The sequence below is a fragment of the Pseudomonas sp. ICMP22404 genome (assembly GCF_006227205.1).
Lineage (GTDB): Bacteria > Pseudomonadota > Gammaproteobacteria > Pseudomonadales > Pseudomonadaceae > Aquipseudomonas.
In genome coordinates, this window is record NZ_VCNG01000014.1 from 57,150 (window position 1) to 114,562 (window position 57,413).

General features: G+C 62.3%; 50 protein-coding genes (2 of these 50 cut by a window edge). 26 read left to right on the forward strand and 24 right to left on the reverse strand.

All coding sequences use genetic code 11. The features are described from left to right. The 5 genes from tssF to tssB all read right to left on the reverse strand — a co-directional run. On the reverse strand, positions 1-919 hold the 5' portion of the coding sequence (gene tssF / locus FGE05_RS22420) for a type VI secretion system baseplate subunit TssF (protein ID WP_139648363.1). Its footprint begins 872 nt before the window's first position; the window shows 919 of its 1,791 coding nt (coding positions 1-919); it begins with the start codon at positions 917-919; its stop codon lies off the left edge, out of view. Further along, entirely contained in the window at positions 903-1,346 is a 444-nt protein-coding gene (gene tssE / locus FGE05_RS22425; protein WP_139648365.1) for a type VI secretion system baseplate subunit TssE, read from the reverse strand. Before tssE ends, tssF begins: the two co-directional genes overlap by 17 nt. A 13-nt stretch (positions 1,347-1,359) precedes the next feature. Further along, complete coding sequence (locus FGE05_RS22430) at positions 1,360-1,857, reverse strand: Hcp family type VI secretion system effector (protein WP_024776584.1); 498 nt, start codon at positions 1,855-1,857, stop codon at positions 1,360-1,362. A 244-nt stretch (positions 1,858-2,101) separates the two neighbouring features. Continuing rightward, positions 2,102-3,583, reverse strand: coding sequence for a type VI secretion system contractile sheath large subunit (gene tssC / locus FGE05_RS22435; RefSeq protein ID WP_024776583.1), 1,482 nt, complete (start codon positions 3,581-3,583; stop codon positions 2,102-2,104). 30 nt (positions 3,584-3,613) lie between these two features. Further along, positions 3,614-4,174, reverse strand: a complete 561-nt coding sequence (gene tssB / locus FGE05_RS22440) for a type VI secretion system contractile sheath small subunit (RefSeq protein ID WP_139648367.1) — start codon at positions 4,172-4,174, stop codon at positions 3,614-3,616. Positions 4,175-4,397: 223 nt separating this feature from the next. On the opposite strand from tssB, the gene FGE05_RS22450 reads away from it, so the two are divergent. Genes FGE05_RS22450 through tssA form a run of 5 tightly spaced genes read left to right on the forward strand, consistent with a single transcriptional unit; the run spans position 4,398 to position 11,973 of the window. Beyond that, entirely contained in the window at positions 4,398-4,862 is a 465-nt protein-coding gene (locus tag FGE05_RS22450; RefSeq protein ID WP_139648371.1) for a type VI secretion protein, read from the forward strand. Between the two features lie 51 nt (positions 4,863-4,913). Then, positions 4,914-6,245, forward strand: a complete 1,332-nt coding sequence (gene tssK, locus FGE05_RS22455) for a type VI secretion system baseplate subunit TssK (RefSeq protein ID WP_139648373.1) — start codon at positions 4,914-4,916, stop codon at positions 6,243-6,245. A gap of 18 nt (positions 6,246-6,263) precedes the next feature. Then, entirely contained in the window at positions 6,264-7,025 is a 762-nt protein-coding gene (locus FGE05_RS22460) for a DotU family type IV/VI secretion system protein (protein WP_139648375.1), read from the forward strand. After that, positions 7,022-10,888 (forward strand): type VI secretion protein IcmF/TssM N-terminal domain-containing protein, encoded by a 3,867-nt coding sequence (locus FGE05_RS22465; protein ID WP_139648377.1) that lies wholly within the window; start codon positions 7,022-7,024, stop codon positions 10,886-10,888. Before FGE05_RS22460 ends, FGE05_RS22465 begins: the two co-directional genes overlap by 4 nt. Then, entirely contained in the window at positions 10,885-11,973 is a 1,089-nt protein-coding gene (gene tssA / locus FGE05_RS22470; RefSeq protein WP_139648379.1) for a type VI secretion system protein TssA, read from the forward strand. The genes FGE05_RS22465 and tssA overlap by 4 nt, the downstream gene beginning before the upstream one ends. Before the next feature lie 189 nt (positions 11,974-12,162). On the opposite strand, the gene FGE05_RS22475 is transcribed toward tssA, so the two are convergent. Beyond that, on the reverse strand, positions 12,163-13,113 hold the full coding sequence (locus tag FGE05_RS22475; RefSeq protein ID WP_139648381.1) for a 2-hydroxyacid dehydrogenase: 951 nt from the start codon (positions 13,111-13,113) through the stop codon (positions 12,163-12,165). 349 nt (positions 13,114-13,462) lie between these two features. Here FGE05_RS22475 and FGE05_RS22480 point away from each other — a divergent pair, with 349 nt between their 5' ends. After that, positions 13,463-14,743, forward strand: coding sequence for a serine/threonine transporter (locus tag FGE05_RS22480; RefSeq protein ID WP_139648383.1), 1,281 nt, complete (start codon positions 13,463-13,465; stop codon positions 14,741-14,743). A 262-nt stretch (positions 14,744-15,005) separates the two neighbouring features. Here the strand turns inward: FGE05_RS22480 and acnB are convergent, their stop codons facing one another. After that, positions 15,006-17,606, reverse strand: coding sequence for a bifunctional aconitate hydratase 2/2-methylisocitrate dehydratase (gene acnB, locus FGE05_RS22485; protein ID WP_139648385.1), 2,601 nt, complete (start codon positions 17,604-17,606; stop codon positions 15,006-15,008). A gap of 406 nt (positions 17,607-18,012) precedes the next feature. On the opposite strand from acnB, the gene FGE05_RS22490 reads away from it, so the two are divergent. Further along, on the forward strand, positions 18,013-18,483 hold the full coding sequence (locus FGE05_RS22490) for a DUF1289 domain-containing protein (RefSeq protein WP_139648387.1): 471 nt from the start codon (positions 18,013-18,015) through the stop codon (positions 18,481-18,483). 191 nt (positions 18,484-18,674) lie between these two features. Here the strand turns inward: FGE05_RS22490 and FGE05_RS22495 are convergent, their stop codons facing one another. Further along, positions 18,675-19,538 carry a universal stress protein gene (locus FGE05_RS22495; RefSeq protein ID WP_139648389.1) on the reverse strand — a complete coding sequence of 288 codons (864 nt, stop codon included), beginning with the start codon at positions 19,536-19,538 and terminating at the stop codon, positions 18,675-18,677. A gap of 160 nt (positions 19,539-19,698) precedes the next feature. On the opposite strand from FGE05_RS22495, the gene FGE05_RS22500 reads away from it, so the two are divergent. Continuing rightward, positions 19,699-20,304 (forward strand): tRNA-(ms[2]io[6]A)-hydroxylase, encoded by a 606-nt coding sequence (locus FGE05_RS22500; RefSeq protein ID WP_047700941.1) that lies wholly within the window; start codon positions 19,699-19,701, stop codon positions 20,302-20,304. 96 nt (positions 20,305-20,400) lie between these two features. On the opposite strand, the gene FGE05_RS22505 is transcribed toward FGE05_RS22500, so the two are convergent. From FGE05_RS22505 to FGE05_RS22515, 3 genes are all read right to left on the reverse strand, one after another. Beyond that, positions 20,401-20,889: a GFA family protein gene (locus tag FGE05_RS22505; protein ID WP_139648391.1), complete on the reverse strand. Its 489-nt coding sequence runs from the start codon at positions 20,887-20,889 to the stop codon at positions 20,401-20,403. Positions 20,890-21,027: 138 nt separating this feature from the next. Beyond that, on the reverse strand, positions 21,028-21,660 hold the full coding sequence (locus FGE05_RS22510) for a DNA-3-methyladenine glycosylase (protein WP_139648393.1): 633 nt from the start codon (positions 21,658-21,660) through the stop codon (positions 21,028-21,030). Positions 21,661-21,682: 22 nt separating this feature from the next. After that, positions 21,683-22,765: a bifunctional transcriptional activator/DNA repair enzyme AdaA gene (locus FGE05_RS22515; protein ID WP_139648395.1), complete on the reverse strand. Its 1,083-nt coding sequence runs from the start codon at positions 22,763-22,765 to the stop codon at positions 21,683-21,685. 144 nt (positions 22,766-22,909) lie between these two features. Here FGE05_RS22515 and FGE05_RS22520 point away from each other — a divergent pair, with 144 nt between their 5' ends. Further along, positions 22,910-23,374, forward strand: a complete 465-nt coding sequence (locus FGE05_RS22520; RefSeq protein WP_139648396.1) for a hypothetical protein — start codon at positions 22,910-22,912, stop codon at positions 23,372-23,374. A gap of 80 nt (positions 23,375-23,454) precedes the next feature. Here the strand turns inward: FGE05_RS22520 and FGE05_RS22525 are convergent, their stop codons facing one another. After that, positions 23,455-24,909 carry a TrkH family potassium uptake protein gene (locus tag FGE05_RS22525; protein WP_139648398.1) on the reverse strand — a complete coding sequence of 485 codons (1,455 nt, stop codon included), beginning with the start codon at positions 24,907-24,909 and terminating at the stop codon, positions 23,455-23,457. 176 nt (positions 24,910-25,085) lie between these two features. Between FGE05_RS22525 and FGE05_RS22530 the strand changes: the two genes are divergently transcribed. Further along, positions 25,086-25,673: a LysE family translocator gene (locus FGE05_RS22530; protein WP_139648400.1), complete on the forward strand. Its 588-nt coding sequence runs from the start codon at positions 25,086-25,088 to the stop codon at positions 25,671-25,673. 189 nt (positions 25,674-25,862) lie between these two features. On the opposite strand, the gene FGE05_RS22535 is transcribed toward FGE05_RS22530, so the two are convergent. Then, the gene (locus FGE05_RS22535) at positions 25,863-26,687 is read right to left on the reverse strand and encodes an AraC family transcriptional regulator (RefSeq protein WP_139648402.1); all 825 of its coding nucleotides are present in this window, start codon (positions 26,685-26,687) and stop codon (positions 25,863-25,865) included. Positions 26,688-26,834: 147 nt separating this feature from the next. On the opposite strand from FGE05_RS22535, the gene FGE05_RS22540 reads away from it, so the two are divergent. Beyond that, positions 26,835-27,797 (forward strand): diguanylate cyclase, encoded by a 963-nt coding sequence (locus FGE05_RS22540; RefSeq protein WP_139648403.1) that lies wholly within the window; start codon positions 26,835-26,837, stop codon positions 27,795-27,797. A 260-nt stretch (positions 27,798-28,057) separates the two neighbouring features. On the opposite strand, the gene fabI is transcribed toward FGE05_RS22540, so the two are convergent. From fabI to gloB, 8 genes are all read right to left on the reverse strand, one after another. Then, the gene (gene fabI / locus FGE05_RS22545) at positions 28,058-28,852 is read right to left on the reverse strand and encodes an enoyl-ACP reductase FabI (RefSeq protein ID WP_003202751.1); all 795 of its coding nucleotides are present in this window, start codon (positions 28,850-28,852) and stop codon (positions 28,058-28,060) included. A 19-nt stretch (positions 28,853-28,871) separates the two neighbouring features. Beyond that, positions 28,872-30,482 (reverse strand): ABC transporter ATP-binding protein, encoded by a 1,611-nt coding sequence (locus tag FGE05_RS22550; protein WP_139648405.1) that lies wholly within the window; start codon positions 30,480-30,482, stop codon positions 28,872-28,874. Position 30,483: 1 nt separating this feature from the next. Then, a complete protein-coding gene (locus FGE05_RS22555; protein ID WP_139648408.1) occupies positions 30,484-31,503 on the reverse strand; it encodes an ABC transporter permease in 1,020 nt (339 codons plus the stop codon). A gap of 1 nt (position 31,504) precedes the next feature. Further along, the gene (locus FGE05_RS22560; protein ID WP_047700952.1) at positions 31,505-32,578 is read right to left on the reverse strand and encodes a microcin C ABC transporter permease YejB; all 1,074 of its coding nucleotides are present in this window, start codon (positions 32,576-32,578) and stop codon (positions 31,505-31,507) included. 4 nt (positions 32,579-32,582) lie between these two features. Beyond that, the gene (locus FGE05_RS22565) at positions 32,583-34,436 is read right to left on the reverse strand and encodes an extracellular solute-binding protein (protein ID WP_139648409.1); all 1,854 of its coding nucleotides are present in this window, start codon (positions 34,434-34,436) and stop codon (positions 32,583-32,585) included. After that, entirely contained in the window at positions 34,433-36,265 is a 1,833-nt protein-coding gene (locus FGE05_RS22570) for an extracellular solute-binding protein (protein ID WP_139648411.1), read from the reverse strand. The genes FGE05_RS22565 and FGE05_RS22570 overlap by 4 nt, the downstream gene beginning before the upstream one ends. A gap of 236 nt (positions 36,266-36,501) precedes the next feature. Then, positions 36,502-37,953, reverse strand: coding sequence for a transglycosylase SLT domain-containing protein (locus tag FGE05_RS22575; RefSeq protein WP_139648413.1), 1,452 nt, complete (start codon positions 37,951-37,953; stop codon positions 36,502-36,504). Positions 37,954-38,052: 99 nt separating this feature from the next. After that, on the reverse strand, positions 38,053-38,820 hold the full coding sequence (gloB, locus tag FGE05_RS22580; protein ID WP_139648415.1) for a hydroxyacylglutathione hydrolase: 768 nt from the start codon (positions 38,818-38,820) through the stop codon (positions 38,053-38,055). 65 nt (positions 38,821-38,885) lie between these two features. Here gloB and FGE05_RS22585 point away from each other — a divergent pair, with 65 nt between their 5' ends. From FGE05_RS22585 to FGE05_RS22600, 4 genes are all read left to right on the forward strand, one after another. Next, a complete protein-coding gene (locus tag FGE05_RS22585; protein WP_047700957.1) occupies positions 38,886-39,644 on the forward strand; it encodes a class I SAM-dependent methyltransferase in 759 nt (252 codons plus the stop codon). An 88-nt stretch (positions 39,645-39,732) separates the two neighbouring features. Further along, entirely contained in the window at positions 39,733-40,185 is a 453-nt protein-coding gene (gene rnhA, locus FGE05_RS22590; RefSeq protein WP_024776996.1) for a ribonuclease HI, read from the forward strand. A 196-nt stretch (positions 40,186-40,381) separates the two neighbouring features. Beyond that, positions 40,382-41,134, forward strand: a complete 753-nt coding sequence (gene dnaQ / locus FGE05_RS22595) for a DNA polymerase III subunit epsilon (protein ID WP_139648417.1) — start codon at positions 40,382-40,384, stop codon at positions 41,132-41,134. 281 nt (positions 41,135-41,415) lie between these two features. Next, on the forward strand, positions 41,416-42,030 hold the full coding sequence (locus tag FGE05_RS22600) for a GNAT family N-acetyltransferase (RefSeq protein ID WP_139648419.1): 615 nt from the start codon (positions 41,416-41,418) through the stop codon (positions 42,028-42,030). Here FGE05_RS22600 and FGE05_RS22605 read toward each other — a convergent pair. Next, positions 41,996-42,889 carry a LysR family transcriptional regulator gene (locus FGE05_RS22605; RefSeq protein WP_139648421.1) on the reverse strand — a complete coding sequence of 298 codons (894 nt, stop codon included), beginning with the start codon at positions 42,887-42,889 and terminating at the stop codon, positions 41,996-41,998. The two genes, FGE05_RS22600 and FGE05_RS22605, sit on opposite strands and share 35 nt — an antisense overlap. A gap of 78 nt (positions 42,890-42,967) precedes the next feature. Next, positions 42,968-43,201, reverse strand: a complete 234-nt coding sequence (locus tag FGE05_RS22610) for a hypothetical protein (protein ID WP_024776992.1) — start codon at positions 43,199-43,201, stop codon at positions 42,968-42,970. A gap of 183 nt (positions 43,202-43,384) precedes the next feature. Between FGE05_RS22610 and FGE05_RS22615 the strand changes: the two genes are divergently transcribed. From FGE05_RS22615 to FGE05_RS22625, 3 genes are all read left to right on the forward strand, one after another. Next, positions 43,385-43,942, forward strand: coding sequence for an NADPH-dependent FMN reductase (locus FGE05_RS22615; RefSeq protein WP_139648423.1), 558 nt, complete (start codon positions 43,385-43,387; stop codon positions 43,940-43,942). A gap of 134 nt (positions 43,943-44,076) precedes the next feature. Continuing rightward, a complete protein-coding gene (locus FGE05_RS22620) occupies positions 44,077-44,427 on the forward strand; it encodes a metalloregulator ArsR/SmtB family transcription factor (protein WP_139648425.1) in 351 nt (116 codons plus the stop codon). A 37-nt stretch (positions 44,428-44,464) separates the two neighbouring features. After that, the gene (locus tag FGE05_RS22625) at positions 44,465-45,748 is read left to right on the forward strand and encodes an arsenic transporter (RefSeq protein ID WP_139648427.1); all 1,284 of its coding nucleotides are present in this window, start codon (positions 44,465-44,467) and stop codon (positions 45,746-45,748) included. 131 nt (positions 45,749-45,879) lie between these two features. Here the strand turns inward: FGE05_RS22625 and FGE05_RS22630 are convergent, their stop codons facing one another. Further along, positions 45,880-46,845, reverse strand: a complete 966-nt coding sequence (locus FGE05_RS22630) for a DUF1853 family protein (RefSeq protein ID WP_139648429.1) — start codon at positions 46,843-46,845, stop codon at positions 45,880-45,882. Between the two features lie 103 nt (positions 46,846-46,948). On the opposite strand from FGE05_RS22630, the gene FGE05_RS22635 reads away from it, so the two are divergent. The 8 genes from FGE05_RS22635 to FGE05_RS22670 form a co-directional block, all read left to right on the forward strand. After that, the gene (locus FGE05_RS22635; RefSeq protein WP_024776985.1) at positions 46,949-47,839 is read left to right on the forward strand and encodes an NAD(+) kinase; all 891 of its coding nucleotides are present in this window, start codon (positions 46,949-46,951) and stop codon (positions 47,837-47,839) included. Next, a complete protein-coding gene (locus tag FGE05_RS22640; protein ID WP_373682516.1) occupies positions 47,836-48,810 on the forward strand; it encodes a metallophosphoesterase in 975 nt (324 codons plus the stop codon). Before FGE05_RS22635 ends, FGE05_RS22640 begins: the two co-directional genes overlap by 4 nt. Next, entirely contained in the window at positions 48,807-49,682 is an 876-nt protein-coding gene (locus FGE05_RS22645) for a rhomboid family intramembrane serine protease (protein ID WP_139648433.1), read from the forward strand. The genes FGE05_RS22640 and FGE05_RS22645 overlap by 4 nt, the downstream gene beginning before the upstream one ends. Before the next feature lie 69 nt (positions 49,683-49,751). After that, positions 49,752-50,012: a YeaC family protein gene (locus FGE05_RS22650; protein WP_041024166.1), complete on the forward strand. Its 261-nt coding sequence runs from the start codon at positions 49,752-49,754 to the stop codon at positions 50,010-50,012. Beyond that, positions 50,009-50,839 (forward strand): DUF2797 domain-containing protein, encoded by an 831-nt coding sequence (locus tag FGE05_RS22655; RefSeq protein WP_024776981.1) that lies wholly within the window; start codon positions 50,009-50,011, stop codon positions 50,837-50,839. Before FGE05_RS22650 ends, FGE05_RS22655 begins: the two co-directional genes overlap by 4 nt. A gap of 13 nt (positions 50,840-50,852) precedes the next feature. After that, positions 50,853-53,510: an aminopeptidase N gene (pepN, locus tag FGE05_RS22660; protein ID WP_139648435.1), complete on the forward strand. Its 2,658-nt coding sequence runs from the start codon at positions 50,853-50,855 to the stop codon at positions 53,508-53,510. 512 nt (positions 53,511-54,022) lie between these two features. Next, entirely contained in the window at positions 54,023-55,075 is a 1,053-nt protein-coding gene (locus FGE05_RS22665) for a YCF48-related protein (RefSeq protein WP_139648437.1), read from the forward strand. Between the two features lie 43 nt (positions 55,076-55,118). Further along, a protein-coding gene (locus FGE05_RS22670; RefSeq protein ID WP_139648439.1) for an RND family transporter crosses the window boundary here: on the forward strand, positions 55,119-57,413 show its 5' portion. The gene runs 81 nt beyond the window's last position; the window shows 2,295 of its 2,376 coding nt (coding positions 1-2,295); its start codon is at positions 55,119-55,121; its stop codon lies off the right edge, out of view.

Below are 57,413 nucleotides of genomic sequence, written 5' to 3' on the forward strand. Positions count from 1 at the left end.
AGCCCAGGGCGATGTCGCTGGCCTGGAGCGGCAGGCGATTGGCAGGGGCGCGATCGAAGACGATGTACAGGTACAGGGACGAGCTGTCGCTGCTCGCTCCGGCCAGGGGCAGGTCGAAGAAACCGAACTTGTCGGGGAAGGCAAAGTATTCCGCCAACAGACGCATGCCCGGATGCACGCCATCCTCATCCGGCAGCAAGACTTCGTCGCTGGCGAAACCGACGATCCGGGGCAGGCCAGCCAGCGGTTCCGGCACGCTGCCCGGCGGGCCGGCCAGGACTTTGACCGTGTGGGCGCCGAGCAGATCGTACAGCCAGGCGTTGATCATCGGTGACGCCGCCAGGTGCACCCGCAGGTAGTCGATCCCCAGCGTCGACCATTGGCGCTCGCCCAGGCACCGCAGGTTCAGGCGCAAGGCCGAACGCGCCTGGACCACGCCGGTCAGTGCCTGGGCTTCATCACTGCCCAGCAGCACGGCCTCGCTGATTTCCAGCGGCCACAGGTGCACGGCGGCGGTGGTGCGAAAGTGAATGCTCTGGCCCTTGTCCGTGGTGACGAACAGGGGCGTGTCCCGGGGCAGGGGGTAGCCATCGTCGAGGTTGCCTTTGCTCGGGTCGGGCTCGAACTGCACGATTGCGCACGAAGGCAACGGGCGCATGGCCAGGGGATAAAGCTGTTCGAGCAGGGCATCGCTGAATTCGGCGTAGTCGTCGTCCAGCCGGCGTTGCAGCCGGGCGGCCAGCAGTGCGAAGCCTTCCAGGAGCCGCTCGACGTGCGGGTCCGGGCATTCGCCGGGGGACAGCTCCAGGCGCCGGGCGACCTTGGGATAGCGTTCGGCGAACAGACTTCCGGCATGGCGCAGCCAAGTCAGCTCGCGCTGGTAGTAATCCAACAGTTGCGGGTCAATCGAGTCGCTCATGTCGCACCTCAAGACCGTCGCCGGCGTGCTCGATGACAAATGCCACGGGCCAGGCGTGCGGGTCGCCGCGGAGCATCCCCGACAGCCGTATGCCCAGTTGTTGCGGGTGGCCCGGTACCGGGACGACCTGGACCTCGCCCAGTTGCAGGCGAGGTTCGAAATGGCTGATGGCCTGGTGGATCTCCCGGGTCAGCAGGCGCCGGTCATCGCTGCGCTGTTGTTGCAACGCGGTCCAATCGGCAATGCCGTAATCCAGGATGCTTGGCGGTTCGGTCAGCGCCCGAGGGCCGCGCCGGGTGTTGAACAGGCGCTGCAGTTCGGCGTGGACCGAGTCCTGCAGCGCCTGCCGATCGAATACCCGGCCCTGTTCATCCCCCTGGCTGGCCAGGCGTTCGAACAGTGGCGGGCGCAGCCCGAAGCCAGCCATGGCGGCAGCGTCCTTACTTGGTCATCTTGTTGGCCGCCAGGTCCCAGGTGGTACCCGCCGTGCCTTCCTTGGTGCCGTCGTCTTTCTGGGCGGTGAGCTCCCATTTGATCTTGGTGAAGTTCAGCGACAGGGTTTCCACCGGTTTGCCGCCCGTACCGCCACTGACACTGACGTTGGACAGCACGACATTGGTCAGGGTGTAGACGATGAAGGGCATGATCTTGCCGCTGCCTTCGGCGGCGTTGCGGCCAATGGTGATGACGGCTTGCGGGATCGGTTTGCCGGCGCAGCAATATTCGTTGAGGGAAGGGGTGGAGCTGTCGATGAACTTGGTCAGGGTGAACTCACCGATGTGCGGTCGACCGGAGGTGCGCTCCGAGTTGCTGACGTCGTTGGTGACTTGCATCGCCACGTTGTGGCTGTAGGACATGACCTCGATCTTGTCCGTGAAACCCTCCAGCAGGCTATCGCCCTTGATGTCGCCGCCGAGGTCGAGAATGATTGCATCCATGGTGTGGAACTCCAGAAGAAGACAAGTGGGGGTACCCAATACCGCTAAAAAACGAACGCCGAACCCCTGTGGCGAGGGGATTTATCCCCGCTGGGCTGCGTAGCAGCCCCTTGAACAGTCAGCTCAATCTCTCGAATAGACCGAGTTGCCGGGATTTGGGGCCGCTTCGCGCCCCAGCGGGGCGGTGCGACGTTTCGATAAATCCCCTCGCCACAACGAGCATCCTCGCCTCAGGTTTCAGCGGTCAGGCAGCAACCGGTGGCGGCAGGGTCGCCACCAGGCGGATCGAGGCGGTCAATTCCTCAAGCTGGAAGTGTGGTCGCAGGAACACCGTGGCGTTGTAGGCCCCGGGCTTGCCAGCCACTTCCGTCACGTCCACCCGGGCCTCGCGCAACGGGTACTGCGCCTTGATCTCCTGGGGTGCGTTGTCGTTGATCAGCACATAGTCGGCGATCCAGTTGTTGAGGTAGGTCTGCACGTTGTCGCGGGTCATGAAGCTGCCGACCTTGTCGCGCATGATCACCTTCAGGTAGTGGGCGAAACGCGAGGCCGCGAGCACGTAGGGCAACATCGCCGAGATCCGTGCGTTGGCGTTGGCCTCGTTGGTGTTGTAGACCTTGGCCCGGTTGGTGGTCTGGCCGCCGAAGAACACCGCGATGTCGCTGTTCTTCTTGTGGCACAGGGCGATGAACCCCAGGTCGTTGAGTTCTTTTTCGCGGCGGTCGGTGATCGCCACTTCGGTCGGGCACTTGAGCGACAGGTCGCCGGAACTGGTCCGGAAGGTATGGGCCGGCAGGCCTTCCACCGCACCTCCACCCTCGGCACCGCGAATCGCCGCGCACCAGCCATATTTGGCGAAGGCTTCGGTGATGCGTTGCGACAGCGCCCAGGCCGCGTTGCCCCACAGGTACTTGCTGTGGTCGGTGCCGTTGACGTCTTCGACGTAGTTGATGCCTTCCACCGGCCGGGTGTCCGGGCCGTAGGGCAGGCGCAGGAGGAAGTGCGGCAGTACCAGGGACACGTAGCGCGAGTCTTCGCTTTCACGGAACGAGCGCCACTTGATCAGCTCCTGGCTCTCGAAAATCTTCGACAGATCCCTAGGCACTGCCAGTTCGGTGAAGCTGGTCATGTCGAACAGGCGTGGGCTGGCGGCGGCAATGAACGGGGCGTGGGCCGCGGCGGCGACGTTCGAGAGTTTCTCCAGCAGACCGATGTCCTGCGGGTGCCGGCCGAACGTGTAGTCGCCCACCAACAGGCTGAACGGATGGCCGCCGAAGGTGCCGTATTCTTCCTCGTAGATTTTCTTGAACAGCGCGCTCTGGTCGAATTCGACGGCTTTTTCCAGATCGTTCTGAAGCTCTTTCTGGGTGACATTGAGCAGGCGCAGTTTGAGCCGGGTGCTGGTTTCGGTGTTCTGTACCAACAGGTGCAGGCCGCGCCAGGACGCTTCGAGTTTCTGCAGGTCGGGGTGGTGCAGCACTTCGTTGAGCTGGGCGCTGATCAGTTGGTCGATCTGGCTGATGCGGTCGTTGATCATCGCCACGGTGTCCTTGTCGATGGCCATGCCTTCGTCGAGGACCTGGGTGGCGAATTCGGCCAGCATGTCGCGGGCGTAGTCCTGTTGGCTGTCGTCATGGGCCATACGGCCTTCGGCGATGATCTTGTCCAGCAGGGACAAGGTCTGGGTCGTGCTCTCGCTGGTTTGAGCGCTGGATGAAGCAGGCATGGCTTTATCTCCCTTGAGTGATGAGCACGATCAGGCCTGTGGTTCGGCCGGGGCCGGATCATCGTTGGCGGCCACGGTTGGCAGCTCTTGCGGTGCGTCCTGGGGCCGGGCCGACTTGATCTCTTGCAGGCCTTCGGTGTTGACGATCACGTCGCGCAGCAATTTGTCCAGGTCATCGTTGCCGTCGAGCTTGGTCAGCAGGTCGCGCAGGCGTTGACGGGCTTCGAACAGGCGGCGTAACGGCGTGACCTGCTCCACGACCTTGACCGGGTCGAAGTCATCGATGTGGTGGAAGTTGAGTTCGATGTTGAGCTTGCTGTCGTCGCCGCTGAGGGTGTTGTTCACCTGGAGCGTGGCGCGGGGAGCGATGGAGGCGAGCACCTCGTTGAAATTGTCGCGATCGATTTCCGTGAAGCGCCGCTCGTTGAGCTTGGGCAGTGGGTCCAATGGCTTGCCCGAGAGGTCGGCCAGAATGCCGACGACCAGTGGCAATTCTTTCTTTTCGATGGCATTGCCGATTTCCACGTCGTAGGTGATCTGGACGCGGGGAGGACGGACTCTGTCGAGCTTGTGCTGGGTACTTTCTGCCATGGCGGCCGACTCCGATGCATGTGGGGAGCAATGCATCGGGAGGCCCGCTCATCGCATTCCCTTGCTGATCCGCAGGTTGCAAAGGGAGGGCAGAAAACCTGTCATTCCCTTGACGAACCTGGTCCATTCGACCGTGCAGGTCGAACTATCCAAGACGCTAGAACAGGTCTATAAAAATGCAAGCAAAAACAATTTTTGACCGCGACGAAAAGGAAGATTCATTTTGCGTGTGTTTTTTTATGGATTTTTTTTCAGCCTGGCGCTCAGCGGTTGCTCGTTCTTTGCGCCCAGCGTCGACCTGGACAGCCTGACCCTCGACGTCGCGTCCGGCGCCAACGACGACACGCCCATCGCCGTGGATTTCATCGCGGTGAATGATCCCGACCTGCTCAAGCAACTGTCGGCGATCACCGCCCGCCAGTGGTTCGCCGAGCGCGAACAGTTCCAGCGCGACTATCGTCAACTCATGTCGGTGTGGGGGCTGGAGCTGGTTCCGGGGCAGTTCATCGACCGCCAACCCTTTCCGCTGGAGGGCCGGCGCGCCGCTGGACTTTTGGTCTTCGCCAGCTATAACACTCCCGGAGCCCACCGGCTCCGGTTGGACGATCAGCGCAAGGCCTGGCTGAAGTTCGACAGTCGTGAGATGAGCCTCGTCGATGATGGCCAGCTCAATGCCAGTCAGCCTTGAATGACCGCGGGCCGCCTTGTGCGGCGACACTGGGATGTCGAAGGGAGTCGTATGAGTCTGTTACCTGACGCGGTGTGCTGGCATGAGGGCATGCAACTGTTGCCCCAACATTTTCAACTGCAAGGGTTGCGTGCCGAGGCCCTGGCTGCCCATGTCGCGGCAGCCTGCAATCCCTGGTTCTGGGGTGTCAGTCAACTGGAGGTCGACCCTTCGGCCCTTAGCGCCGGCCAGGTCCGGCTGCTGCAATTGCAGGGCACCTTGCCGGACGGCTTGCCGGTCAATCTTCAGGCCGGCGTCGGGCCGACCCTGGAGCTGGACATCACCGAGGCGGTCAACAAGACCGACGATGCCACCGTCACCGTGTACCTGGCGATCAGCCCTCTCTGGCGCGCCGGGCAATTGCTGCCGCTCAAGGGGCGCCTGCAATCGGTGGTCGGCGATGCGCTGCCGGACCTCACCAGTGGCGAGTTCCCCGAATCCATCACCGTCTGGCGTCCGAACCCGCGGCTGTGCACGCAACTGAGCAAGGCCGATTCGATCTGCCTGCCGCTGTTGCGCATTCGCAAGGAGGGCGGCGGCTTTCTGCGGATGCCCTATACACCACCCACGCCGGTGCTGTTGCCCGAGTCGGTGCTCGGTCGGCGAGTGGCCGGGCTGTGTGCCCGGGCCCGGGAAAAGTGCCTGTTCCTCGCCGGTCGCTTGCGCCAGGCCCAGGCAGCCGGCAACCAGGACGATGCGCTGGAGATCCGTCGGCAGATGACCGCCTTGTGGGCGCGCCTGCCGGAAGTCGAAGGCAGCCTGAACACGCGGGTGGCGACACCCCAGGCGCTGTACGGTTTGTTGCTGGGACTGGCCGGCGCCTGGTCGGCCCTCGATCCGTTGGCCGGCGTGCCGGCGTTTGCGCCGCTGGATTTCCTCGAGTTGCAGCGCGGTTACGAACCGCTGCTCGACTGGCTCGACACCACCCTGGAACTGGTCCGCGCCGGTTATCGCAGCCTGGCTTTCGAGCGCAATGAGCAGGTGTTCTCCATCCAGTTGCCCGACGACCAGCCGAGCCAACGCCTGGTGATCGGCCTGCGCATGCCCAACGGCGCCAGCGAGCAAGCCGCCGCCGATTGGTTGCGCGGCGCGATCATCGCGTCCGCGCCACACGTGCCGCTGTTGAGTCGGCAGCGCATGAGCGGTCTGCCGCACCAAGCCATGAGCCGCAACGAGCAGGTGGCCTATAGCGTGGGCGACGACACCCGGTTGTTTGTGGTGGCCGCCAGCGGCCAGTGGTTCGACGGGCAACTGCCCTTGCACATCGTGGCGCCGGCGTCGACCCAGGCCAGCAGCCCGTGGCAAGTGGTGTTGTTTGTCGCGCAAGTCGGTGAAAGTACCTGATCGCAAAAGGGGAGTCGTATGCCTGACGGAAGTGGCGGGGCGGTCCGGAGTCTGCACGAGGCGCCGCTGAGCAGCGCGTTTCGTCAGGTCTGGCTGAGGTGGTTCCAGGAATGGCAGGATTTGCCCAAGGACAACGACTCCGCGGCCCTGGTCAGCCGGGTGGTGGAGTTTTCCGGACGTAGTGCCCAACGCTTGTGGCGGGTGGCCTTTGCCACTGTCGGCGACTCGGCGACCGAGCAGGTCAAGGCGCTGGTCTATGCCTTCGTCGCCTTGGTGGACGAAACCTTGCTGTTCACCCCTTGGCCGGGACAACTGGCCTGGCAGCAGCATCCTCTTGAATCACGCATGTATTCCAGCCGTCAGGCTGGCGAACGGCTGCCCGCAGCCATCAAGAAACTGCTGGATGAGCAGATGCCCGGCACCCGGGACCTGGCGAACGTGTACCTGCAATGCCTGATCCTCGGGTTCCAGGGGCGCCTGCGCGGCGAGCCCGGCCAGATCCAGCATGAAAAATGGCGCGCGGCGCTGTTCACGTTCGCCTGGCAGCATGAGCCGGACTATGTCGACGTCAGCCAGCGCCTGGCGATGTCGGCGGCAGCCCCGCCGGTACGCATGCCGGCGCAGACATCGCTGCCCGACGGGTTGCGCCTGGGGCTGGCGATCCTGGCGATGGTGTTGCTGCTGACCGGCCTGGGACAGGTGTTCTGGCGTGACATCCGCTCGGAACTCGAGCCGGTGTTGCAGTTGAACGAGTCGGTGGTCCAGGAGCAGGACTCATGAGCCCCGTGAGCATCGTCGCCCTGGTGGTGCTGGTCATCGTCGTGGTGTTGGTGATCGCGGCGCTGATCTGGTGGCTGCGAACCCAGGGCGGCGCGGCGATTCGCAGTTTCTATGGGGCGGTCCGTCACATGGAGCAGGAGCAGGGCACCCGGGACCGCTACCAGATCCCCTGGCTGTTGATGCTTGGCAACGAGACCGACGGGGCCCAGTTGTGCACCCAGTGGCATTTGCAGCCAACGGACAAGGCCGCGTGGTTCGGACGCTGGTGGTCGGATGCCGAGGGGGCGGTACTGGTGGTGCCCCAGGCGCTGTTCCTGCCCGATGAAGGCATGAACCGGCAACGGGGCAACTGGTGGCGGCTGTTGGGACTGATCCTGCGGCTGCGCAGCCGCCGGCCGATGGACGCGGTGATCTGGACTGTGCCGTTCAGCAGGCTCGACGATATCGAGCACACCACCGAGCTGAGCCTCAAGGTTCGCCGCTGCTTCATCGACCTGCTGCAGCGATTCGGCCTGAGTCTGCCGGTGTACGTGGTGATTACCGGGATGGAAGAGTTGCCCGGGTTCCAGGAACTGGTCAGCGCGCTGCCCGCCGAGGCCCGGGAATCGACGCTGGGCTGGTCGTCGCCGTACTCACCCGACGCGGCCTGGCAGTCGCACTGGAGCGACCAGGCGCTGGATCAGGTCAACGCCGCGCTGGCGCAGTCGATCATCGAAATCGGCGCGCTTTCGGGGCAGTTAAGCGGCGATCTGTATGGGCTGCCGGAGCGCTTCGAAGGGTTGCGGCGGGCCTTGCAGATCCTCCTGGAACCGGTGTTCCAGGGTAATGCCCAGGGCGAGGCGCCGCGCTTTCGCGGCGTGTACTTCACTGCGAGTCAGGCGCCGACCGTCACCGGGGATGGGTTTGCCGCCAGCGACAAGGTCCTGCGCCAGACGGTGTTCGCCCGGCAACTGTGGGCGCGGCGTTTCGTTGCCGAACGCGGCCTGGCCCAGCCCGTGCCGCGCCTGTTGCGTTTGCGCCTGCGTTGGCATCGACTGGCGGGCGTGGTCGCGCTGGTGGTCGGCCTGGTCTGGTTGGGGGGCATGCTCTGGGTCTGGCACGACTCGGTGGAAGAGGCCGAGGGGTTGTCGCAGTTGATCTTGCGCACGCATAAGAACTACCTGGTGGTCGACCCTGACCAACCGCAGCTGGAACCGACCCGCTACAACGTGCAGACCTATTGGAACATGCTGGAGAAAGCTCCGCGTTGGCGCTACGTTGCGGTAGTTTTTCCCACCTCGTGGTTCTCCTCTGTGGACACTCAGTTGGAGCAAGGCTTGCGCCTGACCGCCCGGCATCACTGGGTGTTACCCCTGCGCGACCTGCTGGCGGCAGACCTGGAGCAGCTCAAGGCCATCCGCAACACCGAGCGGCGGGGCAACGTGGAAAGCGAAGACCCGGCGCAATGGCAGAGCTACGTGAAGGCCAAGGATCTGGTGGAGCGCGCCGTGCGCCTCGAACAGCAGAACCAGATGTTCAGCCAGGCGGTGAGCAACCCCAAGGCACCGCTGGATGAGCTGGTGCAACTGAGCAATAACGCCTTGTCGCTGAGTCTCAACGCCGGCACGCTGAGCCGGGCGCGGTTCTACAACCGGGTGCTGTTCGATGCACAAGGCATGGGCTCGCAACAGGACTTGCAAGGGCTGGACCTGAACGCTGCACGCACGGTGATCGGCGATAACTTCACCGGGCTGATGCAGCGTTGGCTCGATCATTACTTCCTGGCGGACAACTTCGTGCGCCAGGCCGGTTACCTCAAGCTGCACCTGCAACGGTTGGAGGCGGGGAGCGGCAACTCGCTGAGCGAGCTGGAAGACCTGATGGCCCTGGTCGACGATTTGCAGACCCTGGTCAACCTGACCAACGCGGCTTGGGGCCGGGGCAAGGGACAGGACCTGGTGCCCGGTTACACCCAGATGATGGACAAAGTCAGCCACAGCACCTTGCTGGGGCCGGAGCTTGCCCAGGACCTGGAGAGCCAGGCGGCGAAGCTGCAACAGAGCTTTCGCGACCAGTGGATCGTCCAGACCGGCTCCCGGGACAACCTGCTGGTCCAGCAGGGCAGTGGCTTGTTGGTGTTGCAGGAGCATGTCACGGCCCTGGATGACGCGGTGAAAGCCTTGTTCAAGCGTGACTTCGTGGCGTTGGCCCTGCAGAAGGACTCCTCTGGCGGCAGCGCCGATGCCAAGGGGCAGGGCGACGGCAGCGACGATTTCAGCGTTGCCCTGAACTATTTCGCCAGCTACAAGAGCTACGCCAACGAGGAACTGCCGCGCATCCCGCCGGACTACCGTGATGCTCTGATCCAGACGGCTGAAGGGGCCGCGGCCCGGGCCATGTGGCTGAGCCTGGATGAAAGCGAGGAGCAGTTGCCGGGCATGGGCTTCAATGTCCAGACCACCCAGGCCGTCGCGCTGCAAAAGGCTTTCATGGATGTGCACCGGGCCGACCTGGCGACGCGGTTCCAGCGCCTGCTCAACCGTCGCGCCCTGGCGCAGATCAAGAGTGGCCTGGACGAAATCGAAGCCCAGCCCCTGTTCAGCCAGCGGGCCGATGTCCAGCGCTGGGACGGCTCGAAGAATTTCGGTTTGCAGCTCTACGGGGCCAGCGATCCACAAGGTCTGAAACTGAGCCTGAACCAGCAGTTCGACGCCATGGTGCAGATCGCCGAGCAGCGCATGCCGGCCCTGGAATGGTTGATCGTCCAGCAGGACGATCTCTCGGCCCTGGAGCACGACCGGGTGTCGCGGTTCATGGCCATCAACGATGAGTTGCTCAAGTACAAGAGCCAGAACCCGGCCAGTTCCGCGGCGCAGTTGGAACAACTGGTGAGCCGGGATTTCAACCAGATGGACACCTCTTCCTGCGCGCAGATCCTGCAGACCTCCAACCTGTCCGGCGGCCGTGGTGATCTGGCCCAGCGTGCCGTCAGCTTGCAGCAGGGGGCCCTGCAACGGTGCCTGTACCTGCAACAGAACCAGGCGGCGACGGCCTGGAACGATGTGGCCAATTACTTCAACCAATACCTGGCCGGGCGCTTTCCGTTTTCCCAGGACCTGCGGGCCAGTGACGCCGACCCGGCGCGGGTGCAGCGCTTGCTGGAGCTGATCGATACGCGCCTGCCCCTGGCCCAGGCCGGGCTGGCACTGAGCCAGACCCCGGAGCGCCTGGCTGCCGAGGACTTTCTGAACCGGTTGAAGCAGGCCGGTACTTGGTTGGGGCCGCTGTTCGTGCGGGACAAGAGCGGCATTCTCGGCGTGGAAATGGACGTGCGCTGGCGTACCGACCGCGACGAGGAGCGCGGCGCCGACCAGGTAATCGCCTGGGGGCTGAACGCCGGCAATCAACAGATCAACTACCCCGGTGACGCCCAGCAGAACCTGCGCTGGATGGTCGGGCAGCCCGTGCGGCTGACCTTGCGCTGGGCCCGCAACGGTTACCAGCGACCGGCCAATGACCCGCTGCAGCCGAACCTGGTGGTGCGCGACCTGGAGGCCGGTTGGGAATACCAGGGGCCGTGGTCCTTGTTGCGCCTGATGCGTTCGCTGGTGTCGGTGCAACGCCAGCCGAATGTCGACTACACCGATTTCCCGCTGACCCTGCAACTGCCGGTAACGGGCCAGATTCCAGCCCAGAGTCCGGCCCAGGCCCAGTTCCAGGCCCGCACAACGCAACAAACCTTGATGTTCCTGCGCCTGTCATTGATGAGCCAGGGTTCGAAGCTGCCGCTGTCGATACCGCCGCTGCCGACCCAGGCACCCCGTTCACCTTTCATGGCGACCTCGTCGAGCCCCGCCATCGCCACCCGTGAGGAGGGCCTGTGAGCGTACCTATCTCCCCCTTGCCCGAGCTGATCAGCCAGTTGCTCGAGCCGATCAGCGCCGAGTCGCCCTGCGGCCAGGACCTGCGCTACGAGCTGGAATACGATCAACTGCGGGAGTTACGCCGGGAAGACGACACCAGCCTGCCCACCGGGGTGTGGCAGTCCCAGATCAAGCGCGCCCAATGGCCGGAACTGGAAAAACTCGCCACCGCGCTGCTGCTCGAACGCAGCAAGGACCTGATGATCAGCGCCTGGCTGGGGGAGGCCTGGTTACACCTGTCCGGCCTGGAGGGCTTGCCGGGCAGCCTGGCGCTGGTGGCGGGCCTGTGTGAACGCTACCCAGAGCAGTTGCATCCCCTGGCTGAAGAAGGCGACCAGTCATGGCGCGTCATCCCGCTGGAATGGCTGGCCCGGCGCTACAGCGAGGTGCTGTTGACGCGGGTGCCGCTGTTCAATGGCCGCGACTCGGCCTTCGACGGCTTCTGCCTGGACGACTGGCAGCGCTTGCGGCGTCAGCAAGTTCAGGCCAACGACAGCAAGAACGCCAAGGCCTCGGCGGAAGCGGCGCGCAGCGACCAGAAAAAGCTCGACGAACTGATTCGCGGCACACCGTTGTCGTTCTGGCTGCATCGCCAGGGCAGCCTCATGTTGAGCCAGCAGCACCTGCAACGGCTCGAAGCCTGGAGCGATGCTTACCTGGGCAACCTGGCCCCCGGCTACAAATCCCTGCAGGACGTGATACAGGCCTTGCTGGCACTGGTAGAGGAGTTCATCGCGATGCATCCACAACAGCCCACTGTCGTGCCGGCGCAAGCCTCACCCGCGGGCGCGCCATCGACTGCCCAGGCCCAGGCGGATACAGCGCCGGCCCAGGTCTTCCAGGAGCCCGCCAGCCGTGAAGAGGCCTACCGGCAGTTGCTGGTCATCGCCGGCTACCTGTCGCGCACCGAACCCCACAGCCCGGTGCCTTACCTGATCCGGCGGGGCGTGGAGTGGGGCAACAAACCGTTGAGCGAGCTGCTGGGGGAACTGATCAGCGCCGATGCCGAGTCCCGACGGTTGTGGACGTTGTTGGGGGTTCTCTGATCGTGTTGTGCTATGGCTGGCTCAGATGAACGGCTTTTGTGGCGAGGGGATTTATCCCCGCTGGGCTGCAAAGCGGCCCTAAATCCTAACACCTCGGTGCATCAGATAAATTGTATTGGGGCTGCTGCACAGCCCAGCGGGGATAAATCCCCTCGCCACAGGTTCGGTGTCAGTTCTACAGCTTTGTAATCAACTCGGCTCGGGCAGCGGCACCGGTGTCAGCACGGGTTTGCCGGAAAAGAACGCATTCAGGTTCTGGCCCACCAGCTCCACCGTGCCTCGGGTCGCTTCCGGCGACAGGCCGGCGACGTGGGGCGTCAGGACCACATTGGGCAGGTGCTTGAGCGCTTCGGGCACTTCGGGCTCGTGATCGAATACGTCCAGGGCCGCTCCGGCGATGCGTCGATGTTCCAGGGCGCTGATCAGCTCATCAGTGGCGACCACACTGGCCCGGGCGATGTTCACCAGGAAGCCTTTGGGACCCAGGGCATCGAGGGCCTGCTTGTTGATCAAGCGTCGGGTGTCGAGCCCTCCAGGCGTGGCGACGATCAGGAAATCCGAAACACGGGCCAGCTCCGTGGGCGTGGCGCAGAAGGTGTAGGGCACATCTTCGCGTACCCGCCGACTGTGGTAGCTGACGCTCATGTCGAAGCCCAGGGCCGCGCGCTTGGCAATCGCCATCCCCACCGCGCCAAGGCCCAGCACGCCCAACCGTTTGCCAGCCAGGGAAGGGCGCATGACCTTCGTCCATTCTCCGCGGCGTACACAGGCGTCGGCCCGGGGGATGTCGCGCACCAGCGCCAGCAATAGCGCCATGGCGTGGTCGGCCACCGAGGACGCGTTGACCCCGGCACCGTTGGTGACCACGATGCCGCGGTTCCGGGCAGCCTGAAGGTCCACCTGCTCGTAGCCGGCGCCGATCACGCAGATGATCTGCAGGTTGGGCAGGGCCGCCATCTCGTCGGCTGTCAGACCCAGGGGGCCGCGGGTCAGCACCGCATTGAACCGCTCGCCATGCTCGAAAATCGCCGCTTTGCGCTCGGCCGGCGTGGGTGCCAGTTCCAGGTGATAACCCTGGCGTTCGAGGATCGGCAAGTAGTCATTGACGGTTTCAACCAGTACCAGGACGGTTGCGGTCATGCTGGGCTCCTGTGGGCAAATCGTACTGACGAATACCCTGTGGGAGCGAGCCTGCTCGCGATGGCGGCGAGTCAGTCGACGCCAGGTTGGCTGACAGGTCGCCATCGCGAGCAGGCTCGCTCCCACAGGTCTTGTGGATTCTGTTTGTGAGTGTAGGAGCTGGTGCAAAGCGGCGATACCTCATGCCCTGGCATTTTTTGCCATTCACCACCGCTCCTCAGCTAAGTCTTTGCTTCTGCTCGCTAATCCCGGACAATCGCGCCCCTGTTTCGGCCAGGGCGCTGCCTGTCGGGGTTTTCCGACTCGTCCCGGCCGGGTGCATATGACCGGAAAGCGGAGATCCGACCGGATGAATGATCAGGCCAATAGCGTCGAAGAACGCTTTGAATCGACAGCCCCAGCCACCCTCAGCCAATGGAGTCGCCAGGACACGACCTGGATGCTGGGCCTGTTTGGTACCGCCATCGGTGCCGGTACGTTGTTTCTACCGATCAATGCTGGCCTGGGCGGCTTCTGGCCCTTGCTGATCCTGGCATTGCTGGCATTTCCCATGACGTTCTACGCGCACCGGGGCCTGACCCGTTTCGTGCTGTCCGGTCGCGCCGGGGCGGACATCACCGAGGTGGTGGAAGAGCATTTCGGCATCAAGGCCGGCGCGCTGATCACCTTGCTGTATTTCTTTGCGATCTTCCCGATCCTGCTGATCTATAGCGTGGCGCTGACCAACACGGTGGGCAGCTTCCTGGAGCATCAACTGCATATCCAGCCGCCCCCCCGTGCCGTGCTGTCCCTGGTGCTGATCCTGGGCCTGCTGGCGGTGGTACGGTGTGGCGAGCAGGCGATCGTCAAGGCCATGAGCCTGATGGTCTACCCGTTTATCGTTGCACTGCTGTTCCTGGCGGTGTTCCTGATCCCACATTGGAGCGGCGGCATCTTGAGCACCGCGTCCACGCTGCCGGCCCCTTCGGCGCTGCTGCATACCCTGTGGCTGGCGATTCCGGTGATGGTGTTCTCGTTCAACCACTCGCCGATCATCTCGGCGTTCGCGGTGGACCAGAAACGCCGCTATGGGGAGGGTGCCGAGCAGCGCAGCGCGCAGATCCTGTCCCGCGCCCATGTGTTGATGGTGGTGATGGTGCTGTTCTTCGTGTTCAGCTGCGTGCTGACCCTGTCGCCGGCGCAACTGGCCGAAGCGAAGGCGCAGAACCTGTCGATCCTGTCGTACCTGGCCAACCATTTCAGCAACCCGACCATCGCGTTTGCGGCGCCGTTGATTGCCTTCGTGGCGATTTCCAAGTCGTTCCTGGGGCACTACATCGGCGCCAGTGAAGGCCTCAAGGGCCTGATCGTCAAGAGCGGCCGTCGCCCGGCAGCCAAGACCCTGGACCGCCTGACGGCAGTGTTCATGTTGCTGGTGTGCTGGATCGTTGCCACGCTCAACCCGAGCATCCTCGGCATGATCGAAACCCTGGGCGGCCCGGTGATCGCGGCCATCCTGTTCCTGATGCCGATGTACGCCATCCGCAAGGTCCCGGCCATGGCCCGCTATCGTGGTCAGGCGTCCAACGTCTTCGTGGTATCTGTGGGACTGGTGGCGATTACTGCACTGGTCTATTCCCTTACGGCTTGACACCCCAAATCCCCTGTAGGAGCGGGCTTGCTCGCGAATGCGGTGGGTCAGTTGCGGTGATGCTGGATGTGCCGCCGCCATCGCGAGCAAGCCCGGCTCCCACAGGCTCTGAGGTGTTCTCGGGAATTGTGTCCACCCCAGATCCCCTGTGGGAGCGAGCCTGCTCGCGATGGCGGCGGTGCGGCTTGCATCAAAAGCCCAGGCATAAAAAAAACGCCGCCCCTCGCAAGAAGGGCGGCGTTTTCAGTCGAGCGTCGAAGCCTTAGGCTTGAACGACCGGGATGTTGGCGTTTGCAGCCGCTTCACGGAACTCGGCGATCTGGTCGAAGCTCAGGTAGCGGTACACGTCCGCTGCCATGCTGTCGATCTTACCGGCGTATTCCATGTACTCCTCGACGGTCGGCAGGCGACCCAGGATCGATGCAACGGATGCCAGCTCGGCCGAAGCCAGGTAGACATTCGCGCCGTCGCCCAGACGGTTCGGGAAGTTACGGGTCGAGGTCGACACCACGGTGCTGTTCGGCTCGACGCGTGCCTGGTTACCCATGCACAGCGAGCAGCCTGGCATTTCCATCCGTGCACCGGCCTTGCCGTAGATGCCGTAGTAGCCTTCTTCGGTGAGCTGGTGAGCGTCCATCTTGGTCGGCGGCGAGAGCCACAGACGGGTTGGCAGCTGGCCCTTGACCTGGTCCAGCAACTTGCCGGCAGCGCGGAAGTGACCGATGTTGGTCATGCACGAGCCGATGAACACTTCGTCGATCTTCTCGCCAGCTACGCTGGAGAGCAGACGGGCGTCGTCCGGGTCGTTCGGGGCGCAGAGCACAGGCTCGTTGATGTTGGCCAGATCGATTTCGATGACTTCAGCGTATTCGGCGTCGGCATCGGCTTCCATCAGCTCAGGGTTGGCGATCCAGGCTTCCATCGCTTGGGCACGACGTTCCAGGGTACGGGCATCACCGTAGCCTTCGCCGATCATCCAGCGCAGCAGGGTGATGTTGGACTGCAGGTACTCGGTGATCGACTCTTTCGACAGCTTGATGGTGCAACCGGCAGCCGAACGTTCGGCCGATGCGTCGGACAGCTCGAAAGCCTGTTCCAGCGTCAGGCCTTCCAGGCCTTCGATTTCCAGGATGCGGCCGGAGAAGGCGTTTTTCTTGCCTTTCTTCTCGACAGTCAGCAGGCCGTTCTGGATCGCGAAGTAAGGAATGGCATGGACCAGGTCACGCAGGGTGATGCCAGGTTTCATCTTGCCTTTGAAGCGCACCAGGATCGATTCCGGCATGTCCAGCGGCATGACGCCGGTGGCAGCGGCGAACGCCACCAGGCCGGAACCGGCCGGGAACGAGATGCCCATCGGGAAACGGGTGTGGGAGTCACCACCGGTACCGACGGTGTCTGGCAGCAGCATGCGGTTCAGCCACGAGTGGATGATGCCGTCGCCCGGACGCAGGGAAACGCCGCCACGGGTCATGATGAAGTCAGGCAGGGTGTGGTGGGTGGTCACGTCGATCGGCTTTGGATACGCCGCGGTGTGGCAGAATGACTGCATCACCAGGTCAGCGGAGAAGCCCAGGCAGGCCAGGTCTTTCAACTCGTCACGGGTCATTGGACCGGTGGTGTCCTGGGAACCCACGGTGGTCATCTTCGGTTCGCAGTAGGTGCCAGGACGCACACCGGCTACGCCGCACGCCTTGCCGACCATTTTCTGCGCCAGGGTGAAACCCTTGGTGCTGGCGGCAGGGGCTTCAGGCTTCTTGAACAGGTCGAACGGTGGCAGGCCCAGCTCGGCACGGGCCTTCTCGGTCAGGCCACGGCCGATGATCAGCGGAATACGGCCGCCGGCGCGGACTTCGTCCAACAGGACCGGGGTCTTCATTTCGAAGGTGGTGATGACTTCGTCGGTACCGTGCTTGCAGACCTTGCCGGCGTGCGGGTACAGGTCGATCACGTCGCCCATGTTCATGTTCGACACGTCGAATTCGATCGGCAGGGCGCCGGCGTCTTCCATGGTGTTGTAGAAGATCGGGGCGATCTTGCTGCCGAAGCAGAAACCACCGGCACGCTTGTTCGGCACGTAAGGAATGTCGTCGCCGAAGAACCACAGCACCGAGTTGGTGGCGGATTTACGCGAGGAACCAGTACCGACCACGTCACCGACGTAGGCGATCGGGAACCCCTGGCCGCGCATTTCTTCGATCTGCTTCATCGGGCCGGTCTTGCCTTGCTCGTCCGGAACGATGCCGTCACGGGCCATTTTCAGCATGGCCAGGGCGTGCAGCGGGATGTCAGGGCGCGACCAGGCGTCCGGGGCAGGGGACAGGTCGTCGGTGTTGGTTTCGCCAGGAACCTTGAACACCCGCAGGCTGATCTTGTCGGCCAGCACCGGACGCTTCTTGAACCACTCGCCGTCGGCCCAGGATTGCAGCACGGCCTTGGCGTGGACGTTGCCGTTCTTGGCTTTTTCAGCCACATCGTGGAAGGCATCGAACATCAGCAGGGTGTGCTTGAGTTCTTCGGCGGCCACTGGCGCCAGCTCGGCGCTGTCCAGCAGTTCCACCAGGGTCACAATGTTGTAGCCGCCCTGCATGGTGCCGAGCAGTTCAACGGCGCGTTTCTTGTCCAGCAGAGGGGATTGGACTTCGCCCTTGGCCAATGCGGAGAGGAAACCGGCCTTGACGTAGGCGGCTTCGTCGACTCCAGGCGGAACGCGGTTGGTGATCAGGTCAACGAGGAAAGCTTCTTCGCCAGCCGGGGGATTCTTCAGCAGCTCGACCAGGCCTGCGGTTTGTTCGGCGTTGAGCGGCTGGGGAACGATACCCAGTGCTGCACGCTCTTCGATATGTTTGCGGTAGGCTTCAAGCACAGTATTACCCTCATCAGTGGTCCCAAATGGGTGTCCGGGACGCTCATCCAGAAACCCGCGGTACCCATGCGCGTCGGGGGCTTTTTGAGCCACCACGCCAGGGTTTCCGGGGTTCCTCACAGAAGCTGCTTTCAAAGTTTTACGCCTGCAGAACGGGGAGCTGATGAGGGTTGGCGTTGGGCTTTCCCCGCTGGAAAGACCCTTCGCCAACACCGTTCTGAAGGAACGACTGTGCTCGTGACGCTTTGAAAACAGCTTCTAACGGACATTGGCGCCTTAAAAGGCTGGCTGATTCTACGGGAAAAAAAAATTAAAGGTAAGTTGGGCCGGGAAGTTTGAGGGGTGATCAATCTTAGACAAAGGGCTAACATGCCGGCCTGTCCTGCTTTTGCGTGTGCGTTCCGTTATGCCCAACCAGCTCATCAAGACCCCCTGCGTCGGCCTTTGCTCCACTGTCTACGGTGACCTGGTGTGCCGTGGCTGCAAGCGCTTCCACCACGAGGTGATTCACTGGAACGGCTACAGCGAAGACGAGAAACGCGCGGTGTGGATGCGCCTGGAGCAGTTGCTGGTGCAAGTCATGGTGGCGAAACTCGAGGTGTTCGACCCCGGGCTGCTGCGCGAGCAACTGGTGGCGCGCCAGATCCGCTTCGTGGCGCACCAGTCGGAATATTGCTGGGCCTATCAGTTGATCGCCCGGGGCGCCCGGGTGATCAACAACCTCGAAGCCTACGGCATGGTGCTGCTACCGGAGTTCCGCGACTGGGAACTGCCGGACCTGCGGGACGCCATCGATCGGGAGTTTTTCCTGCTGTCCGAAGCCCATTACCAGCGCTACATCGCGCCGGGGTTCCTGAAGGACGCGTTTGGCGGTTGAGACTGTGCTCCTTTGTGGCCCGCTGACATTCTTTGTGGCGAGGGGATTTATCCCCGCTGGGCTGCGTAGCAGCCCCATCACTGTGAGCTCAATCTGTCTGACACAGCGAGGCGGCTGGTTTCAGGGCTGCTGCGCACCCCAGCGGGGATAAATCCCCTCGCCACAAAGGTAGTTCCCACAAGGGTGGTGTTTCAGCTCTTGACCGCCAACTCCACCAAGTGATCCTCCACTTCCTGGGGCTTGAGCACCAGCACATCGCTTTCCAGGGTATCGAGCACCGCTTCGGCGGTATTGCCGATCAGCACCCCTGACAGCCCGGAGCGGGCCACGGTGCCAATGACTGTCACGGCGGCCTCGAGCTTGCGCGCCATATAGGGGATCAACACATCCGCCGGGCCTTCCTCGATGTGCAGATGTTGGTCGTCGATGTCGAATTCGGCCTGGAACGCCCGGCATTGTTCGTGATAACGGGCCTGTATGGTTTCCTTGAGCTGGAACGTCGGGTCGGCGGACGACAGCATCGGCGACGGATGGGCGCTGATTACGTGCAGGTGCGCCTTGGCCAGGAGGGCAATGTCATAGCCATGATCGATAATGGTGTTGTGCAGGTGCCGGTGTTCATCGTCGGTATTGCCCACGTCAACGGCGGCAAGAATCACCTTGTCTTTCCAGGAGCCCGCGGTTTTCACCAGTAGCACCGGGGTTGGGCAGTGGCGCAGCAGTTTCCAGTCCGCCGGGGTGAGCAGGGCTTTTTTCAGCGGGCTGTCCGGGAAATGCTGCTTGATCACCAGGCCACACCCTTCGGCCTGTTGTACATCGATGATGGTGTCGTGGAGGCTTTCGTTCCAGGCCTGTTCCGTGGTGACGCTGTAGCCGTCCGCCAGTAGCGCGGCTTTCAATACGCTGAGCATGCCGGCATGGTCATGTTTTTTGTCGCAGACCAGCAGGTGCAGATGGGCCTGGGTCACACCGGCGATCAACTTGGCGCGTTTGAGCGCCAGGCTTTCCGAGTGTTCGGGTTCGATGACCACCAGGATGCTGCGGATGGCTTGCATGATCGGCGTCTCCAGCAATGAAAAGGCATGATGTTGCTCAACTATAGTTCTTGCCGGTGAGTCGTCGACTTGATGCATATCAACAGGGGTGGCTGGTGGTCTGGGGGCAGGCCGGTATAATCGGCGCCCTTCGCTCGACTACCTTTTGCCCGTGAGCCCCATGATCCTTCCCGAAATCCACGAATTCCTTGGCTGCCGCACTCCCGATGCCTGGGTCCAGGCTGCGCTGGCCGATCAGGAAACGTTGCTGATCGACCACAAGAACTGCGAGTTCAAGGCCGCCAGCACCGCCCTGAGCCTGATCGCCAAGTACCATTCCCATGTCGATCTGATCAACATGATGTCGCGCCTGGCCCGGGAAGAGCTGGTGCACCACGAGCAGGTCATGCGCCTGATGAAAAAGCGCAAGGTCGGCTTGCGTCAGCTCTCCGCCGGGCGTTACGCCTCGGGTCTGCGCAAAGTGGTGCGCAGCCACGAGCCAGTCAAGCTGGTGGATACCCTGGTGGTCGGTGCGTTCATCGAAGCCCGTAGTTGCGAGCGTTTCGAGGCGCTGGTGCCGCATCTGGATGAAGAACTGGGCAAATTCTATTTCGGCCTGCTGAAAAGCGAGGCCCGGCATTTCCAGGGTTACCTGAAACTGGCCTACCAGTATGGCGATGCCAAGGACATCGCCCAGGTGATCGACAAGGTGCGTGAGGCCGAGCGGGACCTGATCGAGTCGCCGGATGTGGAGTTTCGTTTTCACAGTGGTGTGCCGGCGCTGTAGTACAGCGTTGTCGGTACTGACGCCATCGCGAGCAGGCTCGCTCCCACAGGGGGAATGCGTTTCCATGTGGGAGCGAGCCTGCTCGCGATGGGGGCCTTAAGCCTTCAACCCCAGGCGCTCATGCCACTGGGCAATCGATTCCTCGGGGTAAACCTCGAACCGCTGGTCGCCGGGATGCGCTTCGATTTCCACCCAGGGGGCCTTGGAGCCGAGCATCAGATGGGTGCGCTCTGGCGGAACCGGCAGCGGCGTATCGATAGCTGAGGCGAAAGGGTGGATCAATTCCGGCCATTCGGGGCTGAACAACCACAAACCCGAACCGCAAAGGGAGCAGAAATGCCGTTCGGCACTGCTGCGGTGGGCGCGTTTATCGCCTTCGTTCTTGAGCCGCGCATGATAAATCGAGATGTGCCGGCGACCGCGCACCTTGAGGCTGCGGGCATCGCCGCCCAGGTTGATCGCGAAACCGCCGCCGCCCTGGGTCTTGCGACAGATCGAGCAGTAGCAGCGCTGGTAAGGGTAGGGGTGGGCACAGGTCAGGCTGAATGACACCTCGCCGCAATGGCAGGAACCTTCGAGCAGCATGGGAGCCTCCGATGGGGTTGGGATGACCTGGGATAGCGTAGACGGTCAGCGTTTCGACAGGTCTGACGCCATCGCGAGCAGGCTCGCTCCCACATTGAAATGCGATCCCCTGGGAGCGGGCTTGCTCGCGAAGAACGATCACGCGGTCCCACGGGCAGGCACCGGCACCCGCCACAGGTACCACGCCGCCACCGTCCGATAGGGGCTCCAGGCCAGGCCGATATCGATCATCTGCTTGCGACCGGGCTGTCGTTCGAGGCCCTTGAGACGCCGATAGCCTTCGCGCACACCGAAGTCGTCCACTGGCAGGATGTCCGGTCGCTCCAGGCTGTAGATCAGCAACATCTCCACGGTCCAGCGACCGACGCCGCGCAGGGTGACCAGGCGCTCGATCAAGGCTTCGTCGTCCATCGCCAACGCTGTCGGGTAATCCGGCACCACACCGTCCAGGGCTGCCTGTGCGATGCCCTGGATGGTTGCGATCTTGCTGGCGGAAAAACCGCAACCCCGCAACTGCTCGAAGTCGGTCGCCAGAATCTGCTCCGGCCTTGGGAATGGCTGCGTCGGAAACAACGCCAGCAGTCGACCGAAGATCGCATCGCCGGCCTTGGCGTGCAACTGCTGGTAGGCGATGGCCCGCACCAGGACTTCGTAGGGATCGCGGGCCGGCTTGGGTTGCAGCAGGCAGGGGCCGGTTGTTTCGACGTGACGCCGCCACTCTTCATCGAGGTTGGCAAGAAAGACACTGGCATCGTGGTACGGCACGGGCATCGGGTCTGTGTCCTCGGGATGGTCAGAACGCCAGGGGCAGGGAAACTTGCACAGCGGCTTTTTCCAGTCGCAGCAGGAAGGCCTTGCGCGGTTGCCCACCACCATAGCCGGTCAAGGAGCCGTCCGCACCGATCACCCGATGGCACGGTACAACGATGGCCAGGCGATTCTGACCATTGGCCAATCCTACGGCGCGGCTGGCGCCAGGGCTGCCGAGGACGGTGGCGATGGCGCCGTAGCTGCGAGTCTCGCCATAAGGGATTTTTTGCAGTTCGGCCCAGACCCGGATGGCAAATGCACTGCCGGGCATGTGCAACGGGACATTGAAGGTTGTGAGGTTGCCGGCGAAATAATCCGTCAGTTCGGTTTCGATCTGCTGCAAGTGTGCGTTGTGCCCCGGCGCGACGGTGTAGCCGTAGCGCTGTTGCAGTTCTTCGATTTCCCGGGTCAGCGCCGGACGGTCGAGAAACTCCAGCAGCACCAGTCCGCGTCGTTCGGCCATGGCCAGCATCGGCCCCAATGGGGTGGTCAGGCGCGTGAACAGCAGGGGTTCGCTTTGAGCGGCACGGCCGGGGGTGATGTGGAAAGACTTCACGAAAGCATCGCGAAATCCGCTCAGGGATTCGTAGCCCGAATCGAACGCCGCATTGTCGATGGAATTGCCTTCCTTGATCCCCCCCAGGGCGATGCCCAGGCGTCGGGTGCGCAGGTAGGCGTGAAAAGTCATGCCGAAATGCTGCTTGAACCAACGCCGCAGTTTCAACGGTTCGATGCCTTGTTCCAGCAGCAGGGCGTCCGTCCAGCGCAGATCGGGTTCGGCGTCCACGGCCTTGAGCAGCGCCTGGATCCAGTCCGGTGCGATGGCGGCAGCGTCCAGGGGCTTGCAGCGCAGGCAGGCGCGGTAGCCGGCCGACAGGGCGTCGTCGGCATGGGCGAAGAACTCCACGTTCTCCGGTTTGGGTTTGCGCGCCGTGCAGGCGGGACGACAAAAAATGCCGGTGGTCTTGACCGCGGTGAAGAACACCCCCTCGTAGGCGGTGTCTCGTTCGAGCATGGCGCGGACCATCTCGGCGTGGGGTGGGAGCAGCGAGTCTTGTCTGTTCATGGGGCTGAGCATAGAGCTGCCTCCGGTACAGCTCCACCGAAAAATCGACAGTGAATTCTCTGTCGTTGGTCGGACAACCGCGAACAAAAACTGAACCTTTGAGTCTTAAAGGTTCAACCGTTGATTTTGTCTTTCGGAGACAACATGTCCAAACATAAGAAGTCATTAATTGCCGCCGCAGTTTGCACCCTGATGCTAGGGGCCTCTGCCTTGCTGCCGGCGGATCTGTCGCCCATTGGCGCGAGCTACGCTGCTGCGGGTGGAAATGGCGGTGGTAATGGAGGTGGCAACGGAGGAGGCAACGGAGGCGGCAATGGTGGTGGCAAGGGCAGTGGGAAATCCAGCGACTCCAGTGGTCACGGCAAAGGCCTGAGCAGCGATCACACCGGCACCGCGACACGCACCCGCGATCATGGCGTGAGCGGCAAGCACACCGGGACCACTCGCACTGACCGTACGAGCCATGCGTCGGTCACTTCGAGCATTGCCAACGACCGCGATACCCGCGGCTTGACCAAAGCTTCGGCTATTTCCGACAGCACGCCTGGTACCCACAACACCAAGGGACTGACCAACGCGACCAGTTCGTCGATCAAGAACGACCGCTGATCGTCTGAAAAAAGCCGCGACGCCTCCATCGAGGTGTCGCGGCTTTTTTTTGCCTTGTACTTTGCAACAGGGCGAAGGGCTCAGTACTTCCAGAACACCGGTGTGAACAACACCAGGACGGTCAGAATCTCCAGGCGACCCAGCAACATGCCAACGGTCAATAGCCATTTTGCGGCATCCGGCAAGGTCGAGAAGTTGCCCGCCGGTCCGATGATTGACCCCAGCCCCGGTCCCACGTTGCACACGGCGGTGGCCGCGCCGGTCAGGGCGGTTGTCCAGTCCAGGCCGATCAGTGCCAGCCCCAGGGCGATAGCGCCGATGGTGATGGCGAAGAAAAATGAAAACGTCAGCAGCGAGCGGGCGATTTCTTCATCGATGGGGTGGTTGTTGTATTTTTTCTGGATCACTGCCCGGGGATGAATCAGTTGTTTCAAGCTGCCCATCAGCAAGGCTCGGGCCACCTGAAAGCGAAAGATCTTCAGGCCGCCGGCGGTTGATCCGGAACAGCCGCCGACGAACGTCAGGTAGAAGAACAGCAACAAGGCAAAACTGCCCCATAGGGTGTAGTCACCCAGCGCAACGCCCGTGGTGGTGACCACGGACGTCACGTTGACGGCCACGATACGGACCGCATCCCACCATGTGTAGTCACTGTTCAGGCTCAGCCAGGTTCCTACCACGAGCCAGGTGACGACCAGGAAGCCGACAAAACCCCTGACTTGCTGGTCCTTGAACAAGGCTCGTCTGTTGCCGCGCAAGGTGGCGACATACAAGGTAAATGGCAGCGAGCCGGCCATCATGACGACGACCGATACCCAATGGATCGCCGGTTGAGGCCAGTGCCCCAGGGATGCGTCCGACGTGGAAAAACCGCCCGTGGAGATCAGGGACATCGCATGATTGATCGCTTCGAAAGGCGTCATGCCTGCCAGCCACAAGGCCAGGGTCGCCAGGGCGGTCAATCCTATATAGATCCACAGAATGTAGTTCGCTGCGACGTGGGAGCGCGGGGTGACTTTTTCCGACCAGTCCGACGACTCGGTCTGGAACAGTCGCATGCCGCCGACCCGAAGCAGCGGCAGGACCGCTACCGCCATGCCGATAAAGCCGATCCCGCCAAGCCAGTGCAGCATCGAGCGCCAGATCAACAGGCCGGGGGATGCGTTGTCCAGCCCGGTCAGGACGGTCGAGCCGGTGGTGGTGATGCCTGACATCGTCTCGAAAAAGGCGTCGGTGTAGCTGATGTGCTGGATGAACACCAACGGCAGTGCGCAGAACACGCAGACGACGACCCAGCTGGCGGTCGTCAACAGGTACATGTCCCGAGGGCGCATCTGCGTGTGTGCGGGCCGTCCGCGAGCGACCAGCACGATGCCACAGGTGAAGGTGATCAGGCTCGACCATAAGAATGCCGAGAGGTCATCGTTTCGCCCATAGATCATCAGTGTGATGAGCGGAATCACCATGCTCGCGGCCAGCGTAATCAGGAAAATACCGAGAATGAAGCCAATGAATCGCAATACCGCAAAGGACATAGGGCGCGCCTGACTGAGATAGCCGCACAGTATCGGCTCCACTGGCCGGATTCGCATAGAGTTTACAAAAAAATCACCGGGTACCGCGTGGTTGCAATGGGGCAGTTTTGTTCAATACCTGCGGCTTGCGCAGATTTACTGTGTGCGCCACCTAACCAACTTGAAGAAGGTATGCGATGACTCTGTTTTTCTCCATGGCGGCGTTTGCGCTTGTCGCCTCCATCACGCCAGGCCCGGTCAATATCGTAGCCCTGAGCTCCGGGGCCCGGTACGGCTTTCGTGCGACGTTGCGCCATGTGGCCGGTGCAACCCTGGGATTTGTCCTGCTGCTGGTGTTGATGGGGCTGGGTTTGCATGAAGTCCTGCAGCGCTGGCCCGGTCTCACGCGAGTGGTGCAGTTGGGCGGCGTGGCGTTCCTGTTGTTCATGGCCTGGAAGCTGGCCCGGGATAACGGACACCTGGGAAGTGCGAATGAAGGGCGCGCGCCCTCGATGTTCCATGGGGCACTGATGCAATGGCTCAACCCCAAGGCCTGGTTGGCCTGTGTCGCGGGAATGGGGGCCTTCGTGGCCGATGGTGAAGCGAGGCTGGTCTGGCAATTCGCAGCCGTCTACCTGGTGATCTGCTACGTTTCCGTGGGGTGCTGGGCGTATGCGGGCAGTTTCCTGCGCAACTGGCTGGGCAATCCGGCGACCATGCGCTGGTTCAATCGGACGATGGCGGGATTGCTGGTAGCCAGCGCGATGTACCTGTTGCTGCCTTGAGGTGTCACGGGTGTTTTGACCTGCAAGCTTTTTGTGGCGAGGGGATTTATCCCCGCTGGGGTGCGAAGCAGCCCCTCTAAAACGTTCAATTAACCGTACCTGATTCACTGCGTTGCAAGTTGCAGGGGCTGCTTCGCACCCCAACGGGGATAAATCCCCTCGCCACAGGGGATCACCCGATGGCCCGTGTCAGCCTCGATACTGCCCTGGCGTCGCCGCCAGGTGCTGCTTGAAGGCTCGCTGGAAATGCGCCTGGTCGGCGAATCCGCTGTCCAGGGCGACGTCGGCGATCAGCTTGCCTTCGCGCAATTGCCGGCGGGCGAACTGGATCCGGCGATTGACCAGGAAGGCATGGGGCGTCATCCCGTAGTGACGCTTGAAAGCCCGGCTCAGGTAGGACGGCGACAGTTGCGCGGCGCTGCAGATGTCTTCGAGCTTCAAGGCTTCGGCGCAATGGTCATGGATGAACTGTGCCGCTCGCATCAAACCGGGATGGCTGCCCCGGTCCGGACGTCCCGCCGGGTTGAGGCGCTGTTGCAGATCGATGAAGAACGCCTCGGCGGCGGCTTGTTTGGACGGGGGGGCGAGCCGTTCATCCACCAATTGCCCATACAACCCTTGCAACGCGGCAAACAGCTCGGCATCGCGGCTGTGGGTGGTGGCAAAGCCCTGGAAATCCAGCTCCTCGTCAAAGCCGATTCGCCGTTGCAGGTCCCTCAGCCACAGGGTGTCGACGTAGAGCATCACGTATGACCATGGCTGATCGTCAATCGGGTTGCAGGCGTGGACATCCCCTGGATTCATCAGCACCACGGTGCCGCTTTCGACTTTGAAATTCGACTGCTCATGCACGTAGGTGCTGCATCCGGCGGTGATCGCCCCGATGGAGAAATGGTCGTGGGAATGCCTTGAATAACAGACCTTGCGCCCATCCGCGATGGCCCTGGCTTCAATGAAGGGCAAGGCCGCATCGCGCCAGAAACGGGGGGCGGAATCCTGGGGGATGGGCTTCATCGGTCAGCGCCTCTTATTGAACCTGTGTCGCAGTGTATAAGCCCTCGTCGGCAAATGCCCGTCTGATTCAGTCATACGACCTCATCAGCGGTGGAAGCGGAGTGGGGCTGGGCTAGACTTGAGCCAGTACCCACAACGGAGTGACCGATGCTCGAACCAGGTAAACCTGATGACGAAGCCGTCCGTCTCAAGACTCTGCAATCGCTGAAACTGCTCGATACCGCACCTGAAGAGCGCTTCGATCGATTGACCCGCCTCGCTCGACGCCTGTTCGATGTGCCCATCGCGCTGGTGTCCCTGGTGGATACCAACCGGCAGTGGTTCAAATCCAAGAGTGGCATGAGCATCAGTGAAACGCCGCGGGCGATTTCCTTCTGTGGGCATGCGATCTTGCAGGATCAGATCATGGAGGTTAGCGACGCGGAGCAGGACGAACGCTTTCGAGACAATCCGTTGGTCACGGGTGACCCCGGCATTCGCTTCTATGCGGGGCAACCGTTGAGACTGGAGGGTGGCAGCAAGCTGGGGACGCTATGCCTGATCGATACCCGTCCGCGCAAACTCGATGACGAAGAGCGCGAGCTGCTGCGCGACCTGGCGCGGATGGCCGAGCAGGAAATGGTCGCCGTGCAGATGGCAAGCATGGACGAACTGACCCTGCTGTCCAATCGACGTGGCTTCAGGACACTGGCCCAACATGCTCTGGACGTTTGTGAGCGCCTGTCGCGACCGGCGACGCTGCTGTACTTCGACCTCAACGATTTCAAACCCATCAACGACCGCTTTGGGCATGCCGAGGGTGATCGCGCGCTGAAGACCTTCGCCGACGTACTGCGCATTGCCTTTCGCGAAAGCGACGTGATTGGTCGTCTGGGCGGTGATGAGTTCGTGGCCTTGCTCACTGGCTCTTCCCATGTCGAGATCTCGGCGATCATGGAGCGACTTCGGGAAGTCCTCGATGAGCGCAATGCGATGCAGCAGCGCGGCTACAACATCCGCTTCAGCGTCGGGCAGGTCGAGTACGGGCCACAACACCACGAATCGATCGACAGCTTGCTGGCTGACGCGGATGCCGCCATGTATGCGCAGAAACAGGACAAGCGGTGCTGATGCCCATCAACCGCCATCGCGAGCAGGCTCGCTCCCACAGGGGATTGGCGGTGGATGGAGATTTTGCGGCCGACCCAGGACCCAGGTGGGAGCGGGCTTGCTCGCGAAAGCGGCGGGTCAGTTGGCATTGACGTTGGCTGTGCCGACATCTTCGCGAGCAAGCCCGCTCCCACACCGGAGAGTCGTGGCTGGGGCATCGGGAATGAAAAACGCCGCTCGTCCCTTCCAGGACGAGCGGCGTTTTTCAGGCGCGGGGAAGATTACTCTTCGATGTTGCCCATGGCGGTGGTGTTGAAGCCGCCGTCCACGTACATGATTTCACCGCTGATGCCCGACGCCAGGTCGGAGCACAGGAAGGCGCCGGCGTTGCCGACTTCTTCGATGGTGACGTTGCGACGCAGCGGGGTTTGCGCTTCGTTGGCGGCCAGCATCTTGCGGAAGTTCTTGATGCCGGAAGCGGCGAGGGTGCGGATCGGACCTGCCGAGACGCAGTTGACGCGAGTGCCGTCCGGGCCCAGGGAGCCGGCCAGGTAGCGCACGCCGGCTTCCAGGGAGGCCTTGGCCATGCCCATGACGTTGTAGTTCGGCATGGTGCGCTCGGCGCCCAGGTACGACAGGGTCAGCAGGCTGCCATTGCGGCCTTTCATCATTTCGCGGCCGGCCTTGGCCAGGGCGACGAAGCTGTAGGCGCTGATGTCGTGGGCGATGCGGAAGCCTTCACGGGTGGTGGCTTCGGTGAAGTCGCCGTCCAACTGGTCGCCCGGGGCGAAGCCCACGGAGTGCACGATGCAGTCCAGGCCGTCCCACTTCTTGCTCAGTTCTTCGAAGACCTTGGCGATTTCTTCATCGCTGGCCACGTCGCACGGGAAGCACAGCTCAGGGCTCGAACCCCAGCCTTGGGCGAACTCTTCGACACGACCTTTGAGTTTGTCGTTCTGATAAGTGAAGGCAAGTTCAGCGCCCTCGCGATGCATGGCGGCGGCGATGCCGGATGCGATGGACAGCTTGCTGGCGACACCGACGATCAGTACGCGCTTACCGGCGAGAAAACCCATGTGTTGCTCCTCTTTCAGGTTATTCGGCAGCTGTTGGGGCCAGGAAGGCGGCCTCCAGCAACTGCTGTGTATAGGGGTGTTGCGGCGCAGCGAATATGCTGCGGGCGTCACCTTGTTCGACCACTTGGCCATGCTTGACCACCATCAATTGGTGGCTCAGCGCTTTGACGACAGCCAGATCATGGCTGATAAACAGGTACGTCAGGTTGTACTTGGTTTGCAGCGACCGCAACAGCTCCACCACCTGGCGTTGCACGGTACGGTCCAGGGCCGACGTCGGTTCATCCAGCAGAATCAACGCCGGCTTGAGCACCAGGGCCCGGGCAATGGCGATACGCTGCCGTTGCCCTCCGGAAAATTCATGGGGGTAGCGGTTCCGGGTTTCCGGGTCCAGGCCTACCTCCTTCAATGCCGCGATTATCGCTTGTTCCTGTTCGGCTTCGGTGCCGATCTTGTGGATCCGCAGGCCTTCACCGACGATCTGTCCCACAGACATCCGCGGGCTCAGGCTACCAAACGGGTCCTGAAACACCACTTGCATCTCCCGGCGCAGCGGTCGCACCTGCTGCTGCGTCAAGCTGTCCAGCTGCTTGCCTTCAAAGCGGATCCCGCCCTGGCTGCCGATCAACCTCAGGATCGCCAGCCCCAGAGTGGACTTGCCGGAACCGCTCTCGCCAACGATGCCCAGGGTCTGGCCCTGGGGCAGGCTGAAGCGAATGCCGTCCACGGCCTTGATGTAGTCCACCGTGCGCTTGAACAGGCCTTTCTTGATCGGGAACCAGACTTTCAGGTCCTCGACCTGCAACAACGGCGGGCCCATCACGTTGCTCGCCGGGTTGCCGCTGGGCTCGGCGGCCAGCAGTTCCCGAGTGTACGGATGCTGCGGCGCGCGGAACAATTCTGCGCACGATGCCTGTTCGACGATGCAACCGCGCTGCATGACACATACGCGGTGCGCAATTCTTCTGACCAGGTTCAAATCGTGGCTGATCAGCAGCAGCGACATGCCCAATCGTGCCTGCAGATCCTTGAGCAGATCGAGGATTTTCAGCTGGACGGTGACGTCCAGGGCGGTGGTCGGCTCGTCGGCGATCAGCAGTTCCGGCTCGTTGGCCAGGGCCATCGCGATCATGACCCGTTGGCGCTGGCCGCCGGACAGTTCGTGGGGCAGGGCCTTGAGGCGCTTGTGCGGCTCGGGGATGCCCACCAGTTCCAGCAATTCCAGGGTTCGACGGGTCGCGACCTTGCCGGTCAGGCCCTTGTGGATGCCGAGCACTTCATTGATCTGCTTGCCGATGGAGTGCAGCGGATTGAGGGACGTCATCGGCTCCTGGAAGATCATCGCGATCCGGTTGCCGCGGATGTGGCGGATGGTTTTTTCCTTCAAACCCAGCATGTTCTGCCCGGCGTACTGGATGGCGCCGGTGGGATGGTGGGCCAGCGGGTAGGGCAGCAACCGCAGGATCGAGTGGGCGGTCACCGACTTGCCCGAGCCGCTTTCCCCCACCAGCGCCAGGGTTTCTCCACGCTTGATGTCGAAACTGACGCCTTCGACCACGCGCTGACGGTGTTGCCCGACAACGAATTCCACCGCCAGGTCGCGGACTTCGATCAGATTGTCCTGGTTCATTTCACTTCCTCGGATCGAAGGCATCGCGAGCGGACTCGCCGATGAACACCAGCAGGCTCAACATGATCGCCAGTACCGCGAACGCGCTGATGCCCAGCCAGGGCGCCTGGAGGTTGGATTTGCCTTGGGCCACCAGCTCGCCCAGGGACGGCGCGCCGGCCGGCAGGCCGAAACCGAGGAAGTCCAGGGCGGTGAGGGTGCCGATGGCGCCGGTGAGGATGAACGGCATGAAGGTCATGGTCGAGACCATGGCATTGGGCAGGATATGCCGGAACATGATCGCGCCGTTCTGCATGCCAAGGGCCCGGGCGGCGCGCACGTATTCGAGGTTGCGCCCGCGCAGGAACTCGGCGCGCACCACGTCCACCAGGCTCATCCAGGAGAACAGCAACATGATCCCCAGCAGCCACCAGAAATTGGGCTGGACGAAACTGGCCAGGATGATCAGCAGGTAAAGCACCGGCAGACCGGACCAGATCTCCAGGAACCGCTGGCCGGCCAGGTCGACCCAACCGCCATAGAACCCCTGCAAGGCGCCAGCGATGACGCCGACGATCGAGCTGAGCAGTGTCAGGGTCAGGGCGAACAGCACCGAAATGCGGAAACCATAGATGACCCGGGCCAGCACATCACGGCCCTGGTCGTCGGTGCCCAGCCAGTTCACCGCGGAGGGCGGGGCGGGGGCGGGGACCTTCAGGTCGTAGTTGATGCTCTGGTAGCTGAACGGAATCGGTGCCCATAGCACCCAGGCATCCTTGGCCGCCAGCAATTCGCGGATGTACGGGCTCTTGTAATTGGCTTCCAGCGGGAATTCGCCGCCGAAGGTGGTTTCCGGGTAGCGCTTGAGGGCCGGGAAGTACCAGCCGCCGTCGTAATGCACCGCCAGGGGCTTGTCGTTGGCGATCAGTTCGGCGCCCAGGCTGAGCACGAACAGGATCATGAACAGCCACAGCGACCACCAGCCACGCTTGTTCGCCTTGAACAGTTCGAACCGACGGCGATTGAGAGGGGACAGGTTCATCTCAATGCTCCCGGCTTTCGAAGTCGATGCGTGGATCGACAAAGGTGTAGGTCAGGTCGCCGATCAGTTTCACCACCAGCCCCAGCAGGGTGAAGATGAACAGGGTGCCGAAGACCACCGGGTAATCGCGGTTGATGGCCGCTTCGAAACTCATCAGCCCCAGGCCGTCGAGGGAGAAAATCACCTCCACCAGCAAGGAACCGGTAAAGAAGATACCGATGAACGCCGAAGGGAAGCCGGCGATCACCAGCAGCATGGCGTTGCGGAACACGTGACCGTAGAGCACCCGGTTGCGGGTCAGGCCCTTGGCCTTGGCGGTGACCACGTACTGCTTGTTGATCTCATCGAGGAAGCTGTTCTTGGTCAGCAGGGTCATGGTGGCGAAATTGCCGATCACCAGGGCGGTCACTGGCAAGGCCAGGTGCCAGAAATAGTCGAGGATCTTGCCCCCCCAGCTCAATTGATCGAAATTGTTCGAGGTCAGCCCGCGCAACGGGAACCAGTCGAAATAGCTGCCGCCGGCGAACACCACGATCAGCAGGATGGCAAACAGAAATGACGGAATTGCATAGCCGATGATGATCGCCGAGCTGGTCCACACGTCAAAATGGCTGCCATGGCGCGTGGCCTTGGCGATCCCCAGGGGGATGGACACCAGGTACATGATCAACGTGCTCCACAACCCGAGGGAGATGGACACCGGCATCTTTTCCTTGATCAGGTCGATGACCTTGGCGTCGCGGAAGAAACTGTCGCCGAAATCCAGGTGGGCGTAGTTCTTGATCATGATCCACAGGCGTTCGGGCGCCGACTTGTCGAAGCCGTACATGCGCTCGATTTCCTTGACCAGCGCCGGGTCCAGGCCCTGGGCGCCGCGATAGGAAGAACCGGCCACCGACACTTCCGCGCCGCCACCGGCGATGCGGCTGGTGGCGCCTTCGAAGCCTTCGAGCTTGGCGATCATCTGCTCCACCGGCCCGCCGGGCGCGGCCTGGATGATGACGAAGTTGATCAGCAGAATGCCGAACAGCGTTGGGATAATCAGCAGCAGCCGCCTGAAAATATAAGCCAGCATCGGGTTACTCCACGCTCGCCGGGGCAGCGTTGTTCTGTTGTTCGATCACTTGCTTTACTTCATCGGCAGGCTTGGTGTCCGGCTTGACCCACCAGGTGGTCGTGCCGATGTCATAGGTCGGCGTGACTTTCGGGTGGCCGATGTGATTCCAGTAGGCTACGCGCCAGGTTTTGATGTGCCAGTTGGGAATCACGTAGTAACCCCATTGCAGCACGCGATCCAGGGCCCGGGCGTGGGCGACCAGGCTCTTGCGCGAATCGGCGTTGATCAGTTGCTCCACCAACTGGTCGACGGCCGGATCCTTCAAGCCCATGGTGTTGCGGCTGCCGGGCTTGTCGGCAGCGGCCGACATCCAGAACTCGCGCTGTTCGTTACCCGGCGAGCTGGACTGCGGGAAGCTGCCCACCACCAGGTCGAAATCCCGGGAGCGCACGCGGTTGATGTACTGGGACACATCGACTCGGCGGATCACCAGCTCGATGCCCAGGTCGCTCAGGTTGCGCTTGAACGGCAGCAGTATCCGTTCGAACTCGGTCTGGGCCAGCAGGAACTCCAGCACCACCGGTTTGCCCTGGGCATCGACCATCTTGTCGTCGACGATGCGCCAGCCGGCTTCCTGCAACAATTGATAGGCCTGGCGCTGGTGGTCGCGGATCATGCCGCTGCCATCGCATATCGAGGGCTGGAACGCTTCGGTGAAGACCTGTTCGGGAATCTTGCCGCGCAGGGGTTCGAGGATCTTCAGTTCGTCCTCGCCGGGCAGGCCGGTGGCAGCCATTTCCGAGTTTTCGAAATAGCTGCGGGTGCGGGCATAGGCACCGTTGAACAGCTGTTTATTGGTCCATTCGAAGTCCAGCAGCAGGCTCAGGGCCTTGCGCACCCGCACGTCCTGGAACACCGGGCGGCGGAGGTTGTAGACAAAACCCTGCATGCCGGTGGGGTTGCCGTTGGGAATCTGCTCCTTGATCAGCCGCCCTTCGGTGACGGCCGGGATGTTGTAGGCGTTGGCCCAGTTCTTGGCGGTCATTTCCAGCCAGAAATCGAACTGCCCGGCTTTCAGGGCCTCGACCGCGACGGTATTGTCGCGGTAGTAGTCGGTGGTCAGCACATCGAAATTGTAGAAGCCGCTATTGACCGGCAGGTCCTTGCCCCAATAGTCCTTGACCCGTTCATAGCGGACCGAGCGCCCGGCTTTCACCTCGGTGACCCGGTAGGGACCGCTGCCCAGGGGGATCTCCAGGTTGCCCTTGTTGAAGTCGCGATCCGCCCACCAATGCTTGGGCAAAACCGGCAGTTGGCCGAGGATCAGCGGCAGCTCACGGTTATTCGTGTGCTTGAACTTGAACAGCACCTTGAGCGGGTCTTCGGCGATGACTTCGGCGACGTCGTTGTAATAGCCGCGGAACATCGGCGCGCCGTCCTTGGTCAGGGTCTGGAAGCTGAAGACCACGTCCTCGGCGCGTACCGGATGGCCGTCGTTGAAATGGGCTTCGGGGCGCAGGTAGAAGCGCACCCAGGCATTGTCCGGGGCTTTCTCGATCTTTTCGGCGATCAGGCCGTACTCGGTGAAGGGTTCGTCGAGGCCTTGCTTGGCCAGGGTGTCGTAGATCAGGCCGATGTCATCCGCCGGCACGCCTTTGCTGATGAACGGGTTGAGGCTGTCGAACCCGCCAAAGCCACCCTGGCGGAATATCCCGCCCTTGGGCGCGTCCGGGTTCACATAGTCGAAATGCTTGAAGTCGGCCGGGTATTTCGGCGGCTCGTTGTACAAGGTCACGGCGTGCTGCGGCGCGGCACAGGCCAGCCCGGCGAAAAGCAGGCCGCCGGCCTGCAGGAGCAGGGCGCGTAAAGGCTTCATTGATCTTTCTCCGAAGATTTCAGCCACCACGCGCTCAGACCCAGGGTGTAGGGCGGCGTGGTGACAAAGGCGAACCGGTTACGGTAGGCCAGGCGATGATAATTCAGATACCAGTTGGGAATGCAGTAGTGTTGCCACAACAGCACACGGTCGAGGGCTTTGCCGGCGGCGACCTGTTCGTCGCGGGTCTGGGCGGCGAGCAGCTTTTCCAGCAGGTGGTCGACCACGGGGTTGGCGATCCCTGCGTAGTTCTTGCTGCCCTTGACCCCGACCTGGCTGGAGTGGAAGTACTGCCACTGCTCCAGACCCGGGCTGAGCGTCTGGTTCAGGGTCAGCAGGACCATGTCGAAGTCGAATTGGTCCAGGCGCTGTTTGTACTGGGCACGATCCACCGTGCGCAGGCGGGCCTGGATGCCGATGCTGGTGAGGTTCTCGATGTAGGGCTGCAGGATGCGCTCCAGGTTCGGGTTCACCAGCAGGATCTCGAAGCTCAGGGGCTTGCTGTCGGCGTTCAACAGGCGCTGGCCGTTGAGGGTCCATCCGGCCTCCTTCAGCAAGCCGAGGGCCCTGCGCAGGGTTTCCCGGGGAATGCCGCGGCCGTCGGTATGGGGCAGGCTGAAGGGCTCGGTGAACAGCCGCGGCGGCAATTGTTCACGGTACGGCTTGAGCAACAGCCATTCGTGCCCCACCGGCAGGCCGCTGGCGGAGAATTCGCTGTTGGGGTAGTAACTGAGGGTGCGCTTGTAGGCGTTGCTGAACAGCGTGCGGTTGGTCCATTCGAAGTCGAACATCAACCCCAGGGCTTCACGCACCTTGACCTCGGCAAACGTGCTGCGCCGGGTGTTCATGAACAGACCCTGGGTCTGGGTCGGGATCTGGTGGGGAATCTGCGCCTTGATCACATCGCCGCGGTTGACCGCCGGAAAGTCGTAGCCGTTGGCCCAGTTCTTGGCCTGGTGCTCGATGTAGATGTCGAACTCGCCTGCCTTGAAGGCTTCGAAGGCCACGTCGCTATCGCGGTAGAACTCCACCTCCATCCGGTCGAAGTTGTACTTGCCGCGATTGACCGGCAGGTCATTGCCCCAGTAATCCTTGACCCGCTCGAACACCAGTTGGCGCCCAGGCTGCACCTTGGTGATGCGGTAGGGGCCGCTGCCCAGGGGCGGCTCGAACGTGGTGGCCTTGAAGTCGCGGTTCTCCCAGTAATGCTGGGGTAGCACCGGTAGCTCGCCCAGGCGCAGGATCAACAAGGGATTGCCTGCGCGCTTGAAGACAAAACGGATTTTCAGCGGATTTAGGATATCGACCCGCAGCACTTCCTGCAGGCTGGTGCGGTATTGCGGGTGGCCCTCCTTGAGCAGCGTCCGGTAGGAGAACGCCACATCATAGGCGGTGATCGGCACGCCATCGTGAAACCGCGCCTCGGGCCGCAGGTTGAAGACCACCCAGCTACGGTTTTCGTTGTATTCCACACTCTGGGCGATCAGCCCATAGCTCGACGTGGGCTCATCGCCGGAGGGCGCGTACTGGCCCGTGCCGACCATCAGCGGCTCGTTCAGCTCGTTGATGCCGTATTGCAGGAAATTGGGCGTGGAGACCGGACTGCTGCCCTTGAAGGTGTAGGGGTTGAGCGTATCGAAGGTGCCGAACGCCATGACCCGCAAGGTACCGCCCTTGGGCGCTTGTGGATTGACCCAGTCGAAGTGGGTGAATCTGGCCGGGTACTTGAGCGTGCCGAATTGTGCGTAGCCATGGCTTTCGCTGATGGTTGCGCTGGCGGGGAAGCTCAGGGCCAGGCTGATCAGGAGCAGGAGGAGGGGACGTATCAAGTCTGGTATCCGATCCAGGCGGCTATGGCTTTTATGGCCTGTACAGTAACAGCTTGTATCGGCAGGAAAAAGGCGGCCTGGGGTGAATGCCGGTCAGTTAAGCGGCAAACCTGTGGGAGCGAAGCTTGCTCGCGATAGCGGGGCAGTCGACAACTGTGTCGGCTGGTGCACTGCTATCGCGAGCAAGCTTTGCTCCCACAGGGCTTTGCTTCACAGGTCTGTGGGGTTCCCACAGGTCAGTGCGGGGAATAGACCGTCAGCATCTGCCCAGGCTTGAGGGCCTTGCCCATGCGTGGGTTCCAGCGCTTGAGGTGTTGCATTTCGACATTGAAGCGCTTGGCTACCACGTACAGCGAGTCGCCCTGCTGGACCTTGTACTGGGTCTGCTGCTTCTTCTGGTCCTTGCTGTTGGCGGCTACCACGGTGTTGACGCGCTTGCCGGTGGCCTTGGTCGCCTTGGCATCCTGCATCACCAGGGTCTGGCCAACCTTGAGCTTGTTGCCGCTGAGCTTGTTCCAGCGTTGCAGGTCCTTGGTCTGGACGTTGTTGGCCTTGGCGATCTGGGCCAGGTTGTCACCGCGCTTGACCCGGTAGCTGCGCCTGACTCCCCCCACTTCGCTGTCATCGGCGGTTTCGAAAACCGGTTTGAGCGAGCGCTGGCTGATCAGTTCTTCCGGGCGCATGGTCGACAGGCTGGCGGTCAGCAACTGGGCCTTGGAGGTGGGCACCAGAAGGTGCTGCGGGCCATCGATGGTGGTGCGCTGCTTGAAGGCCGGGTTGAGCTGGAACAGCTCGTCTTCGTCGATGTTGGCCACCGCCGCGACCTTGGACAGGTCCATGCGCTGGTTGATCTCGACGACCTGGAAATAGGGCTCGTTGGCGATCGGGTTGAGGTTCACGCCATAGGCATCGGGGGCGAGCACCACCTGGGACAGCGCCAGCAACTTGGGCACATAGGCCTGGGTCTCGGCGGGCAGCGGCAGGTTCCAGTAGTCGGTGGGCAGGCCGAGTTTTTCGTTGCGTTCGATGGCGCGGCTGACCGTGCCTTCGCCGGCGTTGTAGGCGGCCAGCGCCAGCAGCCAGTCACCGTTGAACATGTCGTGCAGGCGCGTCAGGTAATCCATGGCCGCCGTGGTGGAGGCGGTGATGTCGCGGCGGCCATCATAGAAGCGGGTCTGGCGCAGGTTGAAGTAACGCCCCGTGGACGGGATGAACTGCCACAGGCCCACGGCATTGGCCCGGGAATAGGCCATGGGGTTGTAGGCGCTTTCGATCACCGGCAGCAGCGCCAGCTCCAGCGGCATGTTGCGTTCTTCGAGGCGTTCGACGATGTAGTGCATGTACAGGCTGCCGCGTTCACCGGCACCTTCGAGGAACGACGGGTTGCTGGCGAACCAAAGGCGCTGTTGCTCGATACGCGGGTTGACCCCAGCGGTCTCCTGCAACTGGAAGCCCTGGCGCATGCGTTCCCAGATGTCCTGGGGAACCTGGGGGCTGGGCTTCTCGCTGAGCCAGACCGGCTTCTGCTTGGCGCGGGCCGCCATGTTCTTCGGCTTGGCTGTGTCGTTCTGGGGCATCTGGCCCGTGCTCTGGCAGCCCGCCAGGATGGCGGACACAGCCACCGCGATGGCTTGAGCCAGGCGGGTCAATGTAGCTGACGGGACGGACCTACGTATGGATGACGACATTGGCTGGAAGTAAGTTCCGGGCAAAAATGTCGGCCGATTCTAGAAAGCGCACCCCAACAGGTCAACCATTCAGAATTTTTGTATCAGTCGATGGGGGCCTTAGAACTTATCTTTCCAAGCCCTCAAGGCCGCAAAAACCTCACTCGGCGTCCCGTTTCGCTGGCCGTTCCGTTCGTCTGCTTTTTGTTTAACGGATGTTTCAGCGGTGCGCAGGAACGGATTGGTGAGTTTTTCCAGGGCCAGGGTCGAGGGCAGGGTCATGATGCCCTCGCTGCGTTGCCGGCCGACTTTTTCCAGGCGGGCGGCGATGTCCGGGTTGCCCGGCTCCACCGCCGCGGCGAACTTCAGGTTGCTGAGGGTGTACTCATGGGTGCAGTAGACCAGCGTATCGTCCGGCAGGGCGGCGAGGCGGCCGAGGGAGTGGTGCATCTGTTCCGGCGTGCCTTCGAAGAGCCGTCCGCAACCGGCGGCGAACAGGGTGTCGCCGCAGAACAACAAGCCATGGTGGTAATAGGCGATATGCCCCAATGTATGGCCGGGCACGGCGTAGACAGCGAAGTCCAGGCCGAGCACTTCGATCTGGTCGTTGTCCTTGAGGGCCACGTCCCGCGCCGGGATGTTCTCGCTGGCGGGGCCGTGCACGGTGGCGTTCGTCGCATTTTTCAGCGCCTGGACGCCGCCGACATGATCATGGTGATGGTGAGTGATCAAAATGTCGCTCAGGACCCAGTCCGGATGGGCATCGAGCCAGGCCTGGACCGGCGCGGCGTCACCGGGATCGACCACGGCGCAGCGGCGGCTGGAGTGATCCTGTAACAACCAGATGTAGTTATCGGTGAAGGCGGGCAGGGCACTGATCTGTATCATCGCGGAATTCGCCAAGCGGAAAACAAAGGCGCATCTTAGAACTTCCTGACGCGTTGGAGAATGCAATGACTGACGAAGCGTTCGCTCAGGCTGATCCCGACTGGCTGGCGTTGATCAGCGCAGCCCGTGAATGGCTGTCCGGCCCCGTCGGGCAATTTTTGCTGGAAGAGGAACGGCGCATGCTCGAAGACGAGCTGGGTCGCTTCTTCGGCGGTTACCTGGTGCATTACGGTCCGTCGGCGCAGACGCCGCCATCGGCACCGCAGGTCCAGCGCAATGTGCGCCTGGGCGCGCCACTGCCCGGGGTGGAGATCGTCTGCGAGGAGCAGGCCTGGCCGCTGAGCGAGCACGCCGCCGATGTGGTGGTGATGCAACACGGCCTGGATTTCTGCCTGTCCCCCCACGGCCTGCTGCGTGAAGCCGCCAGCAGCGTGCGTCCGGGCGGACATCTGTTGATCATCGGCCTCAACCCCTGGAGCAGTTGGGGGCTGCGTCATGTCTTCGCCCATGATGGCTTGCGCCAGGCCCGTTGCATCTCGGCATCGAGGGTGGGCGACTGGCTCAACCTGCTGGGCTTCGCGCTGGAGAAACGCCGCTTCGGGTGCTATCGTCCGCCGCTTGCGTCGCCCAAGTGGCAAGCCCGCCTGGCCGGGTGGGAGCGCAGGGCCGGCGACTGGCAACTGTCCGGTGGCGGCTTCTATCTGCTGGTGGCGCGCAAGATCGCAGTCGGGCTGCGCCCGGTGCGCCAGGTCCGGCGCGAGCCGATGGGCAAGCTGATTCCCTTGCCGATGGCCAAGGTCAATCGTCGCCATATCGAGCCATAACCGTTTCTGATGGCCTGCCCGGCATCGTCAACCTGGAGGTTGGCGGTCCCCGGCGGCAGGCCTTTGCATTTTTTCTGGATGGATGGGCATGAGCGATAGCGTAGAACTCTTCACTGACGGTGCCTGCAAGGGCAACCCCGGCCCGGGCGGCTGGGGCGCGCTGTTGGTCTTCAAGGGCGTGGAGAAGGAACTCTGGGGAGGCGAAGCCAATACCACCAACAATCGCATGGAGCTGATGGGCGCCATCCGCGGCCTGGAAGAACTCAAGCGCCCCTGCGATGTACTGCTGGTGACCGACTCGCAATATGTGATGAAAGGCATCAACGAGTGGATGGCCAACTGGAAGAAGCGCGGCTGGAAGACGGCCGCGAAGGAACCGGTGAAGAATGCCGACCTCTGGAAGCTCCTGGACGAGCAGGTCAGCCGCCATAACGTGACCTGGAAGTGGGTTCGCGGGCACATAGGCCACCACGGCAACGAACGGGCCGACCAGTTGGCCAACCGTGGGGTGGATGAGGTGCGGGGTTACAAGCAGGCTTGATGCTTCAGCGAAGCCCCCTGCGGGGAGGGGCTCCGTGGGAGCAAAGCTTGCTCGCGAAACAGACGCCTCTACTCCAAAGACCGCATCGACTGCATCGCGGGCAAGCGTTGCTCCCACAGCTCTGACTGCGGCAGTTTTCCTTGAGCGTGTTACCATCCCCGCCTTTGCAAGCACGCCCGTTGAGAGCTGAACACTGATGGCCAACAGATCTGTAGTACTGGATACCGAAACCACCGGCATGCCGGTGACCGATGGTCACCGGATTATCGAGATCGGCTGTGTCGAGCTGATCGGTCGGCGGCTGACCGGTCGCCATTTCCATGTCTATCTGCAACCGGACCGCGAAAGTGACGAGGGCGCCATCGGTGTCCACGGCATCACTAACGAATTCCTGGTGGGCAAGCCGCGTTTCGCCGAAGTGGCCGATGAATTCTTCGAGTTCATCCAGGGCGCGCAACTGATCATTCACAACGCGGCGTTCGACGTTGGCTTCATCAACAACGAATTCGCCTTGATGGGGCAGCACGACCGGGCCGATATCAGCCAGCATTGCACCATTCTCGACACCCTGCTCATGGCTCGCGAGCGGCACCCGGGGCAGCGCAACAGCCTCGACGCCTTGTGCAAGCGTTATGGCGTCGATAACTCCGGCCGTGAACTGCACGGCGCCTTGCTCGACTCCGAGATCCTTGCCGACGTCTACCTGACGATGACCGGCGGCCAGACCAGCCTGTCCCTGGCCGGTAACGCGTCGGACGGCAATGGGACCGGCGAAGGCTCGGGTGCCCAGGCCAGCGAAATTCGTCGCTTGCCCGCCGACCGTCGGCCCGCCCGGATCATTCGTGCCAGTGAAGCCGACCTGGCCGAACATGTCGCGCGCCTGGAAGCCATCGCCAAGTCCGCCGGTGCTCCAGCCCTGTGGACGCAGTTGGCTGAAGCCGGCCAGTGAGGAATTGACGATTGAACCCCTGTGGGAGCGAGCCTGCTCGCGATAGCGGTCGAACAGTCACTCACGAGATGACTGGCACACCGCTATCGCGAGCAGGCTCGCTCCCACAGGACGGTGGGGTCATTGTTTATTGTTCATTTCTCGCCACAATCGCCAGTACCTTCTAACCTGAGGTAACGGCAGTCCATGGGTAGCCGCTTGATGTACACAGTTTCGAGAGGCAAGGGCAATGGATTGCAACGTGCCGTTGGTTGGCTCAAGGAATGAGGACTTTAACCAGTATGCAATCGGTCATGAATCCCAAACACCCTGGCCTGTCGGTGCGGGTCGTCGATGACGGCTTCGCTGCGTATATATGGGGCAGTGATTTCAGTTTCGAAGTCAGCGCCTATGGCACCGCGCAGATCGGTCGTCCCGTGAGTCAATGGCTGGTCACGCCCATTGCCCCCTATCAGAAGTGCTATGGCATCGACCCGGAAGAGTTCAGCAGCTTCCACGACGCGCCGGACAGCGAAATCTTCATGGCCTACCTGGACGACCAGCCGGTAGGGCATCTGGTGGTCAGTACCAACTGGAACGGCTTTGCCCACATCGACGAACTGGCGGTGCATGCCCCGGCCCGTCGTCATGGGGTGGCCAAGGCCTTGCTCGACGTGGCGCAATTCTGGAGTCGCAAGAAAAAACTGCCGGGGATCATGCTGGAAACCCAGAACAACAACCTGGGGGCTTGCCGGCTCTATGAGCGCTGCGGTTATGTGCTCGGCGGCATTGATCAGCTGCGCTATCGCGGGATCGACCGGCATACCGCCGAAGTGGCGTTGTTCTGGTACCGGTTGTTCGACGATCCGTTGGGCATGTCGGTCAATGGTTCAGCAACGCCTCGGCTTGTTCCGTAACCAGCTCCAGCAGCGCTTGAAGCGTGGGTGACGGGGGCGTACCGGTCAGGTGCAGGGCGTAGAGGCAGATGGGGATTGCGGGCGACACCGGGCATACGTCCAACCCGCCATCCTTGGCGCCCGAGGCGGTGAAGGGGTCGACGATGGCCAGGCCTTCGCCGGCCTCGACCATGGCCCGCATCATCTGGTGAGTCTGGACGCGGATCTGGATCACCGGCGCCGGGCGCAGCGCTCCGAGTTTGTTGTCGAATGCGGGGCTCAGTGGGTCCTGGCCATCGAGCCCCACCAACGACTGGCCCGCCAGATCCTGAAGCGAAATGTACTTTTGTCGTGGCTGCAGCCAGCCGTGAGGCGCGAGCAATTGCAGTTTGCCCTGGGCGATCATCTGGCAATGGATATCGGGATGCTCAGGGTCGTGCAGGCTCAGACCCAGGTCGCTGTCGCGCAGCAGCAGGCTGCGGACGATCTCACGGGTCGGCTGGCTCAGCAGCGTGCATGGCGCATCCGGGTAGCGGCGGCGCAGGGCAGCCATGCTGCGGGGCAATAATTGCTGGGCCAGTGGCGGGGTGCAGATGATCCGCAGGGGCGGCGCCTGGTAGTGTTTCAAACTGCTGGCCAAGCGCTGCACCGGCTCAAGGGCGTCATACACGCCGGTGATGCCGTCGCGCAGTTCAAGGGCTTCCCGAGTGGCCTGCAAGCGTCCGCGCACGCTGGCGAACAACATGAAGCCCAGTTGAGCTTCGGCATCGCGCAGGGTCGACTCGACTTCAGCGACCGGCAATTGCAGCCATTCAGCCGCCGTGCCCAGGTGGCCGGTCTGCAGCAGCGCCTGGATCACTTCGATGTGGCGTAGTCGCATGCAAGAAGTCCGTGTGCGGCGGGAGAGCCATTGAATGGCTGAATCCTAACCCAAGTCCGGGCATGACTTCTGCTTATGTCATAAAGCTATTTGCGTTTCGGGTTCGCGCACCAATTCAATGCCGGACTGTACCAGCAGGAACCTGTCCTCATCGAGCTTGCTGACCCGATCACCGATGGCCAGTTTGTAAGTGGTGACAGGCTCCTTGCCGTTTCCGTCCGGCGACGGGGTCGATTCCTGGAATTCATGCACCGAATAGACGCGACCTTCGGCGTCCCGCGCATGAAATTGTCCGACAAGTACTGCTGCCATTGCTTAGAACCTCTGGAAATAGATCACTCGATTTACGGTTCTGTAGACCTTGCCCATGCGCGGTAAGTTTTCCTACAAGAAAAAAATAGTCCAAGCGGCCGGTTTTCGACTTTCCGCTGGTCCAATAATCCGCCCGATCATCTATAAATAGAGTCCCCTTTGATCCCTAGCCGAGAACATCCAATGAGTAATGTCTATACAGTGGCCGTTTTAGTGGGAAGCCTGCGCAAGGCGTCGATCAATCGCAAGTTGGCACTGGCACTGGCGGACCTGGCGCCTGCCAACCTGAAGCTGGAGATCGTCGAGATAGGCGACCTGCCGCTCTACAACGAAGACATTGATGCCTCGCCCCCGGCTGCCTACAGCACCTTCCGCCAACGGGTAGGCGCAGCCGATGCCTTGCTGTTCGTCACCCCGGAGTACAACCGTTCCGTGCCGGCACCGTTGAAGAACGCCATCGACGTCGGTTCGCGTCCCTATGGCCAGAGCTGCCTGAGCGGCAAACCGGGTGCAGTGATCAGCGCATCGCCGGGCGCCATCGGCGGTTTTGGCGCCAATCACCATCTGCGCCAGTCTCTAGTGTTCCTCAATGTGCCGTGCATGCAGCAACCTGAAGGCTACCTGAGCAATGCCGGCACGGCGTTCGATGAGGCGGGTCATGTGTCGGAGTCGGTGAAGCCGTTCCTGCAGACATTCATCAATGCCTATGGTCAGTGGGTCGAGCAGCATAAAAAGGTCTGATGCCCCTGCGATAATCCCGATGGCGAGGGGGCAAGCTCTCTCGCCATGGGTTCATCGGTCACCCCAATCGCCGCTTTACTGAATATTCGGGCTTCCATATATTCGTCCTTCGCTTCCCCAGACTTTTTTCCGTCATGTCCAATCCCCACAATCCCGTCGAGGTCTTCAAGGCCCTGGCCGACGACACCCGAACCCGCATTGCGTTGCTGCTGGCCCGCGAGGGGGAGTTGTGTGTCTGTGAACTCACCGCCGCCCTGGACCTGAGCCAGCCGAAAATCTCCCGGCACCTGGCGCAGTTGCGTCATGCCGACCTGCTCAGTGACCGACGGCAAGGACAGTGGGTCTACTACCGTCTACATCCGCAATTGCCCGCCTGGATCCGCACGTTGCTGGAGCAGGCGCTGGCGGCCAATGCGGCCTGGCTGGCGGCGGATGTCGAGCGCCTGGCGGCGATGGCCGATCGTCCGGTGGCGCGTTGCTGCTGACGTTTCTTATCAATCCCTCCTTCCAAGGCTGTAGCGCATGCTTGTCGCGTCATTGATTTTTCTCCTGACCATTACCCTGGTGATCTGGCAGCCCAAAGGGCTCGGCGTTGGCTGGAGCGCGACGTTCGGCGCGCTGCTGGCGTTGTTGAGCGGGGTGGTGCAGATCAGCGACATCCCTCTGGTGTGGCATATCATCTGGAATGCCACCGGTACCTTCGTTGCGCTGATCATCATCAGCCTGTTGCTGGACGAAGCGGGTTTTTTCGCCTGGGCGGCGCTGCACGTGGCCCGGTGGGGGCGGGGCAGTGGGCGCAAGCTGTTCGCCTACATGGTGCTGCTCGGTGCGCTGGTGTCGGCGTTGTTCGCCAATGACGGCGCGGCGCTGATCCTCACGCCCATCGTGATTTCCATGCTGCTGGCCCTGCGCTTTTCCCCGGCGGCGACCCTGGCTTTCGTGATGGGGGCCGGTTTCATTGCCGACACCGCGAGCCTGCCGCTGGTGGTGTCGAACCTGGTGAATATCGTCTCGGCGGACTTCTTCGGCATCGGCTTCAACCGCTACGCGGCGGTGATGGTGCCGGTGAACCTGGTGGCCGTGGCGGCCAGCCTGGCGATCCTGATGTGGTTTTTCCGCCGCGATATCCCCCGTGACTACGACCCGCATCAACTGGACGATCCGGCGAGTGCCATCCACGACACCGCGACGTTCTATGCCGGCTGGGCCGTGTTGGTGATTCTGTTACTGGGGTGCTTTGCCCTGGAGCCCCTGGGCATTCCCATCAGTGCCATTTCGGCTGTCTGCGCCGCGTTGCTGCTGGCCGTAGCCGCTCGCGGTCACAAGATCTCCACCCGCAAAGCCATGAAGGAAGCGCCGTGGCAGATCGTGATCTTTTCCCTGGGCATGTACCTGGTGGTCTACGGCTTGCGCAATGCCGGACTGACCGACTCCCTGGCCCGCTGGCTCGACGTGTTCGCCGGTTACGGCGTGTGGGGCGCGGCCATGGGCACCGGGGTGTTGACGGCGTTGCTCTCGTCGGTCATGAACAACCTGCCGACGGTGCTGGTCGGTGCCTTGTCCATTGACGCCAGTCATGCCACTGGCGCGGTGAAGGAAGCGATGGTCTACGCCAATGTCATCGGCAGCGACCTGGGGCCGAAGATCACGCCGATCGGCAGCCTGGCAACGCTGCTATGGCTGCATGTGCTGGCGCGCAAGGATATCCGGATTGGCTGGGGCTACTACTTCAAGGTTGGCGTGGTGTTGACGGTGCCGGTGTTGCTGGTGACGTTGGCGGCGTTGGCGTTGCGTTTGTCCTTCTAGACCGTAGCGACGCTATCGCGAGCAGGCTCGCTCCCACAGGGGAGTATGACAAACACAAAACTTGTGTTCACTGAAGATCCATTGTGGGAGCGAGCCTGCTCGCGATGGGGGCCGCCCAGGCAGCACAAAACTCAACCATTGCCCGGCACATCCGGCCAAAGATCCGCCACCAGGAACACCCGCTCGGCCTCTTCCCACTCACCTTCGGCGTTTTCACTCAGGCGCACCATCAGTTGTGCGGGCGCCATTGGGTCCAGGGCCATTCGCCAAGCGTCCAGTTGAGCAATGCTCCAGGTCTGCTCCGCCGGATAGTGGGCCGGCGCCAGCCAGGCGGCGCGGGGCAGGGGTTGCCAGCGGCCCGGCGGGCGCTGGGCAATGAACGCCGGCCAGTCCCGTTGGCGCAGCCAACTGCCCCGCAGGTGCCTGGGATGCGCGCCGCTTGGCGGTTCGGCCTGTCCGGGCCAGGGATAGAGCAGGTAGCCCCCCAGCCAGAGCTCGGAGCGAAACAACTCGAGCCCCGACGGTTCAATGCCCAGTGCCCCCATGGCTTCCCGGCTTTCCGGGCGCGCCGAGATCGGCAGTTGGTGCTCCCGCAGATGAGTCAGTTTACGGTCGAGCCGGTCATGGCAGCCCGGGCCGAGCCACTGCGCGGTGTCCCGGCCATCGCCCTGTTGCGGTCCGAGGTACAGCTTGATCGCCAGTTCCAGGTGATGGATGCCGTCCTTATCGCGCAGCAGCAGGTCGAGTTCACCCAGGGTCTGGCCTTCGCGGCGGATCGGCAGGTTCGCGGCGATCAGCTCGATGCCCGGCGCATGCTGCACAGCAAATTGCCATAGCCGTTCGTAATAGAGGCCCAGGCGCTGGGTTCGTCCCTGGGACAACCAGTGCAGCAGCGGGTAGCTGTCGCGGTCCAGCTGCTGCAGCCAATGTTCCAGTCGGTGGGGGTGTTGCACCCAATCGCTGCCGGTCAGGGGATGACGTTGGGGCCAGGGCGTGTCGATGAGCATCGGCGGGGCGAGTATCACCCACGCAAGATCGCGCACCTCGGGATGGCGCAAGCGGCGGGGCAGGTCCAGCAATTCGGGAAACAGGATCATTTTGCGAGCATAGCCTGTAGAGAAGGCTTAAAGAATTTTGTCTATGGGCCGCTTTCGCCCATAATCGGGTTTTTCGCCCGCCGCAGACCCTCGCAGGAGCCCCATGGAGCAATTTCGCAATATCGGCATCATCGGTCGCCTGGGCAGTTCGCAGGTCCTGGACACCGTTCGCCGCCTCAAACGTTTTCTCCTGGAGCGACACCTGCATGTGATCCTCGAAGATACCATCGCCGAAGTGCTGCCGGGCCATGGCCTGCAGACGTCGTCGCGCAAGATGCTCGGCGAAGTCTGCGACATGGTGATCGTGGTTGGCGGTGACGGCAGCCTGCTGGGGGCCGCACGAGCCCTGGCGCGGCACAACATTCCGGTGCTGGGGATCAACCGCGGCAGCCTCGGTTTCCTCACCGATATCCGCCCCGATGAGCTGGAAACCAAAGTGGCCGAGGTGCTCGACGGCCATTACCTGGTGGAAAACCGCTTCCTGCTGCAAGCCGAGGTCCGCCGTCACGCCGAGGCCATCGGCCAGGGCGACGCCCTCAATGACGTGGTGCTGCACCCCGGCAAATCCACGCGCATGATCGAATTCGAGTTGTACATCGATGGCCAGTTCGTCTGCAGCCAGAAGGCTGACGGCCTGATCGTCGCCACGCCCACCGGTTCCACTGCCTACGCGCTGTCCGCCGGTGGCCCGATCATGCACCCCAAGCTCGACGCTATTGTGATTGTGCCCATGTACCCCCATACCTTGTCTGGGCGACCCATCGTGGTCGATGGCAACAGTGAGCTGAAAATCGTCGTGTCCAAGGATATGCAGATCTACCCGCAAGTGTCCTGCGATGGCCAGAACCATTTCACCTGCGCGCCGGGCGACACCATCACCGTCAGCAAGAAGGCGCAGAAGCTGCGTCTGATCCATCCGCTGGATCACAATTACTACGAAGTCTGCCGGACCAAGCTCGGCTGGGGCAGTCGATTGGGAGGTAGAGGCGACTGATGCTCGATCCTGCGCGCAGTTACGATCTGATCGGTGACGTGCACGGATGCGCCCTGACCCTGGAACACCTGCTGGACCGACTCGGTTACCACAAGCAGGGCGGGGTCTGGCGCCATCCGTCGCGCATGGCCGTGTTCCTGGGCGATATCATCGACCGTGGGCCGCGGATCCGCGAGGCGTTGCATATCGTCCGCGACATGGTCGTGGCCGGCCAGGCGTTGTGCATCATGGGCAACCACGAGTTCAACGCCCTGGGCTGGAGCACACCGGCACTGCCTGGCAGCGGCCAGCGGTATGTGCGTGAACACACGCCGCGCCATGCCCGCCTGCTCAACGAAACCCTGACCCAGTTCGAGCAGTACCCCGACGAATGGCACGATTTCCTCCAGTGGTTCTATGAACTGCCGCTGTTGATCGATGCCGGTCGCTTCCGGGTGGTGCACGCCTGCTGGGACGCCGGCCTGATCGAACCGTTGCGTGGTCTGTTCCCGGACGCCCGGATCGACGAACACTTTCTCCAGGCCTCGGCGCAGACAGGCAGTTTCGCCTGCACGGTGTTCGACCGCCTGCTGCGTGGCACCGACATGCGCCTGCCCCACGGCATGACCCTGACCGGGGGCGATGGCCTGACCCGTTCGTTCTTCCGCACCAAGTTCTGGGAGGACGATCCGAAAACCTACGGGGACATCGTGTTCCAACCCGATGCCTTGCCCGAGCCGGTGGCACGCAGGCCACTGTCCCCGGATGAAAAGAACAACCTGCTGCGCTACGGCGCCGATGAGCCACTGCTGTTTGTCGGTCATTACTGGCGCAGCGGCAAACCCGCGCCGATCCGCGCGAACCTGGCATGCCTGGACTACAGCGCCGTGCTCTACGGCAAGTTGGCCGCCTATCGCCTGGACCAGGAAACCCATCTGGACCCGCACAAGTTCGTCTGGGTCGATGTGGAACGTCCGGAGATGGTCAAATGAGCCTCGTTGCGGTGTTGCGCCTGCCTTTGACCGTGGACCTGAGCGGCTTCGTCAAGCTGTTGCAGCGCATGCAAGTGCCCCATCGCGTCAGCGAAGAAGCGGGCGAGCAGGTGCTTTGGGTGCCGGACGAGATCGGTGAAGATGTGCGCTCCCTGTACGCGCGCTTTCCGGTGGGCGATCCGGAGCAACTGTTGGAACTCCCGACCATGGGCACTGGCTCGCGGCGGCCCGGGATCGTCGAGCAACTGACCCGAAGCCCCGTCACCACCCTGGTGCTGTTGCTGAGCCTGATTGTCAGCGCCGTGACTTTGCTGGGGGACAATCTCCAGGCCCTGCGGTGGCTGACCTTCCTGGAGTTTCGTGTCGTCGGTGACTACATCCAGTTCTCGCCCCTGGCCGACAGCCTGGCGGCGGGGCAGTGGTGGCGCCTGGTGACACCGATGCTGATTCACTTCGGTTTCCTGCACATCGCCATGAATGGCATGTGGTACTGGGAGCTGGGGCGACGGATCGAAGCGCGCCAGGGCAGTATCAACCTGCTCGGGCTGACGCTGCTGTTCAGCTTCGTGTCCAATTTCGTCCAGTATTTGTTCAGCGGTGCGACGCTGTTCGGCGGTTTGTCCGGTGTGTTGTACGGCCTGCTGGGACACTGCTGGATCTATCAACTGCTGTCGCCGAACCCGACTTATCACTTGCCCCGTGGGGTCCTGGTGATGATGCTGGTGTGGCTGGCGCTGTGCCTGTCCGGGCTGGTCTCGATGATCGGTTTCGGAGAAATCGCCAACGGGGCCCACGTCGGCGGCCTGCTCGTCGGCTGCTTCACGGGCTTGTTGGGTGGGCTCTTCGCCCGCCGTAAAATGCCCCTGCAATGATACGAATGCCCCAATAGTCAGCTTTACCTTTTTTTATTATTGGCACTTAAACGAACGCGCGGAGACCCCATGTCCTCGTTCAACGAAATGATCCAGAACATCACCCCGGACATCTACAAAAGCCTGAAGCTGGCCGTGGAAATCGGTAAATGGGCCGATGGCAACAAGCTCACCGCCGAACAGCGCGAGTTGTCGTTGCAGGCAATGATCGCCTGGGAAATCCAGAACCTGCCCGAAGAAGAGCGCACCGGTTACATGGGCCCGCAGGAGTGCCAGTCGAAGTCGATCGAGGTGCCGAACATCCTGTTCAAGTCGGATGCCATCCATTGATCGAGATTGGCCGCGGTGCAATCAGCAAGATGTCGGCGCGCCTGGACGGGCCGACCGTTCAATATGCCTTTCGCCTGGGCGATGTCGAGGTGCCGGTCAACCCGTTGATCGGCAGCACGGTGCGCCTGGAGTTTCTTGGTGCGATCCACTGCAGCCACTGCGGGCGCCGGACCAAGACCAGTTTCAGCCAGGGTTATTGCTACCCCTGCATGACCAAGCTGGCGCAATGCGATGTGTGCATCATGAGCCCCGAGCGCTGCCATTTCGACGCGGGCACCTGCCGAGAGCCGGCGTGGGGCGAGCAGTTCTGCATGACCGATCATGTGGTGTACCTGGCCAACTCCTCGGGCGTGAAGGTCGGGATTACCCGCGCCACGCAACTGCCGACCCGCTGGCTGGACCAGGGCGCGAGCCAGGCGTTGCCGATCCTGCGGGTGGCCACGCGTCAGCAGTCGGGGTTCGTCGAAGACCTGTTCCGCAGCCAGGTGGCGGACAAGACCAACTGGCGCGCCTTGCTCAAGGGCGATGCGGTCGCGGTGGACCTGCCGCGGATCCGCGATTCGTTGTTTGAAAGTTGCGCCCAGGGACTGCAGGGCTTGCAGGAACGATTCGGCTTGCAGGCGATCCAGACCATAGCGGACGTCGAACCGCTGGAGATCCGTTACCCGGTGGAGCAATACCCGGCCAAGATCGTCAGCTTCAACCTGGACAAGGACCCGATTGCCGAAGGCACGCTGCTGGGGATCAAGGGCCAGTACCTGATTTTCGACACCGGCGTGATCAACATTCGTAAATACACGGCTTACCAGCTCGCCGTGCATCAGTAGAAGGATTCGACCCATGCGCACCGAACAACCGAAGATGATCTACCTGAAGGACTATCAGGCCCCCGAGTACCTGATCGATGAGACACACCTGACCTTCGAGTTGTTCGAGGACCACAGCCTGGTCCATGCGCAACTGGTGATGCGTCGCAACCCCGAGCGCGGTGCCGGGCTGCCGCCGCTGGTGCTCGACGGGCAGCATCTGGAACTGGTCTCCATCAAGCTCGACGACACCGACCTGGCGTCGGGCGATTACCAGTTGGACGACAGCCACCTGACCTTGCAGCCCAAGGCCCAGGCGTTCACGGTCGACACCACTGTGCGGATCCACCCGGAAACCAATACGGCCCTGGAGGGCCTGTACAAATCCGGCGGCATGTTCTGCACCCAGTGCGAGGCCGAAGGTTTCCGCAAGATCACCTACTACCTCGACCGCCCGGACGTCATGAGCAAGTTCACCACCACCGTGGTGGCCGAGCAGCACAGCTATCCGGTGCTGCTGTCCAACGGCAACCCGATTGCCAGTGGTCCCGGCGAGGACGGCCGGCATTGGGTGACCTGGGAAGACCCGTTCAAGAAGCCCGCCTACCTGTTCGCCCTGGTGGCCGGTGACCTGTGGTGCGTCGAAGACACCTTCACCACCATGACCGAACGCACCGTGGCGCTGCGCATCTATGTCGAGCCGGAAAACATCGACAAATGCCAGCACGCCATGACCAGCCTGAAGAAGTCCATGCGCTGGGACGAGGAGGTGTACGGCCGTGAATACGACCTGGACATCTTCATGATTGTCGCGGTCAACGACTTCAACATGGGCGCCATGGAGAACAAGGGCCTCAATATCTTCAACTCCAGCGCGGTGCTGGCCCGTGCCGAAACCGCTACCGATGCCGCGCACCAGCGGGTCGAGGCCATCGTCGCCCACGAGTATTTCCATAACTGGTCGGGCAACCGCGTGACCTGCCGCGACTGGTTCCAGCTGTCGCTCAAGGAAGGCTTCACGGTGTTCCGCGACGCCGGGTTCTCGGCCGACATGAATTCCGCCACCGTCAAGCGCATCCAGGACGTGGCCTACCTGCGTACCCATCAGTTCGCCGAAGATGCCGGCCCCATGGCCCATCCGGTGCGCCCGGACAGCTTCATCGAGATTTCCAACTTCTACACCCTGACCGTGTACGAAAAGGGCTCGGAAGTGGTCGGTATGATCCACACCCTGTTGGGCCCTGAAGGCTTCCGCAAGGGCAGCGATCTCTATTTCCAGCGCCACGACGGCCAGGCCGTGACCTGCGACGATTTCGTCAAGGCCATGGAAGATGCCAACGGCGTCGACCTGACCCAGTTCAAGCGCTGGTACAGCCAGGCCGGTACGCCACGACTGGCGGTCAGCGAGTCCTACGATGCCGCCGCCAAGACCTATAGCCTGACCTTCCGCCAGAGCTGCCCGCCGACCCCGGACAAGGCGGAAAAACTGCCGTTCGTGATTCCCGTCGAGCTGGGCCTGCTGGACAGCCAGGGCGCCGAGATCCCGTTGCGCCTGAGCGGCGAGGCAGCGGCAAACGGCACGTCCCGAGTGATCTCGGTGACCGAAGCCGAACAGACCTTCACCTTCGTCGACATCGCCGAAAAACCGCTGCCGTCCTTGTTGCGAGGCTTCTCGGCGCCGGTGAAGCTGAGCTTCCCGTATGACCGCGACCAATTGATGTTCCTGATGCAGCACGACAGCGACGGCTTCAACCGCTGGGATGCCGGCCAGCAATTGTCGGTGCAGGTGTTGCAGGAACTGATTGCCCAGCATCAGAAGGGCGAGAGCCTGGTGCTGGACCCGCGTCTGATAACTGCCTTGCGCACGGTGCTGTCGGACGAGTCCCTGGATCAGGCCATGGTCGCGGAAATGCTCTCGCTGCCAAGCGAAGCCTATCTGACGGAAATCAGCGAAGTGGCCGACGTCGAGGCGATCCATGCCGCCCGTGAGTTCGCTCGCCAGCAACTGGCCGACAACCTGTTCGAAGCCTTGTGGTTGCGCTACGAGGCCAACCGCGACCTGTCGAAGCGCACGCCTTATGTGGCCGAAGCCGAGCATTTTGCCCGCCGTGCCTTGCAGAACATCGCCTTGTCGTACCTGATGCTGACGGACAAGCCCGAGGTGCTGAGTGCCACCCTGGAGCAGTTCGACAGCGCCGACAACATGACCGAACGCCTCACGGCGCTGGCGGTGCTGGTCAATTCTCCGTTCGAAACCGAGAAGGCCCGGGCGCTGCAAGTGTTCGCGGAAAACTTCAAGGGCAACCCGCTGGTCATGGACCAATGGTTCAGCGTCCAGGCCGGCAGCCCGCTGCCGGGGGGCCTGGCGCGGGTCAAGGCGCTGATGGAGCACCCGGCGTTCAACATCAAGAACCCGAACAAGGTGCGGGCGCTGATCGGTGCGTTCGCCGGGCAGAACCTGATCAACTTCCACGCCGCCGACGGTTCGGGTTACCGCTTCCTGGCGGATCTGGTCATCCAGCTCAACGGCTTCAACCCGCAGATCGCCTCGCGACAACTGGCGCCGCTGACCCGCTGGCGCAAATACGACAGCGCCCGCCAGGCGTTGATGAAAGCCGAGCTGGAGCGCATCCTGGCGTCCGGCGCGCTGTCCAGTGATGTGTTCGAGGTGGTGAGCAAGAGCCTGGCTTGACTCATTGATCGTTCCCACGCAGGCGCACTGATCGTTCCCACGCTCCGCGTGGGAACGCATCTGGTGACGCTCTGCGTCACGCCTCAAAACGGACGCTGAGCGTCGATGGCTGCGTTCCCACGCAGAGCGTGGGAACGATCGATAACTGGAGCGCATCGCAGGCGCCCTGATCGTTCCCACGCTCCGCGTGGGAATGCATCTGGTGACGCTCTGCGTCATGCCTCAAAGCGGACGCGGAGCGTCCATGGCTGCATTCCCACGCAGAGCGTGGGAACGATCGATGCCGTGAAATGCAGCCATCACCCCACCGAATACCCCGCCATTCACCCCCTGCGCCAACCCCCCTGGTTAACAAAAGATAACGCGGCGTCGATTGTCAGGCCTTCCGAAAGCCCGATAGGATAGGTCAGCTTCCGAAGTGGCTCTAGATTGCAGGTTTGCGCCCCGATCGAGCTGCCTACGGCGCCCTGAAAGGCCGAATGGCCTAACAATAATAATGGGGGAAAAGGTCTATGAACGAGCCTGTCATGGCCGTGGGTCGCGCCCACCAGCCGGTGCTGCGCCGAGTCGCGTTGCTGGCCTCGGCGCTCTCGCTGCTGGGCTCTGTGGTGTTGTCGGCACCGGCGCTGGCCGTTGCAGCCACGACAACCGATGTCATCTATTCGGTCGAATCGGCCAAGGCCAGCAAGACCCTGATGCTCGACGTGGTTCACGCCGGCCAGCGGCTGGTGGCGGTCGGTGATCGTGGGCACATTGTCTATTCGGACGACCAGGGCGCTTCCTGGACCCAGGCCAAGGTGCCGACCCGCCAACTGCTCACCGCCGTGTTCTTCGTCGATGACAAGCATGGCTGGGCCGTGGGGCACGATGCGCAGATCCTCGCCAGCGAAGACGGCGGCAGCACCTGGACCCGGCAGTACGAAGACCTCACCCGTGAAGCGCCGCTGCTGGACGTCTGGTTCAAGGACGCCAGCCAGGGGTTCGCCGTGGGCGCCTACGGTGCGTTGCTCGAAACCACCGACGGTGGCAAGCACTGGGAAGACGCCAGCGACCGTCTCGACAACGAAGATCAGTTCCACCTCAACGCCATCGCCGCGGTCAAAGACGCCGGGCTGTTCATCGTCGGCGAGGCCGGCAGCATGTTCCGCTCCGCCGACTGGGGCCAGACCTGGGAGAAGCTCGAAGGCCCATACGAAGGTTCGCTTTTCGGTGTCATCGGCACCGCCCAGCCTTCGACGCTGCTGGCCTACGGTTTGCGCGGCAACCTCTATCGCTCCACCGATTTCGGTGGCTCCTGGGAGCAGATCGAACTCAAGGCCGCCCGGGGTGCCCTGGAGTTTGGCTTGTCAGGGGCGACCTTGTTGCCGGACGGCTCCATCGTGATCGTCGGCAACGGCGGCAGCGTGGTGCGCAGCACCGACGACGGCGTGACCTTCAGCGTCTTCAACCGCCCGGACCGGATTTCCGTGGCAGCCGTCACGGCGGCGGGCAATGGCAACCTGATCCTGGCTGGGCAGGGGGGCGTACGCACCACCACCGCCAGCGGCGCTGAACTGAACAAATGAGCCGCGGATATGAGTCGGGCACAATAACAAGAAGGCGGACCCCATGAGCAGTCATCACCAAGACAAGGCGACGTTCCTCGAGCGCCTGATTTTCAACAACCGCCCGGCAGTGATCGTCATTTGCCTGTTGGTCAGTATTTTCCTGTTCTGGCAGGCCACGCTGATCCGTCCGTCCACCAGCTTCGAAAAAATGATCCCCCTCGAGCATCCGTTCATCGAGAAGATGCTCGAACATCGCAACGACCTGGCGAACCTCGGCAACACCGTGCGGATTTCCGTGGAAGCCACCAACGGCGACATCTTCTCCAAGGACTACATGGAGACCCTGCGCCAGATCCATGACGAGGTCTTCTACATTTCCGGCGTCGACCGTTCCGGCCTCAAGTCGCTGTGGAGCCCGAGCGTGCGCTGGACCGAAGTGACGGAAGAGGGCTTCGCCGGCGGCGAGGTGATTCCCCAGAGCTACAACGGCTCGGCCGACAGCCTCGACCTGCTGCGCAACAACGTGCTTAAGTCCGGCCAGGTCGGACGCCTGGTGGCCAACGATTTCAAATCGAGCATCGTCGACATCCCGTTGCTGGAGTCCTACCCGGATCCCCAGGACCAGGGCAAGTTGCTGAAACTGGACTACCAGAAGTTCTCCCATGAGCTCGAAGACAAGATCCGCCACAAGTTCGAAGCCCAGAACCCCAACGTACAGATCCACATCGTCGGTTTCGCGAAGAAGGTCGGTGACCTGATCGATGGCCTGATCATGGTGGTGATGTTCTTCGGCGTGGCCTTCGTCATCACCCTGGTTCTGCTGTACTGGTTCACCCACTGCATGCGCAGCACCGTCGCGGTGTTGAGCACCACGCTGGTGGCGGTGGTCTGGCAGTTGGGGCTGATGCATGCGGCCGGGTTCGGGCTGGATCCGTATTCGATGCTGGTGCCGTTCCTGATCTTCGCCATCGGGATTTCCCACGGGGTGCAGAAAATCAACGGCATCGCCTTGCAGTCCAGCGAGGCGGACAACGCCCTGACCGCGGCGCGGCGCACCTTCCGGCAACTGTTCCTGCCGGGGATGATCGCGATCCTGGCGGATGCGGTGGGTTTCATTACCTTGCTGATCATCGACATCGGCGTGATCCGTGAGCTGGCCATCGGGGCGTCCATCGGCGTGGCGGTGATCGTGTTCACCAACCTGATCCTGCTGCCGGTGGCCATCTCCTACGTCGGCATCAGCAAACGCGCCGTCGAGCGCAGCAAGAAAGACGCGACCCGCGAGCATCCGTTCTGGCGGTCGCTGTCGAACTTCGCCAGTCCCAAGGTCGCGCCGGTGTCCATTGCCCTGGCGGTGCTCGCCTTCGGTGGGGGCCTGTGGTACAGCCAGAACCTGAAGATCGGCGACCTCGACCAGGGTGCGCCGGAACTGCGTCCCGACTCGCGCTACAACCAGGACAACAACTTCATCATCAGCAACTACTCCACCAGTTCCGACGTGCTGGTGGTGATGGTCAAGACCAAGGCCGAAGGCTGCTCGCGCTATGAAGCCATGGCACCGATCGATGACTTGATGTGGAAGATGCAGAACACCGAGGGCGTGCAATCGGCGATTTCCCTGGTGACCGTGTCCAAGCAGATGATCAAGGGCATGAACGAGGGCAACCTGAAATGGGAAACCCTGTCGCGCAACCCTGACGTGCTGAACAACTCCATTGCCCGGGCCGATGGCCTGTACAACAACAGCTGCTCCCTGGCACCGGTGCTGGTGTTCCTCAACGACCACAAGGCCGAGACCCTGGACCGCGCGGTGAAGGCGGTGCAGGCCTTCGCCAAGGAAAACAACCGCGATGGCCTGGAGTTCATCCTCGCCGCCGGTAACGCCGGCATCGAAGCGGCCACCAACGAAGTGATCAAGGAATCGGAACTGACCATCCTGATCCTGGTGTACATCTGCGTGGCGACCATGTGCATGATCACCTTCCGCTCCTGGGCGGCGACCCTGTGCATCGTGCTGCCGCTGGTGCTGACCTCGGTGCTGGGTAACGCCCTGATGGCCTTCATGGGCATTGGCGTGAAAGTCGCGACCCTGCCGGTGGTGGCGTTGGGCGTGGGGATTGGCGTGGACTACGGCATCTACATCTACAGCCGCCTGGAAAGCTTCCTGCGGGCTGGATTGCCGTTGCAGGAAGCTTATTACCAGACGCTGAAGTCCACGGGTAAAGCCGTTCTGTTCACCGGCTTGTGCCTGGCGATCGGGGTGTGCACCTGGATCTTCTCGGCCATCAAGTTCCAGGCGGACATGGGGTTGATGCTGACGTTCATGCTGCTGTGGAACATGTTCGGCGCGTTGTGG

Bases quoted from the DNA above. Each gene is read 5' to 3' on its own strand.
- tssE (WP_139648365.1), bottom strand. From the start codon at position 1,346: ATGGCTGGCTTCGGGCTGCGCCCGCCACTGTTCGAACGCCTGGCCAGC.
- FGE05_RS22430 (WP_024776584.1), bottom strand. From the start codon at position 1,857: ATGGATGCAATCATTCTCGACCTCGGCGGCGACATCAAGGGCGATAGC.
- tssC (WP_024776583.1), bottom strand. From the start codon at position 3,583: ATGCCTGCTTCATCCAGCGCTCAAACCAGCGAGAGCACGACCCAGACC.
- tssB (WP_139648367.1), bottom strand. From the start codon at position 4,174: ATGGCAGAAAGTACCCAGCACAAGCTCGACAGAGTCCGTCCTCCCCGC.
- tssK (WP_139648373.1), top strand. From the start codon at position 4,914: ATGAGTCTGTTACCTGACGCGGTGTGCTGGCATGAGGGCATGCAACTG.
- FGE05_RS22460 (WP_139648375.1), top strand. From the start codon at position 6,264: ATGCCTGACGGAAGTGGCGGGGCGGTCCGGAGTCTGCACGAGGCGCCG.
- FGE05_RS22465 (WP_139648377.1), top strand. From the start codon at position 7,022: ATGAGCCCCGTGAGCATCGTCGCCCTGGTGGTGCTGGTCATCGTCGTG.
- FGE05_RS22475 (WP_139648381.1), bottom strand. From the start codon at position 13,113: ATGACCGCAACCGTCCTGGTACTGGTTGAAACCGTCAATGACTACTTG.
- FGE05_RS22480 (WP_139648383.1), top strand. From the start codon at position 13,463: ATGAATGATCAGGCCAATAGCGTCGAAGAACGCTTTGAATCGACAGCC.
- FGE05_RS22490 (WP_139648387.1), top strand. From the start codon at position 18,013: ATGCCCAACCAGCTCATCAAGACCCCCTGCGTCGGCCTTTGCTCCACT.
- FGE05_RS22495 (WP_139648389.1), bottom strand. From the start codon at position 19,538: ATGCAAGCCATCCGCAGCATCCTGGTGGTCATCGAACCCGAACACTCG.
- FGE05_RS22500 (WP_047700941.1), top strand. From the start codon at position 19,699: ATGATCCTTCCCGAAATCCACGAATTCCTTGGCTGCCGCACTCCCGAT.
- FGE05_RS22505 (WP_139648391.1), bottom strand. From the start codon at position 20,889: ATGCTGCTCGAAGGTTCCTGCCATTGCGGCGAGGTGTCATTCAGCCTG.
- FGE05_RS22510 (WP_139648393.1), bottom strand. From the start codon at position 21,660: ATGCCCGTGCCGTACCACGATGCCAGTGTCTTTCTTGCCAACCTCGAT.
- FGE05_RS22515 (WP_139648395.1), bottom strand. From the start codon at position 22,765: ATGAACAGACAAGACTCGCTGCTCCCACCCCACGCCGAGATGGTCCGC.
- FGE05_RS22520 (WP_139648396.1), top strand. From the start codon at position 22,910: ATGTCCAAACATAAGAAGTCATTAATTGCCGCCGCAGTTTGCACCCTG.
- FGE05_RS22525 (WP_139648398.1), bottom strand. From the start codon at position 24,909: ATGTCCTTTGCGGTATTGCGATTCATTGGCTTCATTCTCGGTATTTTC.
- FGE05_RS22530 (WP_139648400.1), top strand. From the start codon at position 25,086: ATGACTCTGTTTTTCTCCATGGCGGCGTTTGCGCTTGTCGCCTCCATC.
- FGE05_RS22535 (WP_139648402.1), bottom strand. From the start codon at position 26,687: ATGAAGCCCATCCCCCAGGATTCCGCCCCCCGTTTCTGGCGCGATGCG.
- FGE05_RS22540 (WP_139648403.1), top strand. From the start codon at position 26,835: ATGCTCGAACCAGGTAAACCTGATGACGAAGCCGTCCGTCTCAAGACT.
- fabI (WP_003202751.1), bottom strand. From the start codon at position 28,852: ATGGGTTTTCTCGCCGGTAAGCGCGTACTGATCGTCGGTGTCGCCAGC.
- FGE05_RS22550 (WP_139648405.1), bottom strand. From the start codon at position 30,482: ATGAACCAGGACAATCTGATCGAAGTCCGCGACCTGGCGGTGGAATTC.
- FGE05_RS22555 (WP_139648408.1), bottom strand. From the start codon at position 31,503: ATGAACCTGTCCCCTCTCAATCGCCGTCGGTTCGAACTGTTCAAGGCG.
- FGE05_RS22560 (WP_047700952.1), bottom strand. From the start codon at position 32,578: ATGCTGGCTTATATTTTCAGGCGGCTGCTGCTGATTATCCCAACGCTG.
- FGE05_RS22565 (WP_139648409.1), bottom strand. From the start codon at position 34,436: ATGAAGCCTTTACGCGCCCTGCTCCTGCAGGCCGGCGGCCTGCTTTTC.
- FGE05_RS22575 (WP_139648413.1), bottom strand. From the start codon at position 37,953: ATGTCGTCATCCATACGTAGGTCCGTCCCGTCAGCTACATTGACCCGC.
- gloB (WP_139648415.1), bottom strand. From the start codon at position 38,820: ATGATACAGATCAGTGCCCTGCCCGCCTTCACCGATAACTACATCTGG.
- FGE05_RS22585 (WP_047700957.1), top strand. From the start codon at position 38,886: ATGACTGACGAAGCGTTCGCTCAGGCTGATCCCGACTGGCTGGCGTTG.
- rnhA (WP_024776996.1), top strand. From the start codon at position 39,733: ATGAGCGATAGCGTAGAACTCTTCACTGACGGTGCCTGCAAGGGCAAC.
- dnaQ (WP_139648417.1), top strand. From the start codon at position 40,382: ATGGCCAACAGATCTGTAGTACTGGATACCGAAACCACCGGCATGCCG.
- FGE05_RS22600 (WP_139648419.1), top strand. From the start codon at position 41,416: ATGCAATCGGTCATGAATCCCAAACACCCTGGCCTGTCGGTGCGGGTC.
- FGE05_RS22605 (WP_139648421.1), bottom strand. From the start codon at position 42,889: ATGCGACTACGCCACATCGAAGTGATCCAGGCGCTGCTGCAGACCGGC.
- FGE05_RS22610 (WP_024776992.1), bottom strand. From the start codon at position 43,201: ATGGCAGCAGTACTTGTCGGACAATTTCATGCGCGGGACGCCGAAGGT.
- FGE05_RS22615 (WP_139648423.1), top strand. From the start codon at position 43,385: ATGAGTAATGTCTATACAGTGGCCGTTTTAGTGGGAAGCCTGCGCAAG.
- FGE05_RS22620 (WP_139648425.1), top strand. From the start codon at position 44,077: ATGTCCAATCCCCACAATCCCGTCGAGGTCTTCAAGGCCCTGGCCGAC.
- FGE05_RS22625 (WP_139648427.1), top strand. From the start codon at position 44,465: ATGCTTGTCGCGTCATTGATTTTTCTCCTGACCATTACCCTGGTGATC.
- FGE05_RS22630 (WP_139648429.1), bottom strand. From the start codon at position 46,845: ATGATCCTGTTTCCCGAATTGCTGGACCTGCCCCGCCGCTTGCGCCAT.
- FGE05_RS22635 (WP_024776985.1), top strand. From the start codon at position 46,949: ATGGAGCAATTTCGCAATATCGGCATCATCGGTCGCCTGGGCAGTTCG.
- FGE05_RS22645 (WP_139648433.1), top strand. From the start codon at position 48,807: ATGAGCCTCGTTGCGGTGTTGCGCCTGCCTTTGACCGTGGACCTGAGC.
- FGE05_RS22650 (WP_041024166.1), top strand. From the start codon at position 49,752: ATGTCCTCGTTCAACGAAATGATCCAGAACATCACCCCGGACATCTAC.
- pepN (WP_139648435.1), top strand. From the start codon at position 50,853: ATGCGCACCGAACAACCGAAGATGATCTACCTGAAGGACTATCAGGCC.
- FGE05_RS22665 (WP_139648437.1), top strand. From the start codon at position 54,023: ATGAACGAGCCTGTCATGGCCGTGGGTCGCGCCCACCAGCCGGTGCTG.